The 57,671-nt window shown below is 28.4% G+C and carries 53 protein-coding genes and 2 tRNA genes (2 of these 55 running past the window's edge); 29 read left to right on the top strand and 26 right to left on the bottom strand.

The genetic code is table 11. From position 1 onward, the window contains the following. The 3 genes from pheS to trxB all read left to right on the top strand — a co-directional run. Positions 1–387 carry the 3' end of a phenylalanine--tRNA ligase subunit alpha gene (gene pheS, locus BSV1_RS03760; protein WP_008882652.1) on the top strand. The gene continues 1,188 nt to the left of window position 1, outside the view, so the window shows 387 of its 1,575 coding nt (coding positions 1,189–1,575); the start codon falls outside the window, past its left edge; it ends in the stop codon at positions 385–387. Beyond that, complete coding sequence (gene pheT / locus BSV1_RS03765) at positions 365–2,065, top strand: phenylalanine--tRNA ligase subunit beta (protein ID WP_008882827.1); 1,701 nt, start codon at positions 365–367, stop codon at positions 2,063–2,065. Before pheS ends, pheT begins: the two co-directional genes overlap by 23 nt. Before the next feature lie 70 nt (positions 2,066–2,135). Further along, complete coding sequence (trxB, locus tag BSV1_RS03770; protein ID WP_008882781.1) at positions 2,136–3,116, top strand: thioredoxin-disulfide reductase; 981 nt, start codon at positions 2,136–2,138, stop codon at positions 3,114–3,116. 55 nt (positions 3,117–3,171) lie between these two features. Here the strand turns inward: trxB and rlmB are convergent, their stop codons facing one another. Genes rlmB through grpE form a run of 4 tightly spaced genes read right to left on the bottom strand, consistent with a single transcriptional unit; the run spans position 3,172 to position 7,502 of the window. After that, a complete protein-coding gene (rlmB, locus tag BSV1_RS03775) occupies positions 3,172–3,912 on the bottom strand; it encodes a 23S rRNA (guanosine(2251)-2'-O)-methyltransferase RlmB (protein ID WP_008882703.1) in 741 nt (246 codons plus the stop codon). A gap of 1 nt (position 3,913) precedes the next feature. Then, positions 3,914–5,008 (bottom strand): molecular chaperone DnaJ, encoded by a 1,095-nt coding sequence (dnaJ, locus tag BSV1_RS03780; protein ID WP_008882771.1) that lies wholly within the window; start codon positions 5,006–5,008, stop codon positions 3,914–3,916. Further along, entirely contained in the window at positions 5,008–6,915 is a 1,908-nt protein-coding gene (gene dnaK / locus BSV1_RS03785; protein WP_008882833.1) for a molecular chaperone DnaK, read from the bottom strand. The genes dnaJ and dnaK overlap by 1 nt, the downstream gene beginning before the upstream one ends. A gap of 23 nt (positions 6,916–6,938) precedes the next feature. Beyond that, complete coding sequence (grpE, locus tag BSV1_RS03790; protein WP_008882627.1) at positions 6,939–7,502, bottom strand: nucleotide exchange factor GrpE; 564 nt, start codon at positions 7,500–7,502, stop codon at positions 6,939–6,941. 377 nt (positions 7,503–7,879) lie between these two features. Between grpE and nadE the strand changes: the two genes are divergently transcribed. Further along, on the top strand, positions 7,880–9,418 hold the full coding sequence (gene nadE, locus BSV1_RS03795) for an NAD(+) synthase (RefSeq protein ID WP_008882495.1): 1,539 nt from the start codon (positions 7,880–7,882) through the stop codon (positions 9,416–9,418). Between the two features lie 690 nt (positions 9,419–10,108). Then, positions 10,109–10,963 (top strand): inositol monophosphatase family protein, encoded by an 855-nt coding sequence (locus tag BSV1_RS03805; protein ID WP_008882418.1) that lies wholly within the window; start codon positions 10,109–10,111, stop codon positions 10,961–10,963. A 23-nt stretch (positions 10,964–10,986) separates the two neighbouring features. Here BSV1_RS03805 and BSV1_RS03810 read toward each other — a convergent pair whose 3' ends face one another. Then, positions 10,987–11,409, bottom strand: coding sequence for a hypothetical protein (locus BSV1_RS03810; protein WP_002557113.1), 423 nt, complete (start codon positions 11,407–11,409; stop codon positions 10,987–10,989). Positions 11,410–11,512: 103 nt separating this feature from the next. Here BSV1_RS03810 and BSV1_RS03815 point away from each other — a divergent pair, with 103 nt between their 5' ends. After that, positions 11,513–13,339 carry a hypothetical protein gene (locus BSV1_RS03815; protein ID WP_008882834.1) on the top strand — a complete coding sequence of 609 codons (1,827 nt, stop codon included), beginning with the start codon at positions 11,513–11,515 and terminating at the stop codon, positions 13,337–13,339. Continuing rightward, a complete protein-coding gene (locus BSV1_RS03820; protein ID WP_039949569.1) occupies positions 13,332–14,120 on the top strand; it encodes a type III pantothenate kinase in 789 nt (262 codons plus the stop codon). Before BSV1_RS03815 ends, BSV1_RS03820 begins: the two co-directional genes overlap by 8 nt. Before the next feature lie 19 nt (positions 14,121–14,139). Here the strand turns inward: BSV1_RS03820 and BSV1_RS03825 are convergent, their stop codons facing one another. The 4 genes from BSV1_RS03825 to BSV1_RS03840 all read right to left on the bottom strand — a co-directional run bounded on the left by BSV1_RS03825 (position 14,140) and on the right by BSV1_RS03840 (position 17,881). After that, on the bottom strand, positions 14,140–15,087 hold the full coding sequence (locus BSV1_RS03825; protein ID WP_008882487.1) for an aldo/keto reductase: 948 nt from the start codon (positions 15,085–15,087) through the stop codon (positions 14,140–14,142). Positions 15,088–15,178: 91 nt separating this feature from the next. Further along, on the bottom strand, positions 15,179–15,988 hold the full coding sequence (locus tag BSV1_RS03830; RefSeq protein ID WP_008882349.1) for a TIGR02757 family protein: 810 nt from the start codon (positions 15,986–15,988) through the stop codon (positions 15,179–15,181). After that, positions 15,972–16,586 carry a glucosaminidase domain-containing protein gene (locus BSV1_RS03835; RefSeq protein WP_008882794.1) on the bottom strand — a complete coding sequence of 205 codons (615 nt, stop codon included), beginning with the start codon at positions 16,584–16,586 and terminating at the stop codon, positions 15,972–15,974. The genes BSV1_RS03830 and BSV1_RS03835 overlap by 17 nt, the downstream gene beginning before the upstream one ends. Before the next feature lie 2 nt (positions 16,587–16,588). Next, the gene (locus tag BSV1_RS03840) at positions 16,589–17,881 is read right to left on the bottom strand and encodes a hypothetical protein (protein WP_008882727.1); all 1,293 of its coding nucleotides are present in this window, start codon (positions 17,879–17,881) and stop codon (positions 16,589–16,591) included. A 193-nt stretch (positions 17,882–18,074) separates the two neighbouring features. On the opposite strand from BSV1_RS03840, the gene BSV1_RS03845 reads away from it, so the two are divergent. Genes BSV1_RS03845 through BSV1_RS03860 form a run of 4 tightly spaced genes read left to right on the top strand, consistent with a single transcriptional unit; the run spans position 18,075 to position 23,199 of the window. Beyond that, on the top strand, positions 18,075–18,836 hold the full coding sequence (locus tag BSV1_RS03845) for an MBL fold metallo-hydrolase (protein ID WP_008882618.1): 762 nt from the start codon (positions 18,075–18,077) through the stop codon (positions 18,834–18,836). A gap of 24 nt (positions 18,837–18,860) precedes the next feature. Beyond that, positions 18,861–19,628, top strand: a complete 768-nt coding sequence (gene xth / locus BSV1_RS03850) for an exodeoxyribonuclease III (RefSeq protein WP_008882525.1) — start codon at positions 18,861–18,863, stop codon at positions 19,626–19,628. Between the two features lie 15 nt (positions 19,629–19,643). Next, positions 19,644–20,417: a hypothetical protein gene (locus tag BSV1_RS03855; protein WP_008882494.1), complete on the top strand. Its 774-nt coding sequence runs from the start codon at positions 19,644–19,646 to the stop codon at positions 20,415–20,417. Further along, positions 20,398–23,199: a M16 family metallopeptidase gene (locus BSV1_RS03860; protein ID WP_008882443.1), complete on the top strand. Its 2,802-nt coding sequence runs from the start codon at positions 20,398–20,400 to the stop codon at positions 23,197–23,199. Before BSV1_RS03855 ends, BSV1_RS03860 begins: the two co-directional genes overlap by 20 nt. Positions 23,200–23,356: 157 nt before the next feature. Here the strand turns inward: BSV1_RS03860 and BSV1_RS03865 are convergent. From BSV1_RS03865 to fusA, 6 genes are all read right to left on the bottom strand, one after another. Continuing rightward, positions 23,357–23,429: transfer RNA gene (locus tag BSV1_RS03865), tRNA-Lys, on the bottom strand. A 108-nt stretch (positions 23,430–23,537) separates the two neighbouring features. Continuing rightward, positions 23,538–23,610, bottom strand: a tRNA-Lys gene (locus BSV1_RS03870). A 48-nt stretch (positions 23,611–23,658) separates the two neighbouring features. After that, complete coding sequence (locus BSV1_RS03875; protein WP_008882344.1) at positions 23,659–24,303, bottom strand: tetratricopeptide repeat protein; 645 nt, start codon at positions 24,301–24,303, stop codon at positions 23,659–23,661. Then, on the bottom strand, positions 24,300–24,698 hold the full coding sequence (locus tag BSV1_RS03880; RefSeq protein ID WP_002656249.1) for a bactofilin family protein: 399 nt from the start codon (positions 24,696–24,698) through the stop codon (positions 24,300–24,302). Before BSV1_RS03880 ends, BSV1_RS03875 begins: the two co-directional genes overlap by 4 nt. A 34-nt stretch (positions 24,699–24,732) precedes the next feature. Continuing rightward, positions 24,733–25,431, bottom strand: a complete 699-nt coding sequence (locus BSV1_RS03885) for a Bax inhibitor-1/YccA family protein (RefSeq protein WP_002656001.1) — start codon at positions 25,429–25,431, stop codon at positions 24,733–24,735. Between the two features lie 23 nt (positions 25,432–25,454). Continuing rightward, entirely contained in the window at positions 25,455–27,536 is a 2,082-nt protein-coding gene (gene fusA, locus BSV1_RS03890) for an elongation factor G (RefSeq protein WP_008882337.1), read from the bottom strand. A 292-nt stretch (positions 27,537–27,828) separates the two neighbouring features. Between fusA and BSV1_RS03895 the strand changes: the two genes are divergently transcribed. From BSV1_RS03895 to BSV1_RS03915, 5 genes are all read left to right on the top strand, one after another. Continuing rightward, positions 27,829–28,056, top strand: a complete 228-nt coding sequence (locus BSV1_RS03895; protein WP_002557128.1) for a KTSC domain-containing protein — start codon at positions 27,829–27,831, stop codon at positions 28,054–28,056. 240 nt (positions 28,057–28,296) lie between these two features. Next, on the top strand, positions 28,297–28,824 hold the full coding sequence (locus tag BSV1_RS03900) for a tetratricopeptide repeat protein (protein ID WP_008882451.1): 528 nt from the start codon (positions 28,297–28,299) through the stop codon (positions 28,822–28,824). Between the two features lie 119 nt (positions 28,825–28,943). Beyond that, positions 28,944–29,594 (top strand): hypothetical protein, encoded by a 651-nt coding sequence (locus BSV1_RS03905; RefSeq protein WP_008882516.1) that lies wholly within the window; start codon positions 28,944–28,946, stop codon positions 29,592–29,594. A 202-nt stretch (positions 29,595–29,796) separates the two neighbouring features. Further along, complete coding sequence (locus BSV1_RS03910; protein WP_008882654.1) at positions 29,797–31,017, top strand: ribose-phosphate pyrophosphokinase; 1,221 nt, start codon at positions 29,797–29,799, stop codon at positions 31,015–31,017. 3 nt (positions 31,018–31,020) lie between these two features. Further along, complete coding sequence (locus tag BSV1_RS03915; RefSeq protein ID WP_008882739.1) at positions 31,021–32,385, top strand: FGGY-family carbohydrate kinase; 1,365 nt, start codon at positions 31,021–31,023, stop codon at positions 32,383–32,385. Here the strand turns inward: BSV1_RS03915 and BSV1_RS03920 are convergent. The 6 genes from BSV1_RS03920 to BSV1_RS03945 are packed head-to-tail and all read right to left on the bottom strand — an operon-like array spanning position 32,368 to position 37,610. After that, complete coding sequence (locus BSV1_RS03920; RefSeq protein ID WP_008882810.1) at positions 32,368–33,108, bottom strand: SPOR domain-containing protein; 741 nt, start codon at positions 33,106–33,108, stop codon at positions 32,368–32,370. The genes BSV1_RS03915 and BSV1_RS03920 overlap by 18 nt on opposite strands. Continuing rightward, the gene (gene coaE / locus BSV1_RS03925; protein WP_008882395.1) at positions 33,092–33,709 is read right to left on the bottom strand and encodes a dephospho-CoA kinase; all 618 of its coding nucleotides are present in this window, start codon (positions 33,707–33,709) and stop codon (positions 33,092–33,094) included. The genes BSV1_RS03920 and coaE overlap by 17 nt, the downstream gene beginning before the upstream one ends. After that, entirely contained in the window at positions 33,691–36,417 is a 2,727-nt protein-coding gene (gene polA / locus BSV1_RS03930; protein WP_008882326.1) for a DNA polymerase I, read from the bottom strand. Before polA ends, coaE begins: the two co-directional genes overlap by 19 nt. Next, positions 36,414–36,812, bottom strand: a complete 399-nt coding sequence (locus tag BSV1_RS03935) for a hypothetical protein (protein WP_008882318.1) — start codon at positions 36,810–36,812, stop codon at positions 36,414–36,416. Before BSV1_RS03935 ends, polA begins: the two co-directional genes overlap by 4 nt. Continuing rightward, positions 36,802–37,221 carry a flagellar export chaperone FliS gene (locus BSV1_RS03940; RefSeq protein ID WP_008882355.1) on the bottom strand — a complete coding sequence of 140 codons (420 nt, stop codon included), beginning with the start codon at positions 37,219–37,221 and terminating at the stop codon, positions 36,802–36,804. Before BSV1_RS03940 ends, BSV1_RS03935 begins: the two co-directional genes overlap by 11 nt. An 8-nt stretch (positions 37,222–37,229) precedes the next feature. After that, positions 37,230–37,610, bottom strand: coding sequence for a response regulator (locus BSV1_RS03945; protein ID WP_002656967.1), 381 nt, complete (start codon positions 37,608–37,610; stop codon positions 37,230–37,232). 241 nt (positions 37,611–37,851) lie between these two features. Here BSV1_RS03945 and ligA point away from each other — a divergent pair, with 241 nt between their 5' ends. After that, positions 37,852–39,834, top strand: coding sequence for an NAD-dependent DNA ligase LigA (ligA, locus tag BSV1_RS03950; RefSeq protein WP_008882733.1), 1,983 nt, complete (start codon positions 37,852–37,854; stop codon positions 39,832–39,834). Between the two features lie 21 nt (positions 39,835–39,855). On the opposite strand, the gene BSV1_RS03955 is transcribed toward ligA, so the two are convergent. Continuing rightward, positions 39,856–41,349 (bottom strand): coiled-coil domain-containing protein, encoded by a 1,494-nt coding sequence (locus BSV1_RS03955; protein WP_008882799.1) that lies wholly within the window; start codon positions 41,347–41,349, stop codon positions 39,856–39,858. A gap of 279 nt (positions 41,350–41,628) precedes the next feature. Between BSV1_RS03955 and BSV1_RS03960 the strand changes: the two genes are divergently transcribed. From BSV1_RS03960 to crr, 6 genes are all read left to right on the top strand, one after another. Then, positions 41,629–43,491: a hypothetical protein gene (locus BSV1_RS03960; protein ID WP_008882689.1), complete on the top strand. Its 1,863-nt coding sequence runs from the start codon at positions 41,629–41,631 to the stop codon at positions 43,489–43,491. Then, the gene (locus BSV1_RS03965) at positions 43,478–43,945 is read left to right on the top strand and encodes a hypothetical protein (RefSeq protein WP_008882580.1); all 468 of its coding nucleotides are present in this window, start codon (positions 43,478–43,480) and stop codon (positions 43,943–43,945) included. Before BSV1_RS03960 ends, BSV1_RS03965 begins: the two co-directional genes overlap by 14 nt. Then, positions 43,938–44,807, top strand: coding sequence for an FAD binding domain-containing protein (locus BSV1_RS03970; RefSeq protein WP_008882735.1), 870 nt, complete (start codon positions 43,938–43,940; stop codon positions 44,805–44,807). Before BSV1_RS03965 ends, BSV1_RS03970 begins: the two co-directional genes overlap by 8 nt. A 130-nt stretch (positions 44,808–44,937) precedes the next feature. Continuing rightward, on the top strand, positions 44,938–45,198 hold the full coding sequence (locus BSV1_RS03975; RefSeq protein ID WP_002557145.1) for an HPr family phosphocarrier protein: 261 nt from the start codon (positions 44,938–44,940) through the stop codon (positions 45,196–45,198). A gap of 20 nt (positions 45,199–45,218) precedes the next feature. Then, entirely contained in the window at positions 45,219–46,940 is a 1,722-nt protein-coding gene (gene ptsP / locus BSV1_RS03980) for a phosphoenolpyruvate--protein phosphotransferase (RefSeq protein ID WP_008882415.1), read from the top strand. 2 nt (positions 46,941–46,942) lie between these two features. Continuing rightward, positions 46,943–47,512 carry a PTS glucose transporter subunit IIA gene (gene crr, locus BSV1_RS03985; RefSeq protein WP_008882648.1) on the top strand — a complete coding sequence of 190 codons (570 nt, stop codon included), beginning with the start codon at positions 46,943–46,945 and terminating at the stop codon, positions 47,510–47,512. Positions 47,513–47,549: 37 nt separating this feature from the next. Here the strand turns inward: crr and htpG are convergent, their stop codons facing one another. After that, a complete protein-coding gene (gene htpG, locus BSV1_RS03990) occupies positions 47,550–49,400 on the bottom strand; it encodes a molecular chaperone HtpG (protein ID WP_008882376.1) in 1,851 nt (616 codons plus the stop codon). Positions 49,401–49,512: 112 nt separating this feature from the next. Here htpG and gnd point away from each other — a divergent pair, with 112 nt between their 5' ends. Continuing rightward, positions 49,513–50,907, top strand: coding sequence for a decarboxylating NADP(+)-dependent phosphogluconate dehydrogenase (gene gnd / locus BSV1_RS03995; protein ID WP_002557149.1), 1,395 nt, complete (start codon positions 49,513–49,515; stop codon positions 50,905–50,907). A gap of 26 nt (positions 50,908–50,933) precedes the next feature. On the opposite strand, the gene BSV1_RS04000 is transcribed toward gnd, so the two are convergent. The 3 genes from BSV1_RS04000 to BSV1_RS04010 form a co-directional block, all read right to left on the bottom strand. After that, a complete protein-coding gene (locus BSV1_RS04000; RefSeq protein WP_008882482.1) occupies positions 50,934–51,476 on the bottom strand; it encodes a DUF3996 domain-containing protein in 543 nt (180 codons plus the stop codon). Positions 51,477–51,629: 153 nt separating this feature from the next. Beyond that, positions 51,630–52,148, bottom strand: a complete 519-nt coding sequence (locus BSV1_RS04005; protein WP_008882541.1) for a DUF3996 domain-containing protein — start codon at positions 52,146–52,148, stop codon at positions 51,630–51,632. Between the two features lie 82 nt (positions 52,149–52,230). After that, on the bottom strand, positions 52,231–52,836 hold the full coding sequence (locus tag BSV1_RS04010) for a DUF3996 domain-containing protein (protein WP_008882533.1): 606 nt from the start codon (positions 52,834–52,836) through the stop codon (positions 52,231–52,233). 223 nt (positions 52,837–53,059) lie between these two features. Between BSV1_RS04010 and BSV1_RS04015 the strand changes: the two genes are divergently transcribed. The 5 genes in view from BSV1_RS04015 to BSV1_RS04035 are tightly spaced (at most 57 nt apart) and all read left to right on the top strand, a layout consistent with a single transcriptional unit that may run on beyond the window. After that, complete coding sequence (locus BSV1_RS04015) at positions 53,060–53,602, top strand: chemotaxis protein CheW (protein ID WP_008882608.1); 543 nt, start codon at positions 53,060–53,062, stop codon at positions 53,600–53,602. Between the two features lie 12 nt (positions 53,603–53,614). Continuing rightward, positions 53,615–53,926 (top strand): STAS domain-containing protein, encoded by a 312-nt coding sequence (locus BSV1_RS04020; RefSeq protein ID WP_002557154.1) that lies wholly within the window; start codon positions 53,615–53,617, stop codon positions 53,924–53,926. Positions 53,927–53,941: 15 nt separating this feature from the next. Next, positions 53,942–56,086: a chemotaxis protein CheA gene (locus BSV1_RS04025; RefSeq protein WP_008882719.1), complete on the top strand. Its 2,145-nt coding sequence runs from the start codon at positions 53,942–53,944 to the stop codon at positions 56,084–56,086. A 57-nt stretch (positions 56,087–56,143) separates the two neighbouring features. Next, entirely contained in the window at positions 56,144–57,301 is a 1,158-nt protein-coding gene (locus BSV1_RS04030) for a CheB methylesterase domain-containing protein (protein WP_008882844.1), read from the top strand. Between the two features lies 1 nt (position 57,302). Beyond that, positions 57,303–57,671: the beginning of a BB0569 family chemotaxis protein gene (locus BSV1_RS04035; protein WP_008882670.1), read on the top strand. 1,404 nt of this gene lie beyond the right edge of the window; 369 of the gene's 1,773 nt are visible here — the first part of the coding sequence; it begins with the start codon at positions 57,303–57,305; the stop codon falls past the right edge of the window.

Here is a 57,671-nt window from a genome sequence, read left to right on the forward strand (position 1 = left end):
TTTTATCAAACCGAAGGGATTGTTATTGAGGATGGTGTTAGTATTAAAACTTTGCTTGGCCTTCTTGAAATTTTTGCCAAAGAGCTTGCAGGCGCTACAGAAATTAAATATGTTCCCGCATATTTTCCCTTTACTGAACCTTCGATTGAGATACATGTAAAGCATCCTGTTCTTGGTTGGTTTGAACTTGGAGGAAGTGGAATTTTTAGACCAGAAGTTACAAAGCCTTTAGGCATTGATCTACCTGTTATTGCTTGGGGAATTGGAATAGATAGAATGGCTTTAATGCACTTGGGTCTAAATGATTTAAGAGATCTATTTACTTATGATATTGGTGATGTTATTTTAAGACGAGGAAAGATAGATGCCAAAGTTAGAAATTTATAAAAATCTTTTTTTAGATAAAATAGGAAAAAATTTTACAAATTTAGAGATTTCGAAATTACTTGAACCATTTAAGGCAGAATTTGATGGGTTTGATGAGAGTTCGGGAAAAATCAAAATAGAATTTAATGATACAAATAGGCCAGATTTGTGGTCTTATTTAGGACTTGCTCGTCAGATAAAAACGTATTTTTTTGGAGAAATGCCCTATTATGATTTTTTTTCAAAAAAGGGAGATTTTAAGAAGTTTTATGGTGAAATTTTAGTAGATGGCAAAATGTCTCAAATCAGACCCTTTATTTTTGGATTTTTAGCAAAAGGATTGGTTATTAATGATAAAATGCTTGAGACACTAATTCAATTTCAAGAAAAACTTTGTCAGAATTATGGACAAAAGAGAAGAAGAATTGCAATGGGGATGTATAATTCTAATTTTATTAAATTTCCAATAAGTTATATTGCCTCATCTCCTAATCACAAGTTTGTTCCCTTGGGAATGGATTATGAGCTTTCTCTTTTAGAGATAAATGAAAAGCATCCCAAAGGATTGGAATATTCACATATTATTAAAAATTTTGATAAGTTTCCGTTATTATTAGATGATAATAATAATGTAGTCTCTTATCCTCCAATAATTAATTCTAACAATATTGGATCTTTAAAGGTTGGTGATACTGATTTATTTGTTGAGGTTACAGGTATTGATTTTGAAGCAACTTTGTTAGCGTTATCTATAGCAGCTTGTGATTTTTATGATATGGGTTTTGAAATTTTGCCTGTAAAAACTGTGTTTAGAGAGCCTTTTAATTTAGATTTTAAAGAATTAGTATGTCCTTATTATTTTCAAGAAGAAGTGGAGTTTAATGTTGAAAATATTAATAGACTGCTTGGAAGCAATTTAACATTAGAGCGTATTTGCCTTAGTTTAAAAAAAATGGGAGTAAATTCTTATTCCAAAGATTTTAAGAACCATATTATTCCACCTTTTTATAGAAACGACTTTCTTCATGAGGTTGATGTAATTGAAGATGTAATGATAGGGGAAGGTCTTTCAAGTTTTAATCCGGAGCTTCCCAAGGCTTTTGCAGTGGGAAAGCTTAGTCCTTTAGAGGAGTTTTCAAGGAATGTTAGAAATTTAATGGTGGGTATGGGATTTCAAGAGATGATTTATAATTATATGGGTTCTAGGAAAGATTTTATTGACAGAATGAATATTAATGATCAAAATTTTTTAAAAGTATCTAATCCAATGACAGAGAATTATGAATATATTAGAGCATCAATAATTCCTAATTTATTAAAATCAGAAAGTGTTAGCTCTAATTTTCCTTATCCACATAAAATTTTTGAAATTGGTAAGGTGGCTTTAAAGAATCTGGATACTACCGAAGGAACAAGTACTTTTACTAATTTAGCTTTTTTAATGTCTGGTAAAGAAATTTCTTTTAATGAGATTAATTCAATTGTTGCAACACTTTTTTATTATTTAAATATTGAGATTAATTTAATAGAATCAAAAACCACTTTTTATATTAATGGTAGGGGAGCGGATATTTTAATTGAAGGTTTTAATATAGGTAGTTTTGGCGAAATTTCACCTTATGTGTTAAATAATTTTGGTATTTTTATTCCATGTTCTGTTTTTGAGGTTAATATAAACAAACTTATGAGTCGATCTTAAGCATTGAATATTAGTTTTAGCAACGTTAAGATTAATATTCAAATTTTTAAGAGAGGCCTGAAGTTTAGATATGTTAGAATTTGAAACTATTGATATAAATCTAACCAAGAAGAAAAATCTATCTCAAAAAGAGGTAGATTTTATTGAAGATGTAATAATTGTAGGATCTGGCCCGGCTGGACTAACAGCTGGGATTTATTCTGTTATGAGTAATTATAAGGCTGCTATTTTGGAAGGTCCTGAACCTGGGGGACAGCTTACTACAACCACAGAAGTTTACAATTATCCTGGCTTTAAAAATGGAATAAGTGGTAGAAATTTGATGTTAAATATGAGGGAGCAAGTAGTAAATCTTGGGGCTAAAACTTTTCCCGAAACCGTTTTTTCTATAAAAAGGAAGGGTAATATTTTTTACCTTTATACAGAAAATTATATTTATAAAAGTAAAGCTGTTATTATTGCTGTGGGATCAAAACCCAAAAAACTTGAAACTCTTAAAAATTCGGGTTTATTTTGGAATAAAGGTATTTCGGTTTGCGCTATTTGTGATGGACATCTTTTTAAAGGGAAAAGGGTTGCAGTAATTGGTGGAGGCAACACTGCCCTTTCAGAATCAATTTATTTAAGCAAATTGGTGGACAAGGTTTATCTTATTGTGAGAAAAGATAATCTTAGAGCTATTGCTATGTTAAGAGATAGTGTTGCTAAGTTGCCTAATATTGAAATTTTGTATAATTCAGAAGCCATAGAAGTAGATGGCAAATCTTCTGTTTCTTTGGTTAAGATTTTTAATAAAAAAGATAATGTTGTTTATGAATTAGAAGTGAGTGCTGTATTTATGGCTGTTGGCTATAAGCCAAATACAGAATTTTTAAAGGGATTTTTGGATTTGGACAAAGAAGGATTTATTATCACTAAAGATGTTGTTAAAACAAGCGTTGATGGTGTTTTTTCATGTGGAGATGTTAGCAATAAACTTTATGCTCAAGCCATTACTGCTGCTGCTGAGGGGTTTATTGCATCTGTTGAGTTGGGAAATTTTTTAAAATAGTTTTTATTAAGATGTTTTTGTTTTTTAAAATGAAGTTTTTATATAATTTAATGTTTTAGAGTAGATTTAATTGTCTTTTGATTTCAAAAATTAAAATACCTGTAGATACAGAAACATTAAGTGAGTCTATTTTTCCGCTGGTTGGTATCCTTATTAAAAAATCAGAATTTTCTTTTATTAGCTTATGTACACCTTTTCCTTCATTTCCTAAAATAAGTGCAATTTTTTTATCGTTTATTTTGATTTTGTTTATATCTTGTCCTTTAATATCACCAGCATATATCCAAAAGCCATAATTTTTTAAAAGATTTATTGTGTTGTTTATGTTTGTCACTGTCATTTTTTTTACATATTGACTTGCGCCAGAGCTAGTGCGCAAAACTGTTGAATTGTCTTTTGCGCTGCGTTTTTGAGTAGTAATTACAAGATCTATACTAAACTGTTCTGCTGTTCTAAGGATTGCTCCAAAGTTTTGGGGATCTTCTATTTCATCTAGAAGTAAAATGAAAGCATTTTCTTTTTTTTTAAATGTTTCTAGTAAGTTTTCAAAATCTTTGGTTTGTGTTTTTACATTTTTATTTTTTTCAAGTTTTAATTTTAATGCAAATCCTCTGTGGTCTTTGTTTTTAAGAATTTTGTCAAGTTCATTTGTATTTATTCTTATTATTTTTATATTTTGTGTTTTAGCTAGCTGTTCAATTTCTTTAGTTTTTGGACTTTTTTTTGATATATAAAGTTCAAATCCTTTATTATTTTTTATGCTTTCAATTATTGAATTGGCATGAGTTATATACATATTATGCTTTGAGTAAATCTATTTCATCATCATCTTTTAATTCTTTGCCCAAGTTTTCAAAAAGTTTAATAGCATTAGAATTTAAATTTTTAGGTGTTTTTATTTTGGTGATTAATATTAAGTTTCCAAGCTTTTCGGTTTGAAGAATTGGCATACCTGCGTTTTTAATTAAAATTTGTTCTTCATTGTTTATTCCTTTTGGAATGTGTATTTTGATCTCTTTTGAAGCAATTGTTTTTATTTTCACTTCTTTTCCAAGCGCTGCTTGAGTAAAGCTTATTGGAAGCATTGCATAGAGATCTTTACCATTTCTTTTGAATACTTTATGAGATCTTATCAATATTTTTACATAAAGATCACCATATTCTTGATTGTCTGGATTAACATTCCCCTTGCCTTTCATTTTTATTTGTTGGTTATTATCAATGCCTGGGGGAATGTTTAATTGAATAGTTTCTTGCTTTGCAAGACTCCCTTTTCCTTTACAGGATTTACAAGGGCTTGATATTATTTTACCTTCTCCGTAACATTTAGAACATGTTGTTGTAACTCTGAAAAATCCTCCGCCTTGTACTACTCTTCCGCTGCCGTTACACATGTTACATATCGAAGGATTTGTATCTTTTTCGGATTTTTTCCCGAGACAAGAATCACAGAGCATTTGTCTTGTTATGCTTATATTATTTTTGTACCCAAAGTATGCATCTTCAAGAGATATTTCTATGTTATATCCCAAGTCTTCACCTTTTGCATGTTTTCTATTTCTTTCTTGTCCTTTGTTTCCAGTGAAAAATGAATCAAAAATATCGCCAAAATCTTCAAAGATGTCTGAAAATCCACTAAATCCACCTGAAAATCCTTCAAATCCCCCTCCTTCAAAAGCGGAATGCCCAAATCTGTCGTATTTAGCTTTTTTATTATCATCTATTAAAATTTCGTAAGCCTGAGTAGCTTCTTTAAAGATAGAGGCGGCTTCTTCATTCCCTTGATTTCTGTCTGGGTGATATTTAATTGCTATTTTTCTATAAGCTTTTTTTATCTCATCTTTTGAGGCTCCTTTTGAGAGCCCCAAAATTTCATAATAATCTTTTTTCACTATTTTTTATCCTCGTCAACAACCTCATAATCAGCCTCTTTACCCTCTTCGCTTGTATTGCTTTGTGGGCCATTTTCTTGTTGGCTGCTTGCATTTTGCTGGGAAGAATCTTTATACATCATCTCAGCTATTTTGTAAGAAGCTTTTTGAAGTTCTTCTGTTCTAGATTTTATAAGTGAAATGTCTTCTTTTTCAAGACTTTCTTTTAATTCTTTTATTTTACTTTCAATAGCTTCTTTGTCTTCGCTTGAAATTTTTTCAGAATATTCTTTTAATGATTTTTCTGTTTGATAAATTAAAGAATTAGCTGTATTTTTTGCTTCAATATTTTCTTTTAATTTTTTATCTTCTTCCGCATGAGCTTCTGCATCTTTTACCATTCGATCTATTTCTGATTCAGAGAGTCCTGATGATGATTCAATTCTAATTTTTTGTTCTTTGCCCGTTCCCATATCTTTTGCAGACACATGAACTATTCCATTAGCATCAATGTCAAAGCTGACTTCAATTTGAGGTACTCCTCTTGGTGCTGCTGGTATTCCATCAAGTATAAAATTACCAAGTATTCTATTTTGTGCTGCCATTTCACGTTCACCTTGAAGGACTTTAATATCAACAGAGGTTTGATTGTCAGCAGCTGTGGAGAATACTTGACTTTTTTTTGTAGGAATTGTGGTGTTTCGTTCAATAAGTTTAGTCATAACCCCGCCTAGTGTTTCTATTCCTAGTGAGAGTGGAGTAACGTCAAGGAGTACCATGTCTTTAGTTTCTCCTGTTAGAATACCACCCTGAATAGCAGCTCCAATTGCTACAGCTTCATCTGGATTTACTCCCTTGTTAGGATCTTGTCCAAATATATCTTTTACAATTTTTTGAATAGCAGGAATTCTTGTTGATCCACCCACAAGTATTACTTCATTAATATCAGAAGCTTTAAGTCCAGCATCTTTAATAGCCTTAAGGCATGGTTCTTTTGTTTTTTGAACTAAGTGGTCTACCATTTGTTCAAATTTTGCTCTTGTTAGAGTATGTTGTAAGTGTTTTGGACCATTTGCATCTGCTGTAATAAATGGAAGATTTATTGAAGCTTCTTGAGCGCCCGAGAGTTCTATTTTAGCTTTTTCGGCTGCTTCTTTGAGTCTTTGAAGAGCCATTTTGTCGTTTGACAAATCAATAGCACTTTCTTTTTTGAATTCTGAAATTAAATGTTTTATTATTTCGTCGTCAAAATTGTCACCACCAAGATGTGTGTCTCCATTGGTTGACTTTACTTCAAAAACACCATCTCCAAGTTCCAATATTGAAATGTCAAATGTTCCTCCACCAAGATCGTAAACAGCAACAATCTCTTCGTGTTTTTTTTCAATTCCATAAGCAAGAGCAGCAGCAGTTGGCTCATTAACAATTCTTTTTACTTCAAGACCTGCTATTTTGCCAGCATCTTTTGTGGCTTGTCTTTGAGCATCATTGAAGTAAGCAGGAACTGTAATGACAGCCTCTGTAACTTTTTCACCTAAGTAAGCCTCTGCTGTTTCTTTCATTTTTGTAAGAGTTGCTGCTGAGATCTCAGGCGGTGACATTTGCTTTTTTATATTGGAAATGTTTACTCGTGCGTCGCCATTTAGCCCCTTTTCTATTTTATAAGGAACCATTTTTATTTCGCTTGCAACCTCTTCAAATCTTCTTCCCATAAATCTTTTAATAGAATAAATTGTGTTTTCAGGGTTTGTAACCATTTGGTTTTTTGCGACTTGCCCCACAAGTCTTTCGCCTTTATTTGTGTAAGCAACAATAGATGGAGTAGTTCTTCCCCCTTCTGAATTTTGTATTACAACTGGTTTTCCATGCTCCATTATAGCTACGCATGAGTTTGTTGTTCCTAGGTCAATACCTATTATTTTGCCCATATTATAAACCTCCTTTTTTCTAATTAATTTTTGCTTTGAGCAACTTTAACTTTCGCTGTTCTTAATATTCTGTCGTTGTAGCAATATCCTTTTTGGTATACTTCTACTATTTCTGGATTTTTAAGACCCTCTTTCTCTTCAATGCTTATTGCTTCATGACGACTTGGGTCAAAATTTTCGCCATTTTCTCCAAATTTTTTTAAATTATATTTTTTATCAAAGATTGATAGTATTTCATTTTCAATCATACTTATTCCTGTTAATAAGTTGTCAAAATCTTTGGATTTTTTTGAAGAGTTAATAGCTCGTTCTAAGTTATCAAGAAAATTAACGACATCTTTCATTATGGTTTCATTTGCAAATTTAACAAAATTGTCTTTTTCTTTTTCTAATCTTTTTCTGAAGTTTTCAAATTCTGCTTGTTTTCTTAAATACAAATCTTTAAGATTGGAGATTTCATTTTCAAGTTCAGTAATTTTTTTATCAGAATTTACTAAATTTAAGTTTTCTTTTTTTTGAGATTTTGTATTTTTATTATCTTGTTTGTTGGTTTTTTCAGATTCGCTTTTTGTTTCTTTTTTTTCCATTTTTCCTCCTTTGATAAAGCATTTTATCTTTAAAAAAAATATTTTACAAATTTTTTTCTTTCTTGAAATTTAATAAAATTGATTCATTTTGATCATTTGCAAGATGTATATTTTTCTTAAGCTTTCAGTAATAGTGTTGTATTGATACATATTGTTATTTAGTAAAATGTTCGTGTGTATTTTTTTGTCAAAATAAAAAATTTTATTTTTTTATTTATAAGAATATTTTTGGTATCATTTTTTGATTTTGTTGTGTTTTTAGTGCTTTTAGACATCCTTAATATTAGGGTATTGTTAAAATGTGGGTGAGTATTAGCTTTGCCAAGCTGTTAATTTTTTTTATTGTAATTTAATGTATTATTACTTATTATTTACCTATGAAAATAAGCATTGCTCAAACAAAATACAGAGCTTTAGATTTTGATAAATGTATTGCTGATTTTAAAATTAATTATGATGAAGCTTTGCTAAGGGGATCAGACGTTTTAGTTTTTCCTTCTATGTTTTTAGGCAATACTAAGTATGGTGAGTTTTTTGGGCTTTCTAAATATTCTCAAAATATATGTAAGTTCATTGAATTTATGAAAGAGCAGGTTAATGATAACACTTTAATTGTTTTTGGTCATAGTGTTTATGAGGGTGGTAAATTTGTAGATGTTATTTCTGTCATCAGTAATCATAAAGTTATTCTAACTGTATCACAATGCAATTTGCCTGGTTTTTTTAGTTATAAGGACAATTTATTTGCTATATTAAATTTTGAGGATGCTTTGTTATTTAAAGAATTAATTCCCAAATTGGGTGAGGATTTAAAGAAGGCGCAGTATTTAATAATACCGTCCAAATCTTACTTCACTAAGGAGAAGAATAATCTTAGGTTAAAATTCTTTCAAAGAGTTGCTATTGAGAATAATCTAGATGTTATTTATTCGAATTTTTATGGAGTTGAAGATTCTGCAGTTTATGATGGGTGTAGCTTTTTTATTAATAGTTTTGGCAAGATAAAGCAAGCCAAAGGATTTGAATTTGATTTTATATCTAATGATACATTCCAAGATTTAAAATTTGATACATCTAACGAGCTTTTTGAAAAAATTATTTTAGCAATATCTTTTGTTTTAAGAAAATATGTTTCTTTTTCGGGATTTTCCAAAGTTCATTTGGGGGTATCTGGGGGTATTGATTCTTCTCTTGTTGCGTATCTTGCATGTTTTGCTTTGGGCGCTGAGAATGTTGTTGGGATTTCTATGCCTAGTAAATTTTCATCAGCAGGTTCTATTTCTGATGCTAAAGAACTTTCTAGAAAATTAGGTTTTAAATTGATTGAAATGCCAATAAAAGATTTATTTGAGGTAAGTAGTAGATTTTTTGAAAGATATTTTGATGTTAAAGGTATTACTGGAGAAAATTTGCAAGCGCGGTTAAGAGGGCTTTTATTAATGTCTTACAGTAATTCTCAAAATTCTTTGCTTTTAAATACTGGTAACAAAAGCGAAATTGCAGTTGGTTATTGTACCCTTTATGGGGATACTTGCGGAGGACTTTCTTTGATCGGAGATCTTTTTAAGACTGAGATTTATGATCTTGTAAATTACATTAATGCAAAATTTGACCAATGCATTATTCCTGTTAATATTATTTTAAAGGAGCCTTCGGCTGAGTTAAGGTTTGATCAAAAAGATAGTGATTATCTTCCAAAATATGAAGTTCTTGATGTTATTTTAAATAGATATTTGATTGGCAATGAATCTGTAGATTCAATTTATCTTAATTTTGAAAAAGGTATAGTTGATAAAGTTTTAAATCTTTATTTTAAAAATGAATACAAAAGAAAGCAGGGAGCTCCTATAGTTAAAGTTTCTAAAAAAACTTTTGGTTTTGAGCTTTCAATGCCTATTTTAAATAATATGATTTGAAATTATGATTGGAGTTTGGGTTTTGAAATTCTTTTCTTTTTTAAATTTTATTAATAATATTTTTTACTGGAAAAAATTGGAAAATAGCTTTTTAAGTTCAAATTAAATTTTATCCCTTTAAATCTATTTAATAGACATATCTGGTAATAGTATAGGATTTGCTTTTTTATTTCTTAGTGTATTAATATTATTAATTTTTATGTTGTGATAGCTTAAATAACACAAGTCCTTTTTAAGTGTTAAACTATGTCAATAATTATTTATTGAATTTAGAAGTAATATGTATATTCCATTGTTGTATAGAATTTTGAATGTAAAAATTATAAAAATGAGATTTGTCCCAATGCTTTTACTTCAGTTTTTTAATTTTAATGGGATTTATGGGATTTTAGAACTTGAACAAAGGACATTGTTTTTAATTGGGATCTATGTATTTCTATTAGAAAAAAGAGTTTGTGTTTGATAAATTTTCTTAGCTTTTGATATTTAATAGAATCTGTGAGATTGAAAATAAAAAAATGTGAGTATGGATATTTATGATTTTTATACTATGTTTAGTAAACGCTATTCTAATTTAGTGCATTTTTAGAGATGCTTTATTGAAAAATATTTAATTTATCAAAGTATAATGCTTTTAAAGATTATTTTTCAATTTTAGAATTTATTATTAATAAGAGAATCAAGATAAAAATGGATTGGGATTTTGAAAAAATTATATTTTTATTAAATGAATCAACTAGGCTTGCATTAAGTGGTTGTACTAAATTGATTTTAGATTTTAAATCCGATGGGTCTATTGTAACTCAGGTTGATAAGCAAATTGAGCAATTCTTATTCAAGGAGATCAAAAAGCCTGGAAATTTTGTTCTTGGAGAAGAGACAATATCTACTTATGAAGAAGAGTGCATCAAAGATGCTTTAATATCAGAGAGTACTTTTATTATTGATCCTATTGATGGAACTTCTTCTTTTGTAGCAGGTCTTCCTTCATATGGAATATCGATAGCGTATGCTAGTGGCGGCAAAATTATTGAAGGAGCTATTTCTCTTCCTTTAAGCGGAGAGTTTTTTATTACTTCTAAAGATAATGTATTTTATGCTAAAAAAAACATTGGTAGTTATCCTTTAAAAAAGGATTTTAATAAATTTATTTTTGATAATTCTAAATGTTACAATATTCATAGTTTACTTGCAGTTTCAAGGTCTATTATAAGGGCATTTAATCTTGATATTTCTTCTCATATTCATATTAATGGTTCTTGTGTCTATTCTTTTGCTAAACTTTTTACAGGTTCTTATAAGGCCTACTTTTCTTTTGTAGGACTTTGGGATATTGCAGCGTGTTTAGCTATTGGTGATAAATTGGGCATGGTTGGCGAATTTTATTGTGGTAATAAAATGACATTAGATATCTTAGATTCAATGTATATTTTAGAGCCTAATAATCATAAAAGATGGTTCTTGAAAGATTTTTTTATTTATTCTGATAATAAATCAACAATAGACATTGTAAGGAAAGGCGCAAATAAAAAAATCAATAAGTAATGTATAAAAAAAATTCAAAATTATTATTTATGTTTTGCGGTTTTGTTGTTATTAGATTCAATGTCGAGTGTTTTGATTAGCTTGTTTAAGGTCCAGCTTGAAAATTTTATGTAAAGCATTTTAAATGGATTTTTTGTATTTTTCTTTAACACTTTTAACGATTCTATATTCATTAAAGCTATTATTTCTTTTAGTGTTTTTGGTAAATTATTGAAAATTTTGGAGCCTATTTTATGTCCTTCTAGAATAAAATTTTGAAGAGTTATTTGATCTTTTTTTTGTAGGCGCCTCATATATAGCTTCAAAATACGCTCTTGAGATTTCATAATTTCTGAATTAATTTGTTCTTGTTTTTTGGTAATTTTTTTCTTGTTTTCAATAATAGGTTTTTTAGGTAGAGACTTGTAAGGGTTTGTTCCTGGAATATAATTTTTAGGAATTTTCATATATTTTACTCCTATTTAACTAGCTAACCTATAATTTTATTATTTTTTTTGTTTTTATGCAATCAATATTGATATTTTGATTTTTTATGATTAGAATCATCATATGAAGGAGTTTTTAAGGGCAGGGGCTTTTAATTTATTGCTTGGTGCTTTAATATTGTTTGTTGTTATTTTTTTACAATTTAGGAATTTAAACTTAAATATATTTTTTTTAAAAGATATAAAATTAGAAGTAAATAATAAGGTTTTAAATAGTGAATATACTTTAAATGATCTTGTTGTTAATGTTAGGGGACTTAGGATATTTTTGTCCAAGTTTAATCCACTTGTTGTTTTAGAAACAGGTTTAAATCTTTTGCCCATCTCTTATAAAGTGCAAGACATGGGTATTTATGTTTATTTTGAGAATAATATTTTTCTCGGATTTTTGCTTGATTCGGAAAATAATTTTAGCATTGAATCAAATCTCTCTAAGAGCTTTTTGTTAAGTTATGAAGTTGAAGATCATTATAAGGTTTTATTAGATAAGCCTATTATTTCAATAAGACAAGGGGAGAATTTGGAATATAAAATCTTTTTAGGAGAAAATGTAAAGATAAGAGAAAAAGATATTTTGATTTCTCCTCAAGCAGCATTTAGAATTGGCAATGCTATTTATATCGATTCACCAAAGAAAAATATTCCAAATTCCATTATAGAGGGCAACCAAACTAATAAAAGTAATATATTAGATTATTCTATTATGCATTCAAAAATTAAAGAGGTGGATAATAAGATTTTTAATGATGCTTTAAGCAATTTTAGACAAAATGCTTATGATTCTTGGAACAATTCTGTTAATTTTAATGCTTCAAAGGGAGGATGGCTTAAATACGGTGTTTATAGCTTTGATGAAAATTTAATGGTTTGTTTTTTAGCAGAATCTTTAATCAGAGGGGATCACGAGTCAATATTTTTAAAATTAGATTCTTTATTAGCCAAAAATGAACATAAGTTGACTTATTTAAGTTTATGTTATTATGCTAATTCATATCAATTTGATAAATTTTTTTCTTATTTATCAAGGAATAAAACTTTTATTGATTCTCTTGAAGAAGACAGGCTTGTGGTTTATTTAAAGGAAGATCCTCGTCTTTTGGAAAAAATTTTTTTATCAGAAAACGGTTCTAAATTAAATGGTGCTTTAAATCTTCTCAAAGATCCTAAAAAAATATTAAGTTCTAATTTTAATTTTAGCCAAGCCTACAACATTTTATCTAATTATCTTACTTTTCTTAAGATTAGAGTTGACGATTCTTTTTATTTAAGTTTTAAAAAGGAGCTTTATAAATTTATATTTACTTTATTTGGCGTTACAGATGAAGGAAAAATGTATATTTTAAATAATAGCATTAATTCATCTGATATTGTTGAGCATGCATTAAAGATTTCTGGGGTTCTTAAAAGAATGGCATCTTATTTAAAAGATAGCCTAATATTAAAGCTTTCATTGAATGCAATTTATTATTCTTTAATGAGGAGTGATTATGCCAAAGGAATTCCTTATGAAAGCTATTATTCTGATATTATTGATAATCAATATATGCCCCAATTTATCTTTATTTCTAGCTATGGATCTATCAGGTGGATATATGCTGCTTCTAGGGTTTTAAATCGTGAAATTACTGATACTAAAGTTGCAATTGATTTTGATCAAGAGATTAATTATTCAAGCTATATATTTTTTGGAAACATTTTAAATCCAACTTTAGTTAGATTTAGAGAAATTGATTGGTTTACAGATTATAAGTTTTACGTATATTCTGATGGTTGGAAGTATTATCCTTTAAACAAAATTTTGGTTATTAAAGCAACGCCCAAGAAAAAGAGAACTTTTAATCTTTTATTGAGATTTGACAAAATTGCAAAAAAAATAAATATTTATGAATAAACCTTTATTATCAGAATTGATAATTGATATTGGAAATACCAGCATTGCTTTTGCCCTATTTAAAGATAATCAAGTTAATTTATTTATTAAAATGAAAACAAATCTTATGTTAAGGTATGATGAGGTTTATAGCTTTTTTGAAGAAAATTTTGATTTTAATGTAAATAAAGTTTTTATAAGCAGCGTTGTTCCTGTTCTTAATGAAACATTTGAAAATGTCATTTTTTCTTTTTTTAAGATAAAGCCTTTGTTTATTGGTTTTGATTTGAATTATGATTTGACATTTAATCCTTACAAAAGCGATAAATTTTTGCTAGGCTCAGACGTTTTTGCCAATCTTGTTGCAGCCATTGAAAATTATTCATTTGAAAATGTTTTAGTAGTAGATCTTGGAACAGCTTGCACCATTTTTGCTGTTAGCAGGCAAGATGGAATACTTGGTGGTCTTATAAATTCTGGTCCTTTGATAAATTTTAATTCTTTATTAGACAATGCCTATCTTATCAAAAAATTCTCCATTAGCACTCCAAATAATCTTTTAGAGAGAACTACATCTGGGAGTGTAAACAGCGGTTTATTTTATCAATATAAGTATTTAATAGAAGGTGTTTATCGTGATATTAAGCAGATGTATAAAAAAGAATTTAATTTAATAATTACTGGGGGTAATGCGAACCTAATTTTGTCATTAATTGAGATAGAGTTTATTTTTAATATTCATTTAACTGTAGAAGGCGTTAGAATTTTAGGAAATTCTATTGACTTTAAGTTTGTTAATTGAAATATTTGTTTTTGAAGTTTTAAATTTTTTTGTTAAATAAATTTGGGAAGTTTTTTGTTTGGTGATTAAAATTATCTAAAATTGATGTAATCTCTTCATATATTTTCTCATTAATTTCTGCTTTAAATGAATTCACGTTTGATTCTACATAATTTTCCTTGCTAAAGCCCACTATAAATCCACTTAATTTTGTTTTTTTAAGCCATGAATATGTTAATTCTAAAATTGTTAAGTTATTTATCTTTGCTATCTCCTCAAGTTTATTTATGGTTTTCAAAGTATAAGGCCAAATTTCTTTTTTGAAAAGTATCAATTTTTCTGTTCTAATATCATTAAATTTGTTTTTGTCTTTTATATTAGCTTTAGATAAAAGTCCTTGAGCAATTGTTGAATATGATATGGTGGCAATATTATTGTCTTCACAGTAAGGAATTACATCTTTTTCTTTATTTCTAAATAAGGGGTTGTATCCTATTTGGTTTACGTCAATTTTGCAAACTTTTTTTATGCTTTCCATGTGTGATATTTCAAAATTACTTACACCTACATATTTTATTCTTCCTTTTGCTCTCATTTCTTCAAGAAATGATGCGATTGGTCTTAGGTCAAAATCGTTTTTAGGCCAGTGTATATAGTAAATATCTATATAATCAGTTTTTAAATTTTTAAGACTTTCATTAAAGTTCTCTCTATATTCTGAAATTTCCATTGGGTAGCATTTACTTGCAATTAAAATATTTTCTCTTATTGTTGGATCTTTTTCTATTATTTCGCCAATTATTTTTTCTGAAATTCCATTTCCATAAGCTCTTGCAGTGTCAATATTTCTGATCCCGTGATCATATGCTTTTTTTAATATTTTTTTAGCAGTTTCTTTTTCGACTTGCTTAAAATATCCTCCTCCGAATTGCCAAGACCCTAAAATTAATTTGCTATAAGTATTTATCTTTTCTTTAAGATTATTCACAGATTCTCCTTTTTATTTTACGATAAATTGGTATTTTTGTTTTAATGATGATTTAAGTATGTCTTATTTTAAAAGTTTTATAAATAAAATTTTATAGTTTGTTAATATTTTTTAGCAATTTTTCTTTATTAAAATCTCTATTTATTCCAAATCTGGTTAAAGAGAAATCGTATTTTACAGGATCTTCATTATTTTCTTTTGAAAAATAGCTTGTAATTTTTATTGCTTGTTTAAGATTTACGTTTTTTATTTCTTTGATTTTAAATAGTTTTGAAGCAATGCTTGTCATATGAGTATCCATTGGCACTATAAGCTTATTGGGATTGAATTTATTCCAAATACCTAAATCGACCTCATCTTTGCGTATCATCCATCTTAAGAATAAAAAAAGCCTTTTACAAGAACTTCCCTTTGAAGGCTTTGGGAGTAGCATGCCAAATTCTCTCCCATTTATTTTTTCCATATGCTTTATTAATTCATCTATGCTAAGTATAAAATCTTGGTTTTTATAATAAATACTGTAAAGAAGATTTTCAAGCGTATGGTGCTGTTCTTTTATTATCTTAAGGGTGCACAGTAGCCTTACAATATCTTCTCCTTTGAAAAATCTATAAACGAATCCTTTAAATATTTCTTTTAAGTCTTTTTCATTTGCTAGCTTAAGGCTCTCAGAAGGGGATTTGCCAAGTGGTTTGAGTATTGTCTCAATTGCTTCTAAAATTTTTTCTACTCTTCCAAGGGACAATGAAGAACTAATTAGGCCTACAAGTTCAATGTCTTCTTTTTCTTTATACCTGTATAGAAATTCTAAAGGATCAGGATGTATAAATTTTTTTTTATTGTATTTTGAATATATTTTTTCTAGAAAATCATATAGCGAGCTTTTAGCTTTTATTTGCATTATTATATTCTAATAGTTCTAATAATATTTTTTTAAGTTTTTTGTCGTAAAATTTGTCTTTTGCCCATTTCCCAGTCAAATCATATATTGTTGGAGCAGATCCTCTTTTAACAAGGTAAAATCTAGGATCAACCATATTTGATTTGATATTTTGTTTTGAAGCATAAGCTTTTAAATGTTGAATGTGAGCTTTAATTCCTTCTGTAATATTGGAAAAAGAATTTCCTTTTGTAAGATTATTAGTAGCGCCTATTCCTGAAAAATTGTGTTGCTCTTTTGAAACTATTCCATTGAATTTTAGAGCCCCTGTTTCTAATAGCATTTGAGCATAGGCAATGTCATAATTAACCCCTTCGATCAAAGATTCGTCTATATAGGTTTTAGCAACAGTATTTACATAGTTTTTGTCAAGCTCTGGATTTATTTCTAGAGTATATTTTACAAGGTCTTCTAGCTGAGTTTTTCCTCTGCTTATTAAAAAGGGAATATATTTTTCCTTTTGTATTTCAGTACTTATTTCGATTATCTCTTCATTACTATGAGCTTTATTTGTTAAAAAGATGTTGAGCATTGCAAATAGCAAGAATTTTTTTATCATTATTATTTTTCCTCTTCAATAAATTTATTAATTTCATTAACTATAGAATTAAATTTTGATAACATTGATTTTTTGTTTTTTAAGAAATTAAAACTTTTTAAATAGCTTCTGCTAAAAATAAGATCAGAAATTTCTGCAATATTGCTTATGTCTGTTAGCTTTATGGAGTTTGTATTAGCAACTTTTGTGTGGAGGTTCTTTTCATTTTCTTTTAGAATTAGTTGTAAGTTTTTTAAATTTCTTATTGTTTGCGGCTCTCCCCCTATATTGATATATTTTGCTATGTTTGTGTTTTTTGCAAGGATAAAATTAGCAATATTTGCTTGATTTCCTAGTGTAATTAACGTTAGTTTATTGAGGTTCATTTTTGAATTTAAAAATTCCAAATTTTGGCTTGATTTTGCTAGTTCAATAATATTTTGAATTTCAGTTTCAGTAGATGCAATATCAGCTTTTTCATTAAGGATATTGGCAGGCTCAATTAAATAGCTAATGCTTTTATTGATTACATAGCTAAATATACTTTTATGGCTATTTTTAATAAAATCGTAGCTTTTCATATGTTTATATTTTGGTGAATATAAATAAACAATTTTTCCTTTCTTAACAAGCCTGCTAACTAGAGATTTGAACATTGAATCGTGAGAATAATAAGGAAGTATGAGTAAAACAGAATCATATAGTTTTTGGTTATTGCTAATAAGGGCTTTTTTATATATGTTATTCTGTTTTGATAAATAATTCATTTCGTTTATGAAAAAAGGATTAAATTCGTACAAAAGAAATGGATTTTGTTTTTTAAGGCCCAATGTTGAGCTTACAGGGTACCAAATCGATAAGTTTAAATCATTTTTGTGATCTTTAATTCTTGCGAAGCCAAGTTGATAGCTATTGTTTTCATCTTTGGGATAATTTATAAAAAGTGCTAAGTATGAAAAAATAGTTGCAATAATAACTGTTAAAATAGCGGGCATTACAAGTATTGTTTTTAGCAAAATTGAAAGAAATATTCCTTTTGATTGTTTTGCAGACCCGTTGTTGATTTTTCTTCTACTATTTACTATTGTTTTGATGTTTTTAAAGAAGATTATTATCATAAAGATTAAGAATATACTGCCAATATATAACATTAACGGTCTAATTTCTGTAAAATATAAAGTTATTACAAAAAACGTACCTGGAAATATTATGAAGTAGTCTTCATAAGTGAATTCTTTTTTAAAATTAAATAAATTTACTATTAAAAATATGCTAAAACTGGTTAAGAAAATGAGTTCATAAATTTGCGTATCCATAAAAATAATTTTTCCTTAAATAATTATAAGCATAAAAGCAATTTTTCCAAAATAGTTTACAGAATTGATTATTAAATAGTGTTAATCTAATTTTAGATTTAAGAAGAGTTGTTTGATTAAGAGAGTTTATTTTTGTTTAATATAAAATGTTGTGTTAAAATAGATTATGTTTACAGGCGAAAGGTAGTAACATATGGTTGGAACCTTTTTAGGAACGGGGGCTTCAAGTGGTGTTCCTATGTTAAATTGTAGCTGTAAAGTCTGTACTTCAAGTTATAGTAAAAATAAAAGATTGAGAAGTTCTTTTTTTCTTGAGTCATCTTCTGGCATCAAATTGTTGATTGATACAGGTCCTGATATTAGACAGCAACTTTTAAGAGAGAAAATAGATAAGCTTGATTTAGTGCTTTACACGCATGAACATTATGATCATATTATGGGTTTTGATGATATTAAGTTCTATACACGATGTGCCCCTTTAAACATTTATGCTAGAGATACTGCCATGGCTCACATAAGGAATGCTTTTCCGCATAATTTTACATCCAAACCCTCTTTAAGTGGAAAGGCAGACATTATTGCCAATGTTATTAGGGATTTTGAGCCCTTTTTTTTTAAAAGTCTAAAGATAGTGCCAATTCCTTTGATTCATGGGGATATAATTAGTTTGGGTTATAGGGTAGGCAATTTAGCGTATCTTACTGATGTTAAATTTATTCCCGAAGCGTCTTATGATTATTTAAAAAATTTAGATCTACTCATAATAGATGCTATGAGGATTAAGCCTCATCCTGCGCATTTAAATTTTTCAGAGGCTTTTTGTGTAATTAAAAAGATCAATCCTAAAATTTCTTACTTTACACATATTGCACACGATATAATGCATGAAGAATTTGATTATTTAGAAAAAGATAATATCTATTTAGCTTATGATGGATTAAAGATTTATATTTGATTTAACTTTAGTTAGAGAGGATTTATGAAATTAATTTCATGGAATGTAAATGGAATTAGAGCTGTTTTAAAGAAAGGTTTTCTTGAGTTTGTAAAAGAATATACCCCAGATATTTTATGTATTCAAGAAACTAAAGCTCTAAGAGAACAGTTACCAAAGGATTTAATTCTTGAAAATTATTATTCTTATTTTTCAAAGTCAAAGATTAAAGGTTATAGTGGTGTTTGCATTTATTCAAAAGTTGAGCCTATCTCTGTAAGGCTGCTTGGAGAAGAAATTTTTGACAATGAGGGTAGGGGGCTTGTAGCATGCTACGACGATTTTATATTGGTTAACGGTTATTTTCCTAATTCTCAAGTTTTAAGAAGAAGACTTGGGTATAAACTTGATTTTTTATCTTATGTTGAAAATCTTGCAGATTCTCTTGTATGTGATGGTAAAAATGTAGTAATTTGTGGTGATTTTAATATTGCTCATACCGAGATTGACCTTATAAGCCCCGATTCTAATAGAGAGTCTCCAGGATATTATATTGAAGAGACTACTTGGTTAGATGATTTTTTAAACAAAGGATATGTGGATACATTTAGGATATTTAATAAGGATCCTGGTTATTATACTTGGTGGAGCTATAGAACAAGAGCTAGAGAGAGAAATATGGGGTGGAGAATTGATTATTTTATTGTTAATGAATTTTTCAAGAGAAATGTTGAAAAATCTCTAATTTTAGACAAAGTAATGGGAAGTGATCATTGCCCTGTTTTTTTAGAGTTGGCTGATGTAGTTAGCTAAAGGGGAGAGGCTAGATTGAAAAAAAACATTGTAATTTTTTATTTAATATTTATTGTTAATTTTAGTTTTGGAATTGCTTTAAATGATTTTGATTTTTACCGTAGTCTTGAAAAGGAAGAATTGATATTTTTTATTAATTTATTAAAGAGGGAGCAACTTGTTTTGGAAAATAGTTGCGCTTTAGAGTATATTGAATTAGCCTATAAGGCATTAAAAGAAAAGAATATAAATTTATTATTAAAAAATGACAAAGAATTAGCGGCAGATAATAATACCGAGCACTTAGTGCAATCCAAGGCATATAACAATGCAAGGCTTATCTTTAATGCCACAAAGGATTTAAATACTTTGGTTCATATTGGCAAAGATGGTCTTTTAAAGACTTTAGATGGGAGAAATGTAGGGGTTAAGGACAATAAATTTATTATTTTAGATTCTTTTTTGAATAACGATTTTTATGATGATGTTCCAAGCGAATATACTACTATTGAAATTTATAATAAAAGCATTTTAATGCCCAATTTAAATAAATTTCTTCTAGATAAGCGCTTAAATCCTTTTATTTATCTTGAAGATTTTAATAAAAACGTTTACTTAAATGATATTCCAAAATTAAGCAAAGAAGAGTTGTTGTTTTTATTTTATGAACTATTTCCAGTTTCTAAGCTAAAGAGTTTAAAAGATTGGAATGATTTTGGATTTTCATCTATTTCAAAAGCATTGAATAAAATTTATTCTGAAAAAATAAATTCAATAAGGGGGAGTGCAAATGAATTATCAAAGAATTAAGAATTATTGTAAATTTACAAGCGTTTTTCTATTTTTTTTGTTTTCCTGTGTTTCTAATGAGTTAAAGTTAGATCAAAGTTTGGTAAAAGGAAAACTTGTCAATGGGCTAAGGTATTATATTTATAAAAATCAAACCCCAAAGAATGCCGTTAATATGGGAATTGTTTTTAATGTGGGCTCTCTTAATGAAGAAGATAATGAGAGGGGAATAGCGCATTATCTTGAACACATGGCTTTTAATGGGACAAAAGATTATCCAGGAAATTCCATAGTTGATGTTCTTAAAAAATTTGGAATGCAATTTGGTGCTGACATTAATGCCGCTACTAGTTTTGATTTCACTTATTATAGACTTGATTTGTCAGATGGCAATAATAAAGATGAAATTGATGAATCTATAAATATTTTGAGAAACTGGGCTTCTCAAATCAGTTTTATGAAAGAAGAAATAGATCTAGAGCGAAATATTATTGTTGAGGAAAAAAAGCTTGGTGAGACTTATCCTGGAAGAATGTATGAGAAAATGTATAAGTTTTTGACAAGCGGAAGTCTTTATGAATTTAGAAGTCCTATTGGACTTGAAAAGCAGATTTTATCTTTTCAGCCAGAGGATTTTAAAAAATTTTATAGAAAGTGGTATAGACCAGAACTTGCAAGTGTTATTGTGGTGGGAGATATTGATCCTATAGAAATTGAAGAGAAGATAAAGAAGCAATTTATTTCTTGGAAAAAGCCAACCGATAAAATTAAAGAAGTAAAAGTAAGTTTAGATGTAGAGCTTAAAGATAAATTTTTACTTTTAGAAGATTTGGAAGTTGGAGAGCCTAGTTTAATGTTCTTTAAAAAGGAAATTATTAACTTTGTAAAGACCAAAGATGACCTTTTAAATGATATTAAAAGGTCTTTATTGGCTGCTCTTTTTGAAAATAGATTTTCTGAATTAAAGACCGCTGGGGTAAAGCAATTTAAAAATGTTTCAAATAAAGATTTTTTTTCATTTAAATCAGATAACAATAATATTGTTGCAAAATCGATTTCTTTAAACTTTAATCCAGATCATTTGAACGAAGGAATACAAGACTTTTTTTATGAGCTTGAGAGGATAAGAAAATTTGGATTTACCCAAGGTGAGTTTGAAAAAGTTAGATCTCAGTTTTACAAATCTTTAGAATTAAGGAAAAAGAATATAAATAAAACAAATTCATGGGCTATTTTTCAGGATTTAATAGAAATTGTTATTGATGGTTCTAATAAATTTGATATGAATGAATATTGCGATCTTTCTGTTCAATATTTGGAAAAGATTGATTTAAAAACAATAAACAATCTTGTAGGAAGAGAGTTTGATGTAAAAAATTGTGCAATTTTTTATTCTTACCATGGAAGAGTGCATCCTGTTCTAACTCTTGAAGATATTGACAATCTTCAAAAGATAGCTTTAGAAAGAGAGTTAAGGCCTTATGAGAATTCTTTAATTGAAGGTAAATTTTTTAAGAAGTCTTTAGATGATAAAGATATTATTAGAGAAAATGAGTTTGAAAATGAAATTTCGTCATTTGTTCTTGAAAATGGGGTTGAAGTTTATTTTAAATATAATGATCAAAAAAAGGGTGTAATTGATTTTAGTGCAACTTCTTGGGGAGGTTTAATTAATGAAGATTTAAGACTTATTCCTGTTTTATCTTTTGCTCCCGGAGTAGTATCTGGTTCGGGTTACGGTGATTATTCTGCATTACAGATTGAAAAATATTTATCAGATAAAGCTGTTTCTTTAAGAGTTGGGGTTGGAGCTCAAGAATCATATATTTATGGAAGTTCAGATAAAAAAGATCTTGAAATTCTTTTTCAGCTTATATATTTTACTTTTAAGGAACCCAAAATAGATGATGTTTTTTTGCAAAATGCTATTAATAATATAAAAGCATTAATAAAGAGTAATGAAAATAGTTCTAATTATCATTTTAAAAAAGCTATTAGTAAATTTTTAAATAATAATGATCCTAGATTTGAAGATACAAAAGATAGTGATTTACAATATTTTACAAAAGAAAATATTTTGTCTTTTTATAAGAAAAGGTTTACTTATGCAAATAATTTTAAGTTTGTCTTTGCTGGAGACTCAGATATTCAGACAATAAAGGCTTATTCAAAGAAATATTTAGGCAATCTTAACTTCAAAGAAATAAACGAGTATAAAGATTTAGATTACTCTTACAGTAAAAATTTTAATAAAATAGTTGTAAGGAAGGGAAAAAATTCAACTAGTTTTGCCTATGTAATTTATCCTTTTAAATTTAATTATTTAGCAGAGACCTCGTTAAATTTAAATGCTTTAGCGGATCTTTTAACGGATGGGCTTATAAAAAATATTAGAGAAAAAATGTCTAGTGTTTATGCAATTCAAGCTTCTTTTGACTCCAATTTAAGGAAAAATGTAGATTCCGATGGTATTTTGTCTATTTTTTTTACTACCGAGCCTAAGGAGCTAGATAATGTTTTAAATTCTATTAATCGCTATATGACCGAAAGACAAAAAATAGATTTTAATGATAAAGATTTTTCTTATGTTAAGAAGAATTATGTTAAAAATACAAAAATAAATTCAGAGAATAATGGTTATTGGATTTCAAATATATTGGCGTCATTATCATGGTATGGAGTATTTAAAAATAATTTTGGTGTTAAGTTTATAGAGACAAACTTAAACAAAGATTTAATAAATGAATTTTTTAAGAAAATTAATCTTGATGAAAAAGCAGAAATATTGCTAATACCTGAATAGCTTGTGTTTACTTAAAAAACATTCTTGTTTTCTGGGTTTGCTAGAAAGCAAGAATGTTTAGCCCATTTTTATTAGCAAGACATCCTCTAGGGGAATCGAACCCCTCTTGCCAGGATGAAAACCTGGAGTCCTAACCGATAGACGAAGAGGACAAAAGTGAGCTCAGTAGGACTCGAACCTACGACAAACGCCTTAAAAGGGCGCTGCTCTACCACCTGAGCTATGAGCCCAAAAGTCATTTTATGACCATCGGAAGTAATAATATATTTATTTTCCAATAATGTCAAGTTAAATTGGCATAAAATTAATAATTTATACCAAAAATGTATTTAACAATTTGAGCTGCACAGGACTTGAACCTGTAACCAGCGGATTAAGAGTCCGATGCTCTACCACTTGAGCTAGCAGCCCAGTTTATTAATTTGCTAACAATAAGAATAAGTTTTTATAAATTGAATGTCAAGGTTTGTTGTTGCTTTTTTTTAATTCTTCTAGTAAATTTTTTGCTTCTAGATTATTAGGAGAGATTGTAAGAATTTTAATTAGTGCTTCTTCTGCTAATATTTTATTTTTTGCATTTATTCTTGATCTTGCTAATTTTATTAATAGATTTTGGTTATTAGGAGAAAAACGTAATGCATGTTCGTATGCAAAATCTGCTTCATTGTATCTTTTTAGCTCATAAAAAGAATCTGCAATTAAATTATAAACTTTTATTATTCTTGCTCCTTTAGAATCAAGGCTAATGTATTCTTGAAAGTATTTTAATGCATTGTCATAATTTTTTTGAAAAAAATAAGCTTCTCCTAGTGCTTGAATAATTCTTATGTCATATTTTTTAATGCCAAGTCCTATAATCGCCTCTTTTTCAGCTCTCTTGTATTCTCCTATGGCTATTAAGCTCCATATCAATATTGTCCTAGCATCTAAGTTGCTAGGATTTAGTCGAATTTCTTCTAACGTGTTTAAAATAGCTTCTTTAAATTTTCCTTCTTTGTATAGAAGAAGAGAGTCTTCTTTTTCTTTAGGCAGCGATTGTCCAAATAATAAGCTTGAATTGGATAGCAGAATTAAAGCTATTTGTAATAGAAAAAAAAATTTCATTCTTCTAAATCCTCCATTTCACAATTCCCTTTAAATATTGCTCCAGAATCTATAAAGAGTTCTTTGGTTTTAATGTTTCCTATTAATTTGCCGGTTTTATAGATTTTAATTGTTTTTAAAGCCTCAATGTTTCCTTTTATTTTGCCATGATTTAGTAAATGTTGACATTTTATTTCAGCTTCAACATCAGCTTTTTCCCTTAGATAGATTGAGTTTGATGAGTTTATTAAACCCTTAAGCTTTCCTTCTATTATTATTGGCTTATTGCTTTCAATATATCCTTCAAACTCAAAATTTTTTTTTATTACATTTTGAGTACTACTTTCTTCGAATTCTAAGCTATCTATACTCATTGAAACCTCTAAAAATGAATGCTTTAAAGTTAAAGCATTCATTTTTTATTGAATTTTTTATGAATTTTTTATGATTTTAATCGTTTCTTCTTTGGCCCAAAAATCTTAGAAGATATAAGAATAAATTTATAAAATCTAAATAAAGTTTAAGTGAGGCTACAACCGCCATTCTGTTTTTTATTTCAGTGTCGTCTTGTAGCATTTTGTCCATTTTAGAAATATTTTGAACATCGTAAGCTGTTAGGCCTGTAAATATGACTACGCCCAAAATAGATATAAGGAAATTAAGGCCTGAACTTCTAAAAAACATATTAACAAGAGATGCAATAATGATTCCCCATAAGCCCATTATTAAATAGCTTCCCATTTTTGTTAGATCTGTTGTTGTAGTGTATCCATAAACAGACATTCCAAGAAATGTTCCAGCAGTAATTCCAAATGTGAATACTATTGATCCTTGTGTATAAATCATAAATATAGAAGATAATGTTACTCCTGTTAATGCTGAGTAGAGCAAGAAAAGAGCTGTTGCAGTATTGCTTGATATTTTATTAAGAGCACCACTTATTGCATATACAAGTCCAAATTGTATAAGTATCATAGCCATAAATGACATTGAATTTGAGAATATTATTGCTTTGATTGTTTGATTTTCTGAGGTTGCATATGCAAATACTGCTGAGATTAAAAGTCCAATTGACATAAGCCCGAAAACTTTGGCTAAGAACTTGTTTTTTATTAGTATTTCTTGTTTTTCTTGTGTTAAATCGATCATAATAAAGCCTCCTTATTATTTTATTAAGATTTGTTTTGATCGTTAAATTTTTTGCGAAGTTCATCAAATATAGCACTTGGGACTTTTCCATACCTTAAGAATTCCATTGAGAATTCTGCTTTTCCTTGGGTAGAGGATCTAAGGACTGTTGAAAATCCAAACATTTCGCTTAAAGGCACCTCGGCCTCAACTTTTGAAAAACTTCCATCTTCTAGCGAACCTGTTATTATTCCTCTTCTTTGGTTTAAAAGTCCAAACATATTGCCTTGGAATTCAGTAGGTCCTTCAAGGGTAACTTTCATTATTGGCTCAAGGATTGTAGGTTTTGCTTTTTCATAAGCCTCTCTAAAAGCACCAATTGCTGCTAATTGGAATGCAATATCAGATGAGTCAACAATGTGATATTGGCCATCATTGATTGTAATTTTTATGTCAACTATTGGAAAGCCAATTAATGTTCCCCTTTCCATTGCTTTTTGGAATCCTTTGTCACATGATGGGATATATTCTGTTGGGATTACTCCTCCTTTTATTAGATTGACAAATTCGTATGTTTCTCCTTCTTTGTCAAGAGGTTCCATAAACCCTGCAACTCGTCCAAACTGACCAGCTCCCCCAGATTGCTTTTTGTGAGTATAATTAAATTCAGCTTTTCTTGTAATCGTTTCTCTATAGGCTACTTGCGGCATTCCGGTTTCAACTTCTGCCTTGAACTCTCTTTTCATTCTTTCAATGTAAACTTCTAAGTGTAGCTCTCCCATGCCTTGAATTATTGTTTCATTTGATTCAATGTCAACATAAGTTTTAAATGTTGGATCTTCTTTTGTAAATCTTCCAAGGGCTTTGGCCATATTATCAGCAGATTTTTTATCTTTTGGTTTTACAGAAAGAGAAATTACTGGATCTGGAATAAACATTGATGTCATTGAATAGTTGATCGATGGATCACAAAACGTATCTCCTGATGCGCATTCTATTCCAAATAAAGCAACAATGTCACCACTTCCTCCAAATTCAATGTCTTCTGTATTATTTGCATGCATTCTGATAAGTCTTCCGACTTTGAATTTTTTGGAAGTTCTTGAGTTGATAAGTTCTTGTCCTTTTTTTAAAATTCCTTGATAGATTCTCACATAAGTTAACTGTCCGTATTGTCCGTCTTCAAGCTTAAATGCAAGAGCAACAGTTGGGAGTTCATTGTCAATTTTAAGATCGATTTCTTTTTCATTATTATTTAGGTCAAGAGCGGTGTTTTTTATATCATGAGGGGATGGCAAAAATCTGGTTACAGCATCTAAGAGCAATTGCACTCCTTTGTTTTTATAAGCAGATCCCATAAATACAGGGCATAATTTTAAAGCCAATGTTCCTGTTCTAGTTGCATTGTATATTATTTCAGTAGGAACTTCTTTTCCTTCCATGTGTAATTCCATAAGTTCATCATTAAAGTCAGCAAGAGTATCAAGCATTATTTCTCGTTTGCTTTTTGCTTCTTCTAAGAGATCTGAGGGTATTTCTTTTTCTATTATTTCTGTTCCATCTTTTCCTTCAAAATAGTAGGCTTTCATTAATACAAGGTCTATAACTCCAATATGTTTGTCTTCTAATCCAATTGGGATTTGCATTAAAACGGAGTTTAAGTCGAGTTTTGATCTTAGTTGATCTTTTACATTGTAGGGATTTGCTCCGGTTTTATCACACTTGTTTACAAATGCAAGGCGCGGCACACTATATCTTTTAAGTTGTCGATCAACAGTTATTGATTGGGATTGAACTCCTGCAACAGAATCAAGAACCAATATTGCTCCGTCAAGTACTCTAAGAGATCTTTCAACTTCAATTGTAAAATCTACGTGTCCGGGTGTATCAATAATATTTATCGGAAAATCTTTCCATTCAACGTGAGTTGCAGCTGATGCTATTGTGATTCCTCTTTCTCTTTCAAGTTCCATTGAGTCCATTGTTGCACCAACCCCATCTTTGCCTTTTACTTCGTGAATTGCATGAATTTTATTACAATAAAAAAGAATACGTTCTGTAAGAGTGGTTTTTCCTGAGTCGATGTGCGCGCTAATACCTATGTTTCGTAATTTATTATAGTCCATTAGACTTTGTCCCTCCTGATGATATGTGGGTAGAAGATTAACTATCTTAGTAATTTTACAAAATTTTTTTTTAAAAATCTATCTTATATCGTTTTATATTATTAAATATTTGGAAGTTTGAACTATTTTATATGAAATTTGACAGTTTGCTTGATTAAATTTGCAATAATGTATATCCTTATTTTAGGGAATATATCATTTAGTAGATTTTGATTTTATTGATTAAATATTTAGTGAATTAACTCTTACTTTATTATTATACTCCTAAGATAATTATGTGGAGGAATTTGAGTTGGAAACTTTAACAATATCTAATGAGTTGAGCAAAATATCACAGGTAGATTATGATTCTTCTGTGTCCGAGCTTTCTGTGTTTTTTAAGGATGGAAGAGCTTATAAGTATTTTAAGATTGAACCAAGACATTTTAGTGCAATATCTAAACTTGTTGAGGACAGAAGATCAGTTGGTAAATATTTAACAGAAAACGTATTTAACAAATATGACCAAGAAAAGCTTTAATTTGTTTTTTAGATAGTATTAAAAGCCCTTTTGTTTTTAAAGCAGGAGGGCTTATTTATGTTTATGACTAGCTTTTAGAGTAATAAATTTTGTTTTATAATCATCAAGATGGTTTATTTAATTTTAAAATTCAACAGCATTGAAGTTTTGTATTTTGATTATTATTAGGTTTAGTGTTATTTTGCTGCTTTGGATAATTTAAATAGTATAAATAGTATTAAGGATTCAAGTAAATTTTTTATGTATAAATTGTTGTTTATTATTGTTTTTGTTTTGTCTTGTAGCTCTATTTTTAAGGAATATCAGAGCATATCAGGTGAATACTATAAGCTTGCTAAATTAAATGAAGAGTTTGGTAATGATGAGACTTCTGTTTTGCTTTATGAAAAATCTATTAAATTTAATATTAATGCTGGTGATGATTCAAGTTACAATTTTATTTTAGCTTGCATTAATTTGAAAAAATATATAGAGGCTGAGTTGAAACTTAATTCTATTATGAAAGAAGATACAGAAAATATTTTGTTAATCAATCTTAAGGGATATTTGCTATTTAAAAAAAATGATTTGGACAATGCTTTGATTTATTATTTGAAAACTCTAGAATTTGCGCCTGCGAATAAAGAGGCTCTATTTAATATTTTTTACATTTATCATTTAAAGAGTGACAAAAAAAATGCAAAAAAATATATCTCAAAATATAAAGAACTAAATCATCCTATACCAAGTGGTGCGGAAGAAATAGTTTCTTCTGTTCTTAAGAGTTAATTTTTTAGTTTTTTGTTTACTTTTTACTTGTGGTAATCTTTATGGTAATTATTATATAATAAGGTATGCAATATAAACCCTGTTTTATTTTTCATAAATTTTTGTAGGAGAGTTTGTATATGATTAGGCTTAAAGTTTTAATTTTGTGTTTATTTGGAATTATTGTGTTAAATGGTTTTGCAGATACTAATTTTGAATTCAATTTTGGTGGTGGGGTTGCTTTTCCTGTTAGTCCCTTTTCAAGCTTTTACAATGAGGCTTTAGAGATTAATGCAAAGCTTAAGCAAAATTTGCCTTCAGATTTATCCCCAATAGAAAAAGAAGAGATAGTCCAAAATTTTTCCGATTTAGCCAATATTGCTAAAGCTGGAATAAGATATGGAACTTACGCTCAATTTGGTGCCAAATTTGATGATTTTGTTTCTATTGGATTTGAGCTTTTGTTTGACATTAATCTTCTTAAAGCAATAAAGCGTTCGGATGGAACTGCAAATGAAAATTTCTCGTTTATTATGGCAATAACACCAAGATTTTATACAAAATTAGATTTTTTTGTTTTAGCTTTAGCGTTTTTCACAGGTCCTAAGATCAATATAGCGACTTCTTCTGCAGATTCTGTTTTAGCAGAACTGGGAACAATGGGCTGGGATATTGGTGCTAGACTTTCATTTTCTTTTTTAATTCTTGAAGTTTACTATGTTTGGAATATTAAAAACCCTAAATTTTCTGATTTCAAGTTTGGAATAGGTTTTGAATTTGGAATTGTGTAGTTTATTTAATTTTATTTTTAGGATTATGTTATAGTATTTGTTTTTGCTATTAATAGAATTTTTCGATTTTTATTTTTATTATTAAAGCTAAAATATTTTAATGACCTTGCTTTAAAAAATTTTAGTCATATTTGTGTGTATAAGTTTTATTAATTAGCAAATTAAGATTGTTAAGATTTTTTAAAAAAGAACGAGGAGCTGGGTGAATTTACTTAAAAAGAAATCAATAGGAATTATTGCTTGTCCTGGGGGTAGGGTTTTTGCTAGTAAAATAATAAAAGAGCTTGACAGAATATTTATAAATATTGAAAATGAGATTGTAGAGAGCATATGTCAAGATTCTAAAGCCTTAAAGGAAGAAATTTTTAAGATTGAAAAAGTTTTATCTCCTTTTTTAGAAGGGCTTAGTTTATCTACTCTTAAAAGCAAAGAGCCTTTAGAAATTCCTGTAAAATTTGTTAAATTTGCCAATGGTGAATTTAAAACAGAAATTTTAAAAACAATCAGAAATAAGGATATTTTTATTGTCCAAGATGTTGCTAATGCTTATGAAGTTGAGATAAACAGTAGCGAAAAAATAATTATGACGGTTAATGACCACATAATGAATTTAATGACAACAATAGATGCCTGTATGCAGGCTAAAGCCAATTCTGTTAGTGTTATTATTCCGTCTTATCCTTATTCAAGACAAGATAAAAAGCATTCAAGAGAATGTTTAACAGCAAGTCTTATTGGAAGATTTTTAGAAGAGTTGGGCATTAGACATATTTTAACCCTAGATATTCACTCAAAGGCTATTGAGAATGTATTTAGGAAAGTTTATTTTGAAAATTTAAATGTTTCTTATGAAATCTTTAATTCTCTTAAGGATTTAATCGACATTAGAGATTCTAATTTAGTTATTGTTTCACCCGATACAGGTGCTGTAAGTAGAAATAAATTTTTTGCATCAAGCCTTAAGAGTCCTCTTGCTTTGCTATATAAGGAGAGAGATTATTCAAGAGTTTCAAATGATGTTGCTGATTCAAATATTTCTGTAACTAAGCTTTTAGGAGATGTCGAAGGCAAGAATGTTTTTATGAGTGACGACATGTTAGCTACTGGGGGTACTCTAATTAAGGCAATGAAATTGCTTAAAAGCATGGGTGCTAAGAAGATTATATGTGGGATTAGTTTGCCGTTTTTTAATGGAGATGCTATTAAATATTTTGATAAAGCTTATGAGGAGGGATATTTTTATAAAATAATTGGAACAAATGCTGTTTGTCATAATGATGAATTAATAAATAAGCCTTGGTATCATGAGGCTGATGTTGCGCCTCTTTTTGCGGAGGCAATATTTGCAATTTATAATAAAGTTGGTTTGCAAAAAATTCTTGATAGAAAGGATGATATTCAAAAATTGATTACCAAGGGCTAATTTATGAATGTTCTTAGTATTGATATTGGTACCAGTGTTTTAAAGGCAGCATTAGTTAGTTCTAAAAATGGGGTTTTAAGTTATATTGATGTTAGTTACTCAGATTATTTTGATGTTGATTTCGAAAATTTTGACTTTAATATATGGCTTTTTTCTTTTAAGAAAGCCATATCCAATTTTCAGCCTAGTAAAATAGATTGCATTTCTGTTGGCGGCATTTCGCCATGTTTAATTGCTTTAAATTCAAATTTAATTCCTTTGGAAGTGTTACATTGGAATTCCTTTAAAATTAAGCCTTATTTTAGGGGTAAGTCTGTATTTTTGCCCTATGTGCTTAGCACGGTTGAAAGAGGAACATATTCTAAAATAAGTTATTTTGTTTCTTGTTTTGAGTATTTTATTTATTTGCTTACAGGAAAGCTTTTTACAAGCTTTCCAAGCATGGAGTATATTCCTTTTATTTGGGATGATATAGAGATAAAAAAATATGGGCTTGACAAGAAGAAATTTCCTCCATTTGTAAAAATGGGAGAAAATATTGGCGTTGTAACTTATAAGGCAGGAATTGAATTTGGGCTAAATAGTGGAATTAGCGTAATTAATGCGGGATCAGATTATTTGAATGTTTTGGTGGGAAGTGGTGCTTTTCAAGAAGGAATTGTGTCAAATAGAATGGGCACAAGTGAAGGGTTTAATTTTGTTTCAAGTACATATTTACCAGGATTTTCTCTAGAATATCCTTATTTTTTAGAAGGATTTTTTATTATTGGGAGAATTGTTCCTTTTGGATATTTGATTCAATTATTAAAAGACAGTTTTTATAAAAAAAGTTTAACTTTTGAGTTGCTCTTAAAAAAAATTGTTAAAAGTGTCACTTTAAATAATGTATACTTTTATCCAAGTAAAATTAAACTTTTTAATGATTTATTTGTTTTAGATCCTTGTCTTTGTAAAGATTTAAGTAAAGGAATTTTTGGTAGTATTAAAAATCCATTAGAGATTGGTTTATCAATACTTGAGTTTGCATGTTTTGCTTTTTACAACAGATTGGTAGAGCTAAAAGCCTGCAATAAAGAAATTTTGAGTATTTTTGTTAGTGGATCTAATTCTGATAATTTGCTTTTAAATCAAATAAAAGCAAATATTCTTGGCAAAGATTTAAAGATTTTTGATTTTAAGCATTCAGAGATTATTGGGGGAGCAATTCAAGCATTCTATTCTTTAAGAGAATTTGGCAGCTTAAATGATTCTTTTTTAAAACTTACAAAGATTAAGCATGTTGTTTCGCCTATTATTGAGGTTCATGAAGAATATTTAGAAAAATATCAAAAATATATTAATAATTATAGTCTATTTGTTAACGGGTAATATATAAGTTTCTTTAAATTCACCTATTCCTGCTATTTTTTTAAAGTCTGCTTTTGCTTCTGATTTTGTTTTATAAGGACCAGATCTTACTCTGTAAATATCTTTATTATCTACTGTTGCAGAATATATTTTAGCAATTATATTATATTTGAGTAATTTTTGAATATAGTTGTCTGCATTGATTGGGTCTGAGAGTGATACAAATTGTATGTAATATTCTGTATTAGGATCATAAATGTTATCAGTATTTAAAGTTTTTTGGGCTATGGGTTGAGGCTTTTCGATGGTTTTTGATTTATGAGTATTAGGTGTTTTTTGAGTTGTGGGTTGAGGCTTTTCGATGGTTTTTGATTTATGAGTATTAGGTGTTTTTTGAGTTGTGGGTTGAGGCTTTTCGATGGTTTTTGATTTATGAGAAGTATTAGATATTTTGTTTGTAGGTTTTTTTTCTTTATTTAAATCTTGTGTTAAATCTATGATTATTTCATTTTGAGTTTCAGATACCTTTAAAGATTGTTCATTTTGGTCAACCTTTTCTAAGGCGTTTTGATCTTTATCTTCTTCCAAAACAATATTTTTTTCTGCAATGTCTGAGGCCAAGTTTTTGTTTGGAAAGAAAATAATTGTCCCAAGAAATATTATTATACAAACTGTTGCAATCGATGTTAATGCTACAAAAAATCCTTTATTATTATTATCATTATTTTCATTCAAATCTTTCATAGTTAATTATCTCCTGCATTTTTTTTTCAATTTCTTTTTCTAGATATGCATAATTCTTGTTATTAATTATATTGATTATTTTTAAGTTTATAATATTTTTTTCAAAAAAAATATCTTTTTGGATTTTGAGTATTTTATTAATTGTATTTGAATCAATGTTTGGCATAGAATATGATAATCTATTTTTTATTATAGAATTCTTTGCCTTAAGCACAATTATGTAGTCGCAAAGTTTTTCTAAATTTATTTTAAAAAGTAAAGCAGCATTAATTATTATTTTTGTAGATTGGTTTTGGATTAGGATTTTTTTTATTTTGCTGAGTATGACAGGGTGTGATATGTTTTCAAGCTTTTTTAATTCTTTATTGTCATTAAATACAAGATTTCTTAGTAAGAGTTTGTCTATTTCGTTTTTAGTATTTAATATTTTTTGACCAAGTATTTCAACTATTTCTTCTTTTTTTTCATGTAATACTGAATGTCCAAGCTTGTCTGCATTTATTTCGTAAAATCCATATTTATTGCTAATTATTTTTGAAACAGTATCTTTGCCAGATGCAATTCTTCCTGTTACTCCAATGATTAATGGATTTCTCCCCACGATTTACCCGTTTCAATATTTGCCCTTAAAGGCAGATTTAATGTGTAAGCAGTTTCCATCATAATTTTTAATATTTTTTTCACCTCATTTTCTTCTTCAATAGGAGATTCAATGAGCATTTCATCGTGCACCTGTAGCAATATTTTTGATTCCATTTTTTTACTTTTAAATTCATTAAATACTTTGACCATTGCAATTTTCATGATATCGGCGGCACTTCCCTGAATTATGCTATTTATTGCTATTCTTTCAGCGGCAGATCTTTCCAGATAATTATTGCTATTAATTTCTTTTATATATCTTCTTCTTTTTAAGATGGTTTCGCTATATCCAGCATTTCTTACGAAGTTTATTTGATTTATTATAAACTCTTTGATTTTTGGATAAGAATCAAAGTAAGAGTTTATAAATCCTTTTGCCTCTTCTTTTGTAATTCCCAGTTCTTTTGCAAGTCTAAAATCTGACATTCTATAAATTATTCCAAAATTAATAGATTTTGCTATTCTTCTCAAGTTAGGAGTTATTTCTTTTTCTTCTATTTTGAAAAGCTTAGAAGCAGTTTCTGTATGAATGTCTTTATTATTTTCAAATGCTTTAATAAGGGCTTCATCTTGTGATAAATGAGCAAGTATAGCAAGCTCAATTTGAGAATAATCAGCTGAAATAAAAATATTTCCATTTTCTGGTTTAAATGCTTTTCTTATTTTTCGCCCTTTTTCATCTTTTATTGGTATGTTTTGCAAGTTGGGATTTATGCTAGTGATTCTACCAGTTGCTGTTTTTGTTTGTATAAAGCTTGTGTGCAGTCTGTTTGTTTTATAGTTTATTAGTTCTATCAAATTATCCGTGTAAGTACTCTTTAATTTTGCAATTTGTCTGTATTTTATTAGATTTTCAATTGATTCATGCTGTTCTCTGAGAGATTCAAGCACTTTTATATCAGTTGAATCTTTTTTCATTTTTTCTGGTAATTTTAGATTTAATTTTTCAAATAAAATTTCATGCATTTGTTTTGGAGAATTTAGATTAAAATCAATTCCTATGCTTTTTATTATTTCGTTTTCAATTAGTTCTAATTCTTTTCCAAGTTCTTTTCCATATTCTTTTAAATATTCTTTATCAAGGTAAATTCCATTTTCTTCCATTTCTATAATCACCTTGTTAAAAGGCATTTCTATTTCGTGCATTAACTTGTCGAGTTTGTCTTCTTTTAGTTTTTTGGTAAATAGATTAAATAATCTAAATGTAATATCAGCATCTTCAGATGAATAGCTTGTTGCCATTTCTAAAGATATATTTGCGAAGTTGTCATTTTTTTGTATCACATCTTCATATTTAATATTTTTATGCATTAAATATTTTTCTGCAAGAAAATCAAGCGATACTTTTGAGTTTGTGTCGATAAGGTATGCAGCAATCATTGTGTCAAAATAAGGTGGTATAGGGCTAAATCCATTGTTTTTAAGTATTTTATAGTCAAATTTATAATTTTGACCAATTATTTTTGGATTTGATTCAAAAAGATTGTTAAATTTTTGTATTATATAGTTTTTTTCTATGTAAATTTTTCCTTTGGCTTCGATTGGAATATAGTAACCTTCAAATTCTTTAAATGAAATGGATATCCCAATTAATTTTGCTGTGTAAGTATCAAGCGAAGACGTTTCCGTGTCTATTGATGTGTATTTAGCCTTTTTAAGGCTTTCTATTAAATCATCAAGTTCTATTTTTGTTGTTATTGAGTGGTATTTAACATTTTCTGTGTCAATTGTATTTATGTCATCTAAGCTGTTGGTAGTAGCTTCTTGCTTAAATAGACTTTTTTGGTCTGCATTTTCTTTTTCTTGTTTTAAGATGTCCTTTTTATAAGTTTTTATTAGGGCAATTGCCGAGTGCTTTTCAAACAAAGATATTATCTCTTCGCTAAAATTTTTTAAGGCGAAGTTTTCAATTTCTGGAATTTTTAAATTTTCTTCAAGACTTACAAGTTCATAGCTTAAAAGAGCATTTTCTTTTTCTTTGATTAAAAGTTCTCGGTGTTTTTTATTTATTAGTTCTAAATTTGAATATATCCCGTCTAAGGTTTTGAATTCTCTTAATAAACTTGCTGCTCCTTTTGCGCCAATGCCTTTTATTCCAGGTATATTGTCAGACCTGTCTCCAACAATAGCCAAATAATCTTTTATTTGAAAGCTATTTACTCCAAATTTTTTTGTTACGTACTCATTATCCATTTCAATAAAACTGTTGTTTTCTATTTTAAGTATTTTTATGTATTCTGACATTGTTTGCAGCAAGTCTTTGTCTGGAGAAATAATGTAAGTTAAATAGTTATTTTTTGCAGCCTTTTTGGCAAAACTAGCTAAAAGATCGTCAGCTTCGTAGCCCTCCATCTCAAAGATTGGTATTTTTGCCTTTAAAAGGCCTTCTTTTATCCATCCTATTTGAGGTATTAAATCGTCCGGAGGTGAATCTCTTGTTGCCTTATAGTTTGGATATTTTTGTTTTCTAAAAGTTGGCACCTCTGAGTCAAAGGTGATAATCAAGTGTTCAGGATTTTTTTCTTTTATTATGAAAAATAATGTTTTAAAAAAGCCAATAAATGCGTTTACATTTTCTCCTTGTGTGTTTAAAAGTGGATAATTTTTCATTACGTGATAATTTCTAAATATTATGTTTAGTGCATCAATTAGGTAAAGTTCTTTCATATTTTAATATCTAACATTATGGGTAAATTGTTTACTACAAGGTTTTGTTGTTTTTTAATTTTTGGAATTTTTCTTTTTGCATTTGCAATTTGTTGTAAGATTTCACAACAAATTTGATATTTAATGTATATTTCTTCTTTTAGTAGATTAATTTCTTTAATTAAGTAATCAAAATTATCCAATTTTTGGTTTTTAGATTTCAACCATGCATTTATTGTTTTATAATAGTTTTTGATTGATTCTAATATTAAATCTTTCTTAGGATTGGTTATATTTAATATTTCTATTTCTTCCCTTTGTAATTCATAACTTTCTATTGTTAATATTAATTTCAATTCTTTTAATTCTAATAACAAATTGCTAAAATATTTTTTTAAAATTTCATTAGCTGACAATATTTATTCCTAATTTACCCTGAGTAACATTATTTTCTTTTTTGCTTAATTGTTTCCAGGTAAAGTTTAATATTTGCAGTTGTTTTATAACATTGTCAATTTTGTGTATTTCTTTTTTTAAAAGAACATTTTCTAGCTCTTTATTTAGAAACAAGTATATTGAAAGTAAGTTTGTAGAAATGTTTCCACCTTGTTCAAAATTTAAGGTTGACATTAATTCGGTAATTATTTCTTGTGCATGAAAGATTTTTTCATTAGCTTTAACTGCATTTTGCCAATTTCCATCTTTTATAAGCTCTTTTGCAACTTTTAAATCCTGTATTGCTTTCTCATAAAGCATTATCAATATTGATAGGGGATTTGATGTGTTTATTTGTGTTTGTTTGTATATTTTTTCTTTTGCTATCAAAATTTCCTCTAATCCAAAAGTTTAATTTGCTCTATTATTTGGTCTTTTTTAAAAGGTTTTGTAATGTATCCTCTAGCTCCAAGAGATAAAGCTTTTTGTATTAATTCTTGTTTTCCAATAGCTGTAACCATTAATATATTAACTTTTTTAAGCAATTTTTTATTAATTTCATACATTCTCTCAAGAGCTGTGATTCCATCCATTCCCATCATTGTTATATCGAGTGTTATTAAATCAATATTATTTTGTTTTTCAAATTCTTTAACAGCCTGAATGCCATCTTCGGCTTCTAAAAATTCTTTAAATCCCAACTGACTTAAGATTTTTATTAGGTTTTTTCTCATAAAAAGTGAGTCATCAGCTATTAAAGCCTTTTTGCTTTCTTCCAAACTAGCACTCCTTTTATCCATTTTAACATATTAAAATATCTTTAACGACAACTAAAATATAATTCACATTTTCATAATATTGTCTTTTTGATTGATATTTTTCTTTAAAGATTATTTTAATTTGAACATAAATAAAATAGCATGTATTTTTGGTGGTATTTTACAGTTTGTATAGTAAAGTCGGTTTTTGCTTGTTAGAATTGTTTGATAAAATGATAAGGAATATGTTAAATTTTACCCTATGAGCAGCAAAGTACAGCAAGAAATCGCAGACTTGAAGAAGTTGATTAGAAAGTGGGATAAAGAATATTATGTCGATTCTTTGCCTAGTGTTGAAGATTTTGTATATGATAAGCATATTTTAAGGCTTCAAGAGCTAGAAAATAAGTATCCCGAATATAAGACCTTAGATTCCCCTACTCTTAAATTTGGCAGCGATCTTTTAAATGACTTTAAAGAGGTTGAACATTCTGCACCTATATTAAGTCTTGATAAGGTTTATGATCTTGATTTGCTAAAATCATGGATAGATAAGATTGATTTTAATAATTCTTTTAATATTTCTGTTGAGCCAAAGATTGATGGATGTTCTATCGTTCTTTATTATAAAGATGGCATTCTTGAAAAAGCTCTTACTAGGGGTAATGGAAAATTTGGTAATGACGTTACTATAAACGTTAGAACCATTAGATATATACCTTTATTTCTTGATGAAAAGGTTGATTTAGTATTAAGGGGTGAGGTTTATATTACTAAAGAAAATTTTTTGAAAATAAATAAATTTTTGGAAAAGCCTTATACGAATTCTAGAAATTTGGCTTCGGGAATACTTAGAAGGATTGATAGTAGAGAAGTCGCTAATTTCCCTTTAAATATTTTCATTTATGATTTTTTGAATGCTGGATTGGAATTTAAAACCAATGATTTAGCTACTGCAAGACTTAAGAAATTGGGTTTTAAAGTCAATCCCTTGATTAGGTTTTTTGATCAAAAAAATTCAATTGGAGAAGTTTTAAATTACATAGCAGATATAACAAAAAAAAGGGATTCTTTTGAATATGAAATAGATGGTGTTGTTCTTAAGGTTAGTGATTTTGCTTTAAGAGAAAGATTGGGGTATACTGCGCATCATCCCAAATGGGCAATGGCTTACAAATTTGAAGCGCTTTCGGGTTTTAGCAGGGTAAATAGCATTGTTGTTCAGGTTGGACGTAGTGGTAAAATTACTCCGGTTGCTAATATTGATAAAGTTTTTGTTTCAGGAGCTTTTATTACCAGCGCAACATTACACAATCAAGATTATATAGCGTCTATTGGTTTGAATGTTGGTGATGTTGTTAAAGTTTCAAGAAGAGGAGATGTAATTCCTGCTGTTGAAATGGTGATAAATAAATTTTCAACAGGATTTTTCAAAGTTCCTGATAATTGCCCAGCTTGTAAAATGGCTGTAGTAAAAGAGGGGGCTCATTTTTTTTGTCCAAATAATAAATGTCCTTCAGTGGCAGTTGAGAGAATAAAATATTTTTGTAGTAAAAATTGTATGGATATTGAAGGGTTTTCCGACAAGATAATTTCTTTTCTTTTTGAGAAAAAATTTATTTTTTCAGAAATTGATCTTTATACTTTTGATTTTTATAAGCTTCTTGAATTTAAAGGGTTTAAAGATAGAAAGATAAATAATTTGATAAATTCAATTGAAGCTAGCAAACAAAAGCCATTTAGTAAATTACTTCTTAGCATGGGAATTAAAGATTTAGGGGAAAACACAATAAGGTTGTTATTTCTTAATAATTTAAATTCATTTTCAAAGCTTTTTAAGCTTTGTCAAGACAGAGATTTTGCATTTTCAACATTGTTGAAAATTAAAGGCATAGGAGAAAAAATTGCCTTAAATATTATTGAAGCTTTTAATGATTCAGTAATGCTTAATAAGTTTAAATTTTTTGAAAATTTGGAATTTAAAATGGAAGAGGTTGTTGAGATTGATGGTGAGAATAAGTTCTTGGCCGGTAAAAAGTTTTGCATTACTGGAACTTTTAATGGTTATTCCAGGTCTATTGTTATTGATAAGCTAAAAAATAAAGGAGCAATTTTTAATACTTGTGTGACTGGGAGTTTAGATTTTCTTATTGTAGGAGAAAAAGCTGGATCAAAGCTTAAAAAAGCTTTGAGTTTAAATATAAAAATTATGTCTTTTGAAGACATAAAAAGTTACTTAGATTAGTTGGACTAAAAGTGTTTATTTTTATTTAATTATTTTTATTTGCTTAAATTCAGGCTTTAGATTTTTATACATAATTCCTAGTTCGTGGATATTTTTGACTTCTATTAAGTTTCTAAAAAATTCTTCTTTATTTTTTAGAATAGGGTTAATGAAATATTTTTCAAATTTATATTTTGAGATTATTTCATGATTTTTTAAAGCCTCATTTAAATTGTTAGTGGGATCTATTTCAATATAGTATGTGTTTTCTTTTTTAAATGCAAATTGATCCCCCTTTTCTTTAAATTTATAATTATTAAGATATATGTCAGGGTAGATTTGAAAATCTGCTGTTTTTATCATAGTTGTTTTTGGGGTGCTTTTAGTATTTTCTTCTAGATCTCGGCTTTCTTTTTTTTCCATGGGCTTTAAATATTCCTTTTCTAATTTCTTATTTTCTTCTAAGTCGTCATTTTTACTTGTAATGCTTGGAGTGAAAGTTTCTTCATTTAAGGGTTTTTGATAAATTTCTTTTTTTTTAAAATTGTTTAATTCTTTTTGAAGTTTTAAAATAGTTTCTTCATTTTCCTTTATTTTATCTTCTAATTCTTTGAGTTTGTGTTTATCGGTTCTTATTTTTTTTTGATTTTCTTTGTTTATTGCTTCATTTGCGCTTATTTTTCTTTTTAGATCATTGATTATTCTTCCTATTGAAGATAAATTTTCCTCAATTTCTTCTAAGTTTTTATCTGAGCTATCTTTTTTTTTAAAATTTCTTAATTCTCTTTGCAAGTCTAAAATAGTGTTTTCATTCTCGTTGATTCTGTCTTCAAGTTCATCGATTTTTTTTTCATTAATGGCATAATATTTTTCGTTTTCATTAAGACTTTCTTTTAGATTGTTTATTATTCCTTCATCAGAAGGGTAATTGTCCTCATTTGCTTCTTCAATTTCATCATTATATTCATAATTGTCTTCAAAACCATCATCAGTTTCTTCTTCAATGTTTTCAATATTTATTTTTTCATAATTTTCATCTTCTTTGGGCTTGGTTTTTTTGTTAAGGAGCTTTTTTATTTCTACTATTTCGTTTTTTAATTTATTGGTTAAAATTTCATATTTTTTTGCTTTTTTTTCGATTGATTCTATTTTTTTATTTTCATTTTCCGATGTTTTTTGATTTTTGGTTTTTAAAAGCTTTTCTATGTTTTTAATTTTATTTTCATAATTTTCAATTACAGATTTTAGATCATTTTCGTCCATTCTTTTTTTTGGTGGTTTTTTGTCTCTTATATTTTCTGGCAATTTTAGATCTTTACCTTTTTTGGGGTCTTCATAAGAAACTATGTTTTTGTTTAAATGTTTTGAGGTATTTATTTGATCGCTTTTATTCCCAGAACTTTTAAATTCTTCACTTAAGTCTTCTAGAGGAATTTCAATGCTAGAGTAGCTTATTGTATTATTATTAGCCCCAAATAATGATATACATGAAAGTATTATAAAATACGTAAAGCTTAGATTTTTTGTTTTATTCATAAGGTCCTTGTTTTTATTTAGAAAACATCTATAATTTATAATGTTAACATAGTTTGTCCATTTATCAAAAGAGATAAAAATCTCCGGGGGCTATTTTTATTGACAAATAGTGCTAATTTCAAATTAGTTTTAAGTGAATTTTTTATTAATTTATTTTAAGATTGTTGCATATATTGGGTAAGGTTGTATGTTTTTGAGGTTTTATTTTTTAATCCTTTTTATTTATGCAATGTTAGGTTTTTACTAATTTAATTTTTTTGTTTGGTGGAGTTTTTGAGTTTGACAAATGTGGATGCGCATGAATTTTGGGCTTTGCCAGTTTGCTGCAATGTTAAAGATTCTTTTATTGAAGATTTTAGTTTTGTAGATGAACATGTAAATTCAATTTTTAGCATCAGTTATAAAGATAATATAACTTTAAAGTTTAGAGATTTTGTTGATTCTAATGAATTTAACTTGAAGCTTTTTGATAATAAAATAAGCTTTGAAGGTCAAATTCCTTTGGTTTTGTATTCAGACAATTTGGATTATTTGCTAAAAGCAGAAAAAAGTGTTCTTTTTAATCTAAGAGTTGGTGATGCTAGCAGTAGTTATTCTTCTGGATTTACAAAGAAAGAGTCTGGAACTTGCAATGTTTTGAATGCTTGTTATGAATTTAGTGATTACAATAGTTTTTCAGATGATTTTATTTTAGTTAAAATATTTTTTGATTCTGAAAATTTAATTATTGATGCTAATGTAGACAATATCTCTTTTTTAAAATTTTTTATTAGTGAAAATTTTGGTGTAAGTAAAGACAAAATAAAAATCAATTCTCTTGATAATTACTGGTCTAGCTCTATTTTTCCTATTTCTTTTAATGCAATTTTACAAGGCATTGTAATTTCAAAAAAGATTAATAAAAGGGTTAATATTGTTTACTACAAAAGACATTTTGGAATTTTAGATAATTTAAATTTAACTTTTTCAGTTTCTAATTGTTTGGTGGCAGATAATAAGCTTTCAAAAATTATTTTAGAAATTATAATAAATAGACCTTTAAATTTTTTATATAAGTTTTATTTTAAATTTATTAATAATATTTTCAAAAATTTGTTTTTTGATGGGTTTTTAGAAATTTTTTTTGTTGAGAATAAAAGTGATTTTATCTTTTTTTATGACAATCTTTTGGCATTTGAGACCTCTGTTTATAATTTTATTTATTCCAATTTTTATAATCTTGCTTTGTCGATGTCTTGTGAGCCAATAGGTTATTTACTTACACAGATTAAAGGTGATTATGCTAGTTTTTTAAAAATTTTTAAAAAACTAGATTTAAAAAATTCTTTAATAAAGAAATCTGCCGTTTTAAGTGTTAATAAGGATTATGATATTTTTGATACTAGTCGAAGGGGAGTTGGCTTTGCTTATTTGAATTCAAACGCTTATTTTTTAAGCGAAGAGCAATGTGTTGTTGCTTTCTTATACAAGGATGGATTAAATGTTTTTTTGCCCTACAGCATTATTGACAACAATTTAAGCAATTATTTGAAAAATAGTTTGGCTAAAACACTGGGCTTGCCCTATAGCAGTGTAAATTTTTTGATAGGCGAGAGCTTATTAGATTTTGCTAATTTTTATAATCTTCTTTTTAAAGATCCTTATTTAATTGAAAAAGCAATTTTAATCATTAAGGACAATTTTTCTTCTTTGATAGATTCAGATTTTATAAATGAATATCCTGTAGTTTTTAAGGAAAAAATAGCTATTAGCGATGTTGATGATTGTGTGCTTGGGTGTTCTGTTGAGCTTAAATTTGAATTTTATTCTCTTAGCGCTGTTTTTAGCAATGTAAGCTTTTTTGTAGAGCAAGGCAAATTTATCAAGCTTAAGTTAAATAACAAGAGAATTCGCACAATATTTGGATTAGCGGTTGATTATGTATTTTGTCGTGCTAATGTAAGTTGCGATATTAAAGATTGTTTAAGCTTAGAATTTATTGAAGATGGCGAGTTTATTTTTTCTTTTAGAAGTGTTTTTATTGTTTCTGTTTCTGCAATTCGAACTGCTTTGATTCAGGTATTTGATTTTAATGCAAGCAGAACGCCTCTTGATTTTGAAGAAATTTTAAATAGTTGGAGTATAAAAATTGACATTAATTAATTTCAACTTAAATGGAGAGAGTATTTCAAAAAAGATTAGTCTTTCTTTAGGGACCAGAAATCTTTTGGATTCTATTTTTTTTGCTAAGAGCAATAGTTTGGAGTACATTGTTAATAACAGATTTTTTTTAATTTTATTGGATTTCAAACTTGTTTATTCTGATTTAATTCCCGCTTTTATTTTAAATGGTCGGAATGTAGTTACCCTTGAAGGACTCAAGAAAAAAAGTTTTTATAAGCACATGCAAAAAATTTTATTAGAAGACGATTTTAATTTTTGTAGCAATTGTTTTGAATCTAATGTTTTGCTGTTTTATTACTTTTTGGAAAACGAGATTGTAAGCAAATCAGATATTTTAGGCTATAGAAAGTCATTAAAATGTAATTGTATGGATGTTAATACTTTTTTATCTCTTTATTTGAAAGCTGAAGAATTGTATAGAAAAAATGGCTAATGTTAAGGTTTATTACCCTGAAAGTTTTAATATATTATCTAATTTATTTAACAAAAATTTAAATAATTATATCATTTATAATGAGCTAGATTTTAAAAAAAATTCTGATTTGTTTAATAGAGAAACACCCATTGATAATTTTTTTATTGTTGGTAATTTTGAAAAATTTAATAAGGTATCTTTAAGGGGTAATTTTCTTGAGATGGGGCCTTGTGTTACTTATAACGAGATACTTCGGATTGGTAAGAAAAATATTCCAAGTTTGTTTTATGAATTTATTTCAAAATTTAATGATAAAATATATTTAAATAGTATTAACCTTGCAAATGGGTTTTATTATAAAAACACCGTTTTTGATATTTATCCTTTGTTGATAAGCCTTGATGCTCAAATTGAGTTTAAAAATGTTTTAACCAAAAAAACTTATGTTTTTAGTGCTTATAATTTAAATAGAGCTGAGTATATTGCAAATCGAAATACTGTTCTTATTACTAAATTTAAATTTCCAATGATGAATTTATGGAACAGAAGCTTTTATCATAAAATATTTTTCAATACTTTATCTTTTGACATTTTAGAAGAAGCAGACATTATTTTTATATGTATTCTTTTAAACATAAAAAGAGACATTATAAATGATTTTTTGTTAAAGATATTTTATGATGACAAGGTGATAGTCATAAAGGATTTCCAGATTTTACTTTTAAACAAATCTTTACCGCTTTCATTTTCTGAGATAGAAAATTCTCTTAAAATGTTGGATAAACATATAAGAGATTCTAAAAATTTCAACATAGGAGAGAGAAATTTAAAGCTAATAAAGAATTTTTATTTAGACATATTAATGAGTTTTAATTGTTAGAATAAGTTTAATTACTATCTTTATTATGCTATATTTCTTATATAAAGGGAATATATAATTTATTTTTATGTATTATAATGTAAAAAGTTAATCAAAAAAACAATATTCATAATGAGGGGTTTCTGTACTTATGGTAAAAAAAGAAGCAATTATTAAGGCTGTAAACGGTTTGCATGTTAGGCCTGCATCAACTTTTGTAAAAAAGGCTAAAGAGTATTCTAGCGAGATAACAATAGAATCTGATGGAAAGTCTGTTAGCGGAAAAAGTTTGTTCAGGCTTCAAACTTTGGAATTATCATCAGGTAAAAAGCTTTTGATATGTGCTGAGGGTGAGGATGAAGAGATTGCTGCTTCAGAGCTTGCAGAGCTTATCGAATCTTTTAAGGAATGAATTTTAGAAGGATTTAAGTTATGACTTTATCGGGCAAAAGAATATCCAAAGGGATAGGCATTGGGGAAGTTCTTTGTATTAGAAAAAATTTTGATAAAATTATAAGTAGAGAAAAAATAGACTTTTCTCAGGTTGATAGCGAGATATCAAAATTCAATAAAGCGAAGTCAAAAGCAATTGAAGCGCTTAGGGATCTTGAGAGAAAAGCTATGCTTCAATTTGGAGATGATAAAAAAGGCATTTTTGAAGGTCAGGTGTTGATCGTTGAAGACGATGAGCTTTCTGAGCTTGTTATTGAGCTTATTGTAAAGGAAAATTATAGCGCTGCTTATTCTATTTATTTAGCGTTTGAAAATTTGGTTAAAAGTGTAGAAGATTATAAAGATCCTTATTTAAAAGAAAGAGCGTCTGATTATAAGGACATTAGAAATAGATTAATTTCTATCATTTTAGGCCAAGTATCCGATTTTTCTGAGATTAATAAAGATATTATTCTTGTTACCGAGGAATTAACCCCATCTGATACCATGCAATTTGACTTAAATTATGTTAAAGGGTTTTTAACTGCTGTTGGAGGGGAAACTTCTCATGCTGCTATTTTAGCAAGAACAATGGGTCTTCCAGCGCTTGTTATGACTTTGTCAGATATTGATGCGTTAAAGGATGGTGATAGAATAGTAATTGATGCAATGTCCTCTATTGTTATTAAAAATCCTTCTTCTGATGAGATTAATCTTTATGAAGGTAAGATTTTGCGGCAAGTGGAGTTGGAAAAAGAGCTTTTTTCTTTAAAAGACAAAGATGCTGAAACAAAAGATGGCACAAAGGTGTTTTTAAAGGCAAATATTGGAACACCTATTGATATTGCCTATGTTAATAAATATGGTGTTGAGGGAATAGGTCTTTTTAGAACAGAGTTCTTATATATGAGATCTTTACAACCTCCAACAGAAGATGAGCAGTTTGAAACTTATAAGAGAGTTATAGAGACAATGGAAAAGAAAGGGGTTGTTACGATTCGTACTCTTGATGTTGGTGGTGATAAAGAAATTCCCTATCTTAATTTTAAGAAAGAGGAAAATCCCTTTTTGGGCTTTCGGGCACTTAGGATGTATAAGGAATATGAGGAATTGATCCAGGCGCAGTTTAATGCTATTTTTAGAGCCAGTCATTATGGGAAGATAAGAGTAATGGTTCCTATGCTTACCATATATGAAGAGATCGAAACGATAGAATATTTTGTGAATAATGCAAAAATCAACTTAAAGTCTAGAGGCTTGCCTTTTGATGAAAATTTGGAAGTGGGTTGCATGATAGAAGTTCCTTCTGCAGCTTTAATTTCCTCTAAGCTTGCCAATAAATTGAAATTTTTTAGCATAGGGACTAACGATTTAACCCAATATGTTTTAGCTGTTGATCGTGGTAATCAAAAAATATCAAATTTATATGACAAGTATAATCCTGCTGTGTTGAAATTAATCAAAAAGGTTCTTGATGATGGGGTTAGTTCTGGAATTGATGTGTCTGTTTGTGGTGAGCTTGGAGGAGATGATGCTGGAGCGTTGCTTCTTGTAGGCCTTGGGTTTAGGTCTTTAAGCATGATTCCTAGTGCTACACTTAGAATTAAATATTTGCTTAAAAAGTATACAATAATGGAATTAGAAGAATTGGCAAATAAGGTTTTAAATAGTGATTCCGAGCAAGAAACTTTAAGTTATTTTGATAAATTTATAGGAGATTAGTTATGGGGTTTTTAGATTTTTTTAAAAAAACCGCTACATTGGATTTGATTGCTCCGATTAGTGGAAAAGTTATGTCAATTGATAAGGTTCCCGATGAAGCTTTTGCTGAAAAAATAGTTGGCGATGGAATTGCAATTCTTCCAACAAGCAATGAGTTGTTGGCGCCTTGTGATGGGAAAATAGGTAAAATTTTTAAAACCAATCATGCCTTTAGCCTTGAAACTAAAGAGGGCGTTGAAATTTTTGTCCATTTTGGAATTAATACTCTTAATTTAAATGGTAAGGGTTTTACAAGAGTTGCTGAAGAGGGTATTAATGTTAAACAAGGTGAAGTTATTATTAGGCTTGATCTTGAATATTTAAAAGAGCATTCAGAATCCGTTATTACTCCGGTTGTTATTGCAAATTCTGATGAAGTTTCAAGTATAGAATATTCTTTTGGAAGGTTTGAAAATGATTCTGAATATATTTTATCATCCTCGACTGTTTTGACAGAAGAAATTAGGCATAAAATATCTCAAACAAAGCCTGTTATAGCGGGCAAAGATTTGGTGTTGCGAGTTAAAAAGTAAAAAGAGAGAGCTTTAAGCTCTCTCTTTTTACTTTTAATTATAAGAAATCTTTTTCTATAAATTCGTTTATTATATTTATGAATTTTCCTGGATTTTTGCTAGGCATTCCTGAAGTTAACATAGCTTCTTCAAAAAGAAGAATACTTATTTTTTCTAATTTTTCAGGCTCTAGATTTTTTAAATTTTGGATTATTTTGTTATTAGGGTTTAATTCAAGTATTGGTTTGATTTCTTTTACTTCTTGTCCCATTGACAGCATGATTTTTTGCATTTGGTAAGTTGGATCATTGCTATCAATTATTATTGCTGAAGGCTCTTTTATCAATGTTGCTGATAGATTGACTTCTTTTATATGATTCTTGAGGATTTCTTTTACTTTTGTAAGGGTATCTTTGAATTCTTCTTCAATTTTTTTGAAATTTTCATCTTTTAATTCATTACTGGTTTCGTTTTTATTTATTGCCTTTAGTTTTAATCCTTCGTATTCTGGAATTAGATTTAAAATAGCTTCATCAAGTTCATCGTCCATGATTAGAATTTCAAATCCTTTTTCTTTATAAGCAGCTACTATTGGGTTTTCTTTTAATATATTTTCTTTACCGCCTGTTATGTAGTAAATGCTTTTTTGACTCTCATTCATTCTTTCTTTATACTCTTTAAAAGACACAAACCCATCTACACTTGAGGATTTAAATCTTATTAATGATATAAGCTTTTCTCTGTTTTCAAAGTCAGAATAAACACCTTCTTTAATGCATCTCCCAAATTCTTTAGAAAACTCTGAAAATTTTTCAGGATTTTTTTTACTTAGCTTTTCAAGCTCGCTTAGTATTTTTTTTACAGAAGATGATTTTATTTTAGACAAAATTTTATTTTGCTGTAAAATTTCTCTACTTACATTGAGTGGTAAATCTTGGCAGTCTATAATTCCTTTTATAAATCTTAGATAGTTTGGTAGCAAGCTGCCTTCAGAATCTGTAATAAAGATTCTATTTATAAATAGCTTTACCCCAGGCTTAGTGCTTGGGTAATATAAATCATAGGGAGCTTTGCTTGGGACGTAAAATAGATTGGTATATTCCAAATTTCCTTCGGCTTTTGTATGAATATGCATTAATGGATTTTCATAATCAAAGGTTGTATTTTTATAAAATTCATTGTATTCTTCTGCTTTAATTTCGCTTTTATTTTTTGTCCAAAGAGCAGTAGTTTCGTTTAATTTTTCTTCTTTTTCTTCTATTCCCTCTTGTTTCCCGTCCTTCATTATAGGTTCGCTGTATTTAATATAAATGGGATAATTTATGTGATTTGAATATTTTTTGATAATTTCTTGAATTTTCCATTTATTAGCATATTCAAGGCCTTCTTTATTAAGGTATAACTTTATTTCTGTACCTGACTCTTCTTTTTTTGCTTTTTCTATTTCATATCCTGTTTTGCCGTCGCTAGACCAAATATATGCGTCGCTTTCTAATGCTTTTTTTGATGTAACTTCTACTTTTTCTGATACTATGAATGCACTGTAAAATCCAACTCCAAACTGGCCAATTAGGCTTGCAGATTTTTTTTCATCTTGTTTTAAATTGTTAATAAATTCTTTAGTTCCTGATTTTGCAATTACGCCAAGATGATTAGTTAAATCTTGTTCATCCATTCCGATTCCATTATCTTTAATTAGGATGCTTTTATCATCAAATGATATTTCTATTTTTGGTTCTAGAGTAATGTTTTTGAATTTTTCGTTTGTCAAGCTTAGAAACTTGAGTTTATCAATGGCGTCAGACGCATTTGATATCAATTCTCTTAAAAATATTTCTTTATGGGAGTAAAGAGAGTGGATGATTAAATAAAGCAAATCATTTACTTCTGTATCAAATTGTTTTTTCATGCAACTTTTCCTTTTCAATTTAATCTTTACTTTTTTTATAATATAACATAATCTAAAAATAATAAATAAAGCAATTTGTTTAAAATAGAAAATTAGAATCAAGGAGAATGCAATGGATGTAGGAATTTATGGACTTGGTGTTATGGGTAGTAATTTAGCTCTAAATATTGCTGATAACGGTTTTAATGTTTCTGTTTACAATAGAGATAATGAAAAAACTGAAATTTTTGTTAAACAAAATTCTCATAAAAAGATAAATGGTTTTAAAGATATTGAATCTTTTGTTAAAAGCTTGAAAACTCCAAAAAAAATTATCTTAATGGTGACAAGCTCTGCTATAGAAAAGGTTATTGAGCAAATTTTACCCTTTATGAATAAATCAGACATAATTATTGATGGTGGAAATTCTCATTATAAGAGCACAATGAGATTGGAAAAAGAATTGTTTGCTAAGGATATTTATTTTGTAGGACTTGGAATTTCTGGAGGGGAGAGAGGAGCAAGATTTGGTCCTGCGCTAATGTATGGAGGAAGTAAATCAGCCTATGAAATTCTTGAGCCCATGTTAAATAAAATTGCAGCTAAAACCAAAAATAATGATATTTGTTCGACTTATATTGGGGAGAACGGTTCTGGGCACTATGTTAAAATGATACATAATGGAGTGGAATACGCTGATATGCAGCTTATCAGCGAGGTTTATTTTTTCATGAAAAAAGCTTTCAATTTGGATAATTTGAAAATTTCTGAAGTTTTTGAAAAATGGAATGAAGGCGATCTTTCAGGATATTTACTAGAAATAACTTCTAAGATTCTTAAATATAAAGAAAATAATGAATATTTAGTTGATAAGATTTTAGATATTGCAAATCAAAAAGGCACTGGTGTTTGGACATCTATTGATGCTCTTGAATCCGGTATGCCTGTGAATTTAATTGTTGAATCCGTTTTTTCAAGATTCATGTCGGGGTTAAAACACGAAAGGATTATTGCTAGCGATTTACTTAAGATGGATACTTCTTCTTTTGAGTTTGAGCTTAGTGACTGGATTTTAGATCTTTATTATGCTCTTTTAGTTTCAAAAATAGTAGCTTATGCTCAAGGTTTTATGATGCTTAAGACTGCGTCTGTGAATTATGGTTGGGATTTGAATTTAGGTAAAATTTCTTTGGTTTGGAGAGAAGGCTGTATTATTCGTAGCAGTTTTTTAGATAAAATTAAATTAGCTTATGATAAAAATCCTCATCTTATTAATTTGCTTTTTGATGATTATTTTTTAGATTTACTAAAAAATAATCACAAATCTTTAAGAAGAATAATTTCAAAGGCTAGTGAAATTGGGATTCCTTTGCCAGCATTTTATGCCAGCCTTTCGTTTTTAGATTCTTATTCCACTAATTATCTGCCTTCTAATCTAATTCAAGCACAAAGAGATTTTTTCGGTGCCCATTCTTTTGAAAGATTAGACTCAAAACGAGGTGAATTTTTTCATAGCGCTTGGCAATAAATTTAATAAATTAGAATGAATTGGCATTAAAAGATATAGTACTTAGCAAATATTCCCCCAGCAAAGTTTGATTTTATGCCCGAATAGGTTCTGTGTTGAGCAAGAGACCTTGTATTTGAGATGAATTCTACTGATGGTGCTATTTTTATACCTATTTCTAAATTTTCTGTAATGTCGTAAAAAATAACCAATGGAATTCTCATTCCAAATCCTAATTCTATATTTATTAATTTAGATGTGTGAGACGATATGCTTATATTTCCTCCAATTCCAATTCCTAAATTTAAATTTTTTATCAAAGATATTGTAAAAATGAAATCAAGTGCTGCTATTGCTAATAAATTAAAATCATAAAATTTTGATTTAAGTTTAGGGCCTGATAGATTTATTCCATTACTACCACCATAGCCAATTTCAAAATCAATGAAAGGAAATGACATTATTAAGTTAATAATTGGATTTCCAATACTTGCTCCAAAGCCAATTCCTCTATTTAAATATGAATCTTTTGCAAAACCATTTGTAGATATGTTTGCAATCATGATAAATAATATAAAAATTTTTTTCACCGTTGTCTCCCAAATTTTGTCTTATTATTATATTTTATTTTTGAATTTTAAAACAATAAAAACAAGACCTTGCTCTTAAAATTTTATTTTTAAGTTTTTGGGAGCTCGGTTTGATTTTTCAATAATTGTTCTTTTTTAAAAAGAATTTTATTATTAAGTAAACCAGAATCTTAGTCCCAATCCTGCGAATACTTCCCATCTAAATCCAACGCCATTGCTCCAAACATTCATTCCAAGTCCGGGTGCTATTCGTAAAAATATGTCGAATTTCTTCCTAAATACTGCAATATTTAAGGCCAAAGGCAATCTTGCTCCAATGCTCATTGGTCCTGAGCCTGACTTACTGCCTCCAAATCTTGAAAACCATATTGTTCCATATCCCCCTGCGCCAACTGAAAAATCCAAAATATTAGCAGCTCCTGGGAATGTGTATATGTAGAAAATATAGTCTAATGCTATAAATAATGTTTTCCAGTCTGAAAATAAATTATTTACTCCGCTGTAAAGACCAATGTCAAGATCAAAGTTTCCTATATTAATCTGTAGAGCAATTGGTAATGGAAGTATAATTCCTGCTCCAAATTTACCCCTTGCAGATCCTTTTGAATTAGAAAATCCTGAGATTGGGGCTAATAAAATAATAATTGTCATAATAATTATTTTTGTTCTCATTGCTTTATTATCTCCTAAGTATAACATTCTAGTCTTTAAAGGAATTTTAGTTCAATAATTTTTTTTATCTAAAAAGTGAAAACTATATCTTAAGAGAGCCTTTTATTCCAATCGAAAAGTTACCTTTTATTGGAAATATTAAATTTCCATTAGGCATTTGGCCAATGAAAATTGATGGTGTTGTTTTTATTATAATTTCAATAATGTCATAATAAGCTTCATATATTATTCCCAGGGGCAAACCCACCCCGATTTTATAGGTAATCCCAGAAGAAACATTTGTTAAATTTGAGCTTGTAATTTTGCCTATTTCAAAAAATAGGCCAGATCCCAAGAAAAAGATAAAATTTGAATCTTTAAATTTTAAATTTAAAAATATATAGTCACAATATATTTTAAATAGCAATGCTATTGGTGATTTTGGAAAAAATTCCGAGACACTCAATATTGTTACTCCTACCCCAATATCAAAGTTATTAATGCTGAATTCTATTGCAGTAGGGTAAGGTAGAATAAAACCAAATTTTATTTTAGTTTTTGCCTTTAAGCTTTCTATTTTTGGATCAGGTGTACTGTTTTGACCAGTTATATTGTTTTTAGATTTTTCGTTTGTGAAAATATTCTCAACATTGAAAAATAATGTGATAATAATTATTAATAATCTGATTAGTTTGTTTTTACTTTGCATTGTTAGCTTTTTATATGAAAGCTTTTTTATATGAAATTTAATTTAACCTACAACTTTCTACCTTAAATTATAAGATAGAATTCTGTTAAAATTATATTTTTTATTGTTTTTTGGTAAATTAAATTTTATTAACTTCTAATTTGTATTTATGAATATATGAGGTAATATTAATCTTGATATTAGCATTCTATTTGCGATTTAAATTACATTCAAAGGGGCGTTTATGAGCACAGATTCAGATGTGCAAGATTCTTTAAGTCAGTATCTTTTATTTAGTTTGGACGAACTTTATGCTATTGAGATTAAATATGTTGTTGAGGTTTTAGAATATACTAAGATATCAAAAATCCCAAGAACTCCCAATTACATGGCAGGAATAATAAATAATAGGGGTAAAATCGTTCCAATAATTGATATTCGAAAACAATTTGGAATGAGCGATCGCGTTGTTGATGAGGATGATAAAAAGAGGAATAAGGGAGTTAACATTTCAAATATTATTATATTAAATTTGGTTTACGAGGGGGATGAATTTAATCTTGGAATTTTAGTAGATTATGTCAATGAAGTTCTTGAATTAGATCCATTTAGTATTGATGATGCTCCTAAGATTGGATCAGGGTTTAATTCGAAATTTATTTCAGGAATTGGCAAGAGTAATGATAAGTTTATTATTATTTTAAATGTAGAAAATTTGTTTGACGTTAGAGAGCTTTCTAAATTTAGAAATACAACAATATATGATCCTGAATATCAGCAGCAATAGGAGTTTTTAGTCATGATTTATAGGCCTGAAGGAGAGCTTGTAATAAATAGTATTTTTAAGGTAAAAGAAGATTTGTTGCATATTTTTAAAAAAATGAAAGAAGGGGATACTCTTATTATTGACCTTTCAAATGTTGAAAAAATAGATATTACTTTTATACAAATTTTGTATGCATCTAATAAATATGCTAAGAATAGAAATTTGTTTGTAAAAATTGAGTATCCATCCGATGAGGTTTTAAGTTCATTAATATATGGCGGGTTTTTAGTAGATATTGAAGATGTTGATAGCTTTGATTTAGGACTTAATTTAGTTGGATTTTAGATTTAAGGAAAGCTTATGGATAGTAGTGATGTTATTGATAAATTTAAGAATTCCTTTAAGGAAGAATCAATAGAAAATATTTCAGATATTGAGCAGGCGCTTCTTAATCTTGAGGTAAGCTCAGATCAAGATATTGTTAATTCTATTTTTAGAAATTTACATACCATAAAGGGAAGTTCTGGTATGTTTGGCTTTAATTTTACAGCATCGCTTGTCCACGAAATAGAAACAGTTCTTGATGTTATAAAAAATGGTAAGGCCACTTTTAATCAGACTGCTATTGATGCTACCTTAATGTCTGTTGATTTTATTAGAGAGCTTATCGAAGGCGATGAAGTAATTTCTGAGATCGACTTTGATAGGCGTAAACAGTTTTTGGTAAATGAAATTAAAAAGGTTCTTGAGGTTTCTAATGATGTTAAGGGAGCTTTTCAAGAAGCTTTAGAAAATGATTTTTCAAAGTCTGATAACAGTTTGGCTTTGGAAGAGTCTGTTAAAGCAAATTCAGAGAATAAATTTGATGATGAGGCCTTGCAGTCTGAATTTAAGAGTTACAAAATTCTTTTTTATCCGGCTAAGGGTATTTTGTTTCATGGGCACAAGCCTATAAATTTATTGAGCAAGTTGATTAATTTGGGCAGTGGTTATGTTAGGGCTAAAGTAGATAACATTCCTGATTTAGAGCTTATCTCACCCGATAATGTTTATGTTGATTGGGAGATAAGATTAGACACAGAAGAGAGTAGAGAGAGCATTGAAGATATTTTTACATTTTTAGATTCTCAATCAAAAATTGATATTCAAGAATTGGATAAATGTTTAGAGGCAAATGAAGGTGATAATGCAGAGTCTAAAAATTTTAATTTGTTGCGCTTGGACAGAAACAGTAAAGACTTGGCTGATTCTTCATTTGAAAAATCGGAATTTGTTGGGAAATCCTTTTTCAATGGAGATAAAAATAGATTTAATATTCAAGATGATACTGCTAGAAGCAAGGTTAATATTGCTAGTATTAAGGTGGACTCTAAAAAGCTTGATCATTTGGTAAATCTTGTTGGAGAACTTGTTACAATACAATCAAAACTTTCAAAAGAAGCTGAAAATAGGAATAGTAATATTTTAAATTCAATATCAGCAGAATTTTCTTTGCTTATTAATGAGCTTAGGGATTATACAACAGGGCTTAGAACCGTTCCTATTGAGATTTTGTTTGTAAAATTTCAAAGGATAGTAAAAGATCTATCTACTAGCCTTGGTAAGTCAATTCTTTATCATGCTTCTGGAGGCGACACTGTTCTTGACAAAAGTATTATTGAAAAGCTAAATGAACCTTTGGTTCATTTAATTCGCAACTCAATAGATCATGGAATTGAATCGGCTCAAGAGAGAGAAAGTTTAGGCAAAGATCCCAAGGGTATTATTAAGCTTTCAGCGTGTCAATCCGGGGATTCTGTTATTGTTATTATTGAGGATGATGGAAGAGGGCTTGATAAGAATAAAATACTTAAAAAAGCTATAGAGCGTAATATAATTTCTGATTCAGTTGCCAAAACCTTATCAGAGATTGATGTTTATAATTTGATTTTTGAGCCTGGATTTTCAACTGCAAGTTCTGTTACTGATATATCAGGTCGTGGAGTTGGCATGGATGTTGTTAAAAAACAGGTTGAATCTTTAAGGGGGCATGTTGTGCTTGAAAGTGAATTTGGTAAATATACTAGAACTAAGTTAATTTTTCCATTGACTTTGGCTATTATTGAGGGTTGGCTTGTTAGAGTAAAAGATGAGCATTTTATTGTTCCTCTTTCTAATGTTGAATCTTGTTTAGAATCTAATAAGTTAATTTCTCAAATAGATGGAATTGAGACTAAAAGCAATGTAATGAATTATAGGGGTAGCATGATTAGTTATATTAGGCTTAGGGAGTTTTTTCAGATTTCTAGCGAGAAGAGTTTAAGTGAGCAAGTTGTTGTTGTAAATACAAATAGTGGGAAAATGGGCATTGTGGTTGACGAAGTTTTGGGGCAACATCAAACTGTCATAAAAGCTTTGGGTAAAATTTATTCTCGAGTAGAAGGGGTTTCTGGAGCTACTATACTTGGCGATGGAAGTTTGGCTTTGGTTATTGACATAGATGCAATAACTAAACTTATAAAATAAAGAAAGTAGAAAATACAGCTTTTTGGTTTTAAAGGTTAAAAATATTAAAATATAATAATGAAGATATTAGTAATTGATATTCAAGGTCTTATAAAGCAGGTTTTTGTTAGAGCTTTTTCCAAAGATAATGATGTTGAGATATTAAATGCTGGTTTTAATTCTTTAAATCTTATTAATGTATTTTTACAAAAGTTTCCAGATTTAGTTATTATTGATGAGAATACAGCAAGATCTAATTTTGGGAATTCTTTAAACAATGTTCTTAATAACATATCTCTTCCGGTTGTATTTATTGCGCAAAATGAAATGTTTCCAAATTTTGGATGTCTTGAGCAAAGCAAGGAAAAGGTTAAATTAATAATAAATAAGCTTAATTTTAAGCTTACAGTTGATTTATTTCGCAGCAAGTATTTGGCTTTAATAAAGCTTGAGTTGAAAAATCTAGGCAAAAATAAATTAATATCTTCTTTTGAAGTTAAAAGGATTCAAGCCCCCGATTTTTCTAGTAATTCTAAAGTAGAGCTGAGGGAAAATAGTTTAAATGATTCAAGTATAAGAAAAAGTTATAGAGTTTCTGATGTTATTAATTTTGCTCCCAAAAATGATCCGGATGTTATTATTAAATATCAAGGTCTTATCAATAAGCACAAAACTGGTAAAATTATTGTTGTAGGCTCTTCAACGGGCGGTACAGAGGCTTTAAGAATTTTTTTAAGGTCTTTTAAAAAAGATTCTCCCCCAATTATTATTGTTCAGCATATGCCGGGAGGATTTACAAAATCTTTTGCAAAAAACTTAAACAATGAATTTAATATTGATATTAAAGAAGCTGAGGATGGAGACATTCTTCGTCCAGGTCTTGTAATAATTGCTAATGGAAGTTATCATTTGATTGTAAAATATAGTAGCGGAAATTATTTTGTAAACCTATTAGATGGACCTCTTGTTAGTAGACATAAGCCTTCTGTGAATGTACTTTTTAGGTCTGCTGCAATGTATGCAGGCTCTAATGCTATTGGAGTTATCCTTACAGGTATGGGAGATGACGGCGCTGTTTGTATGCTTGAAATGAAAAAAAATGGCGCTTATACTATTGCCCAAGATCAAGAAACCTCTGTTGTTTTTGGTATGCCAATGGAAGCTATAAAAATAGGGGCTGTAGACAAAATCCTTCCTTTAAGCGAAATAGCAGATCATGCTCTAAGGAGATCTTAAAATGGATAATAACAATAATGGTTTTAATTCCAACGATTGTTTGGCAACCTTATTTCATAAACTTGAAGCTTTTGATGAAAGCACAAGGCATATTTATTCAAATTTAAGCAAATCAATTCCTAAATTAATAGAAAAAATTTCTAAAGATTCTAAGGATTTATCTTTTAGTATTGATTTGATTTCCAATCTTGATCTTGATAATGATTCTTCTTTGAATAATTTTATAGCTAAAATTATAGGAGCATTAGATGATTTTGTTGCTTACTTTAATTCTTCAACAACTTCTCTTGAATCTCAATTTAGCATAATACGGAGTAAGGTTAAAGATATAGAAATACTTGAAGATGTTATTGAAAGAATGAAAAAAAGC

Source organism: [Borrelia] finlandensis, from assembly GCF_000181875.2.
GTDB classification, from domain to species: Bacteria; Spirochaetota; Spirochaetia; order Borreliales; family Borreliaceae; genus Borreliella; species Borreliella finlandensis.

Bases quoted from the DNA above. Each gene is read 5' to 3' on its own strand.
- pheT (WP_008882827.1), top strand. From the start codon at position 365: ATGCCAAAGTTAGAAATTTATAAAAATCTTTTTTTAGATAAAATAGGA.
- trxB (WP_008882781.1), top strand. From the start codon at position 2,136: ATGTTAGAATTTGAAACTATTGATATAAATCTAACCAAGAAGAAAAAT.
- rlmB (WP_008882703.1), bottom strand. From the start codon at position 3,912: ATGTATATAACTCATGCCAATTCAATAATTGAAAGCATAAAAAATAAT.
- dnaK (WP_008882833.1), bottom strand. From the start codon at position 6,915: ATGGGCAAAATAATAGGTATTGACCTAGGAACAACAAACTCATGCGTA.
- grpE (WP_008882627.1), bottom strand. From the start codon at position 7,502: ATGGAAAAAAAAGAAACAAAAAGCGAATCTGAAAAAACCAACAAACAA.
- nadE (WP_008882495.1), top strand. From the start codon at position 7,880: ATGAAAATAAGCATTGCTCAAACAAAATACAGAGCTTTAGATTTTGAT.
- BSV1_RS03805 (WP_008882418.1), top strand. From the start codon at position 10,109: ATGGATTGGGATTTTGAAAAAATTATATTTTTATTAAATGAATCAACT.
- BSV1_RS03810 (WP_002557113.1), bottom strand. From the start codon at position 11,409: ATGAAAATTCCTAAAAATTATATTCCAGGAACAAACCCTTACAAGTCT.
- BSV1_RS03815 (WP_008882834.1), top strand. From the start codon at position 11,513: ATGAAGGAGTTTTTAAGGGCAGGGGCTTTTAATTTATTGCTTGGTGCT.
- BSV1_RS03820 (WP_039949569.1), top strand. From the start codon at position 13,332: ATGAATAAACCTTTATTATCAGAATTGATAATTGATATTGGAAATACC.
- BSV1_RS03830 (WP_008882349.1), bottom strand. From the start codon at position 15,988: ATGCAAATAAAAGCTAAAAGCTCGCTATATGATTTTCTAGAAAAAATA.
- BSV1_RS03835 (WP_008882794.1), bottom strand. From the start codon at position 16,586: ATGATAAAAAAATTCTTGCTATTTGCAATGCTCAACATCTTTTTAACA.
- BSV1_RS03840 (WP_008882727.1), bottom strand. From the start codon at position 17,881: ATGGATACGCAAATTTATGAACTCATTTTCTTAACCAGTTTTAGCATA.
- BSV1_RS03845 (WP_008882618.1), top strand. From the start codon at position 18,075: ATGGTTGGAACCTTTTTAGGAACGGGGGCTTCAAGTGGTGTTCCTATG.
- xth (WP_008882525.1), top strand. From the start codon at position 18,861: ATGAAATTAATTTCATGGAATGTAAATGGAATTAGAGCTGTTTTAAAG.
- BSV1_RS03860 (WP_008882443.1), top strand. From the start codon at position 20,398: ATGAATTATCAAAGAATTAAGAATTATTGTAAATTTACAAGCGTTTTT.
- BSV1_RS03875 (WP_008882344.1), bottom strand. From the start codon at position 24,303: ATGAAATTTTTTTTTCTATTACAAATAGCTTTAATTCTGCTATCCAAT.
- BSV1_RS03880 (WP_002656249.1), bottom strand. From the start codon at position 24,698: ATGAATGCTTTAACTTTAAAGCATTCATTTTTAGAGGTTTCAATGAGT.
- BSV1_RS03885 (WP_002656001.1), bottom strand. From the start codon at position 25,431: ATGATCGATTTAACACAAGAAAAACAAGAAATACTAATAAAAAACAAG.
- fusA (WP_008882337.1), bottom strand. From the start codon at position 27,536: ATGGACTATAATAAATTACGAAACATAGGTATTAGCGCGCACATCGAC.
- BSV1_RS03900 (WP_008882451.1), top strand. From the start codon at position 28,297: ATGTATAAATTGTTGTTTATTATTGTTTTTGTTTTGTCTTGTAGCTCT.
- BSV1_RS03905 (WP_008882516.1), top strand. From the start codon at position 28,944: ATGATTAGGCTTAAAGTTTTAATTTTGTGTTTATTTGGAATTATTGTG.
- BSV1_RS03915 (WP_008882739.1), top strand. From the start codon at position 31,021: ATGAATGTTCTTAGTATTGATATTGGTACCAGTGTTTTAAAGGCAGCA.
- BSV1_RS03920 (WP_008882810.1), bottom strand. From the start codon at position 33,108: ATGAAAGATTTGAATGAAAATAATGATAATAATAATAAAGGATTTTTT.
- polA (WP_008882326.1), bottom strand. From the start codon at position 36,417: ATGAAAGAACTTTACCTAATTGATGCACTAAACATAATATTTAGAAAT.
- ligA (WP_008882733.1), top strand. From the start codon at position 37,852: ATGAGCAGCAAAGTACAGCAAGAAATCGCAGACTTGAAGAAGTTGATT.
- BSV1_RS03955 (WP_008882799.1), bottom strand. From the start codon at position 41,349: ATGAATAAAACAAAAAATCTAAGCTTTACGTATTTTATAATACTTTCA.
- BSV1_RS03970 (WP_008882735.1), top strand. From the start codon at position 43,938: ATGGCTAATGTTAAGGTTTATTACCCTGAAAGTTTTAATATATTATCT.
- BSV1_RS03975 (WP_002557145.1), top strand. From the start codon at position 44,938: ATGGTAAAAAAAGAAGCAATTATTAAGGCTGTAAACGGTTTGCATGTT.
- ptsP (WP_008882415.1), top strand. From the start codon at position 45,219: ATGACTTTATCGGGCAAAAGAATATCCAAAGGGATAGGCATTGGGGAA.
- crr (WP_008882648.1), top strand. From the start codon at position 46,943: ATGGGGTTTTTAGATTTTTTTAAAAAAACCGCTACATTGGATTTGATT.
- htpG (WP_008882376.1), bottom strand. From the start codon at position 49,400: ATGAAAAAACAATTTGATACAGAAGTAAATGATTTGCTTTATTTAATC.
- gnd (WP_002557149.1), top strand. From the start codon at position 49,513: ATGGATGTAGGAATTTATGGACTTGGTGTTATGGGTAGTAATTTAGCT.
- BSV1_RS04005 (WP_008882541.1), bottom strand. From the start codon at position 52,148: ATGAGAACAAAAATAATTATTATGACAATTATTATTTTATTAGCCCCA.
- BSV1_RS04010 (WP_008882533.1), bottom strand. From the start codon at position 52,836: ATGCAAAGTAAAAACAAACTAATCAGATTATTAATAATTATTATCACA.
- BSV1_RS04015 (WP_008882608.1), top strand. From the start codon at position 53,060: ATGAGCACAGATTCAGATGTGCAAGATTCTTTAAGTCAGTATCTTTTA.
- BSV1_RS04020 (WP_002557154.1), top strand. From the start codon at position 53,615: ATGATTTATAGGCCTGAAGGAGAGCTTGTAATAAATAGTATTTTTAAG.
- BSV1_RS04025 (WP_008882719.1), top strand. From the start codon at position 53,942: ATGGATAGTAGTGATGTTATTGATAAATTTAAGAATTCCTTTAAGGAA.
- BSV1_RS04030 (WP_008882844.1), top strand. From the start codon at position 56,144: ATGAAGATATTAGTAATTGATATTCAAGGTCTTATAAAGCAGGTTTTT.